The sequence below is a fragment of the Stenotrophomonas sp. TD3 genome (assembly GCF_001939825.1).
GTDB lineage: Bacteria > Pseudomonadota > Gammaproteobacteria > Xanthomonadales > Xanthomonadaceae > Stenotrophomonas.
In genome coordinates, this window is the sequence record NZ_MOYM01000001.1 from 1,137,232 (window position 1) to 1,193,082 (window position 55,851).

Sequence of the window (55,851 nt, forward strand, 5' to 3'; positions counted from 1 at the left end):
TGAATCCCCTGCCGCTGGTCAAGCGGCACCTGGACGCGGGCCGCCTGGTCTACGTACGCCAGCGCGCGTGGGAAGACGTGCCGCTGTACTGGCAGCACTGGAAGGGCGACGTGCAGACCATGGCCCTGCTGACCCGCGCGGTGCTGGATGCTTCCTCGGCACTGATCCGGCGCAAGCGCTGACCCATGGCGCAGAAAGGGGACGGAGGGGATTAAGTCGTTCAAGGCCAATACGACATCCAAGGCAAATACGGCTTAATCCCCTCCGTCCCCTTTTTCGGGGCTCCATCGGATCTCCATCGAGCCTACACACCGGGTCCATGCGCGATGCGGATACTGGCGGGCCGACCATTACAAGGATGTCCGGCATGCCCGTGTACCTGCGCGACGCCCGCCCCGACGATGCCGCCGCCTGCATCGACCTGCGCGGGCGCACCCGCGAGAATGCCTTCAATGCGGCGCAGCTGGCGGAACTGGGCATCACCGTGGACAGCTGGGCGGCCGGCATCGCCCATGGCGATTCGATCGGCCGCATCGCCTGGGAGGGTGAGCGCATGGTCGGCTACTGCTTCGCCGACCACGACAGCGGCGAGGTGCTGGTGCTGGCGCTGCTGCCGGAGTACGAGGGCCGCGGCATCGGCCGCCAGCTGCTGCAGGAAGTGGTCAGCCTGACCCGCGATGCCGGCCACCGGCGCCTGTTCCTGGCCTGCTCGGCCGACCCGCGTTCGCGCTCGCATGGCTTCTACCGCCGCCTGGGCTGGCGTCCGACCGGCGAGATCGATGAGGCCGGTGACGAGATCCTCGAGCTGGTCTGAGCCGGGCGTGGTCCCGGCGCTTCGCGTGACGGTGCCGAGAAACGTCGGATGCTGCGTTGCATCAAAAACGGACCGGATCCGGTTAGAATCGCGGATGGATGCTGCAAGGCGTTGTTTCTTCACGCCCTTTCCCTGCCCCATGCGCATCCTGAACTCCTCCCCTCCGCCAACGATCCCGCCCCCATGAAGAAATTTGGCAAGGCCCTGCTCGCCCTGCTCGTGCTGCTGTTGCTGGCCGCCGCGCTGTTCCTGTACTGGCCGCTGACCCAGCGTTCGGTGCCCGCCGCCAGCAACGACAAGCCCGTCGATGTTGTGCCGGTCGGCGCCGGCATCATGAGCATCACCCTGGCCACCTACCTGCAGGAACTGCAGCCGGACTGGAACATCCAGGTCTACGAACGCCTCGACGGCGTCGCCGGCGAAAGCTCCGACGGCTGGAACAACGCCGGCACCGGCCATTCGGCGTTCGCCGAACTGAACTACACCCCGGAACTGCCCGACGGCAGCATCGAGACCAAGCGCGCGGTCGGCATCGCCGAATCGTTCGAGGTTTCGCGCCAGTTCTGGTCGCACCAGGTGAAGGAAGGCCGGCTGAGCCAGCCCAGCGACTTCATCAACCCGACCCCGCACATGAGCTTCGTCTGGGGCGATGACAACATCGCCTACCTGCACAAGCGCCAGCAGGCCCTGGTGAAGAACCCGCTGTTCTACGGCATGCAGTACTCCGAGGATCCGGCACAGATCAAGCAGTGGGCGCCGCTGCTGATGGAAGGCCGTGACCCGAAGCAGAAGGTCGCCGCGACCTGGATGCCGCTCGGCACCGACGTCAACTTCGGTGTGATCACCCGCCAGCTGACCACCGGCCTGCAGCGCAGCCCGAACTTCAGCCTGCACCTCAACCATGAGGTGAGCGCGCTGCGGCAGAACGCCGACAAGAGCTGGAACGTGACGGTGAAGGACCTGAAGGCCGGCACCGAGACCACCACCCACACCCGCTTCGTGTTCATCGGTGCCGGTGGCGCCGCGCTGAAACTGCTGCAGATGTCGGGCATTCCGGAATCGAAGGACTACGCCGGCTTCCCGGTCGGTGGCCAGTTCCTCGCCTTCCAGGGCCAGGACGTGACCTCGCGCCATGGCGTGAAGGCCTACGGCATGGCCGAGACCGGCTCGCCGCCGATGTCGGTGCCGCACCTGGATGCGCGCAAGCTGGACGGCAAGCCGGTGGTCCTGTTCGGGCCGTTCGCGCTGTACAGCACCAAGTTCCTCAAGCACGGCTCGTGGTGGGACCTGTACTCCTCGGTCACCCACAACAACGTCGGCCCGATGCTGGAAGTGGGCAAGGACAACCTGGACCTGGTGCAGTACCTGATGGGCCAGGCACGCTTGAACGATGCCGACCGCCAGGCCGAACTGGTCAAGTACTTCCCCAATGCCAAGCCGGGCGACTGGAAGCTGGTCACCGCCGGCCAGCGCGTGCAGATCATCAAGCGTGATCCGCTGAAGGGCCCGGTGCTGCAGTTCGGTACCGAGATCGTGACCGACAAGGACCACACCATCGCCGCCCTGCTCGGCGCGTCGCCGGGTGCGTCGACCTCGCCGCCGATCATGCTGGACCTGATGGCCAAGGCCTTCCCGGACCAGATGAAGGCCGGCTGGGAAACCCGCCTGCGCGAGATCGTGCCGTCGTACGGGCGCAAGCTCAACGACAGCGCCGCGCTGGTGAACGAGATCCGCACGCTGACCAGCCAGACCCTGCACCTGCCGTACCTGGAGGTGCCGGTGGACGCCAATGCGGCGGCTCCTGCCCCGGCGGTAGTGCCTGCAGCGGTTCCGGCACCGGCCAAGGAAAAGCGCAATGCCAACGAGGAACTGCAGGCGCTGTAAGCCCGCGCGTTCCTTTCGATGCAGACGGACGGCCACCTTCGGGTGGCCGTTTGTTTTTGTGCGAGGTGGGTCGGATCCCTACCCGCACTGGAGGGCTCTGACCTGCGCTTGGGCGCCGATGATGGGGTCAGCGCCCATTGCCTGCGGCAACGGGATCCGACCCCGGCCCGCCACTGCTCTGCGCCGGGAAGCCCCTGTGCAATTACGCGAATTGTAATGTTGTTAAGAATTATTTACATTTGCATCCTGCGCAGTGACCGCGCCTCTCCCCAGATGGACCTGACCGTGCCCGAAGCCGCCGCCCCGGGTGCTGGACGACTGTTGCCGCCCTCCTCGCCTCCACGTTTCGAGCCCACCATGTCCCTGACCTTCCGTACCTGCCTGCCCCGCCGCGCGCTGCTGCCGGCCGCCCTGCTTTCGTCGCTGGCCCTGCTGGCCACGCCCAGCGCGTTCGCTGCCGCCGATGGCGCGGCCGACGCCAAGACCCTGGACCGGGTCAGCGTGCGTGCCGATCAGTCGGCGCCGCCGGCCAGTACCACGCGCCTGCCGATCACCCTGCAGGAAACCCCGCAGTCGGCCACCGCGATCAGCCTGCAGCGCCTGCAGGACGAATCACTGTTCAGCATCAACGATGTGATGCGCAACGTCACCGGCGTCAGCGTGTCCTTCTATGACACGCAGCGCCCGCTGTACTACGCGCGTGGCTTTGCCATCACCGACTTCCAGGTCGATGGCATTCCCACCTACAGCGGCTCCACCAACCAGGAGTACGACACCGCCTTCTACGACCGCATCGAAGTGATCCGCGGTGCCAACGGCCTGCTCAGCGGCGCCGGCGTGCCGTCGGCCACGGTCAACCTGCTGCGCAAGCGCCCGGGCAAGGAATTCGACGCGTCGTTCGCGGTCAGCGCCGGCAGTTGGGACTACCGCCGCATGGAGGCCGATGTAACCGCGCCACTGACCGATGACGGCCGCTTCCGCAGCCGCGTGGTCGCCGCCTACACCGACCGCGGGCTGTATTACGACCGCTACAAGGAAAACAAGATGGCCGGCATGGCGGTGCTGGAGGGCGATGTCACCGACAGCACCACGGTCACCGTCGGCTACCAGACCCAGGACAACAACCCGACCGGTTCGACCTGGGGCACCGTGGCGTTCTTCGACAACCAGGGCAACTTCGCCCATCTGGCGCGCTCGACCAACCTGTCGCCGAAGTGGAGCTACTGGAAGCGCGAGAGCAGCACCGCGTTCGCCAACCTGGAACAGCGTTTCGGCGACAACTGGCTGCTGAAGATCAACACCGCCTACACCCGCGGCAACGTGCAGAACGTGCGCCTGTACGGCACCGGCAACCCGGACCCGGTGACCGGCTCGGGCATCTACCTGCGTGCCGCTGCCGGTGATTCGAAGGACACCCGCCGCAATGTCGATGCCTACCTGACCGGCAGCTTCCCGCTGTTCGGCCGCGACCACGACCTCACCGTCGGCGCGCAGTGGTCGGACCTGGAAGGCACCACCAACACCCTGGCACTGAACTTCCCGGGCGACTGGGCAACCTGCGGGCGTGAGCGCTGCTACTACATCCCCAACGTGTTCAACTGGAACGGCGACATCTCCGAGGTGACCTACACCCGTACCGGTGCACGCCGCGTGGCCAAGACCACGCAGAGCGGCGTCTACCTGGCCACCCGCCTGCGCCTGGCCGATCCGCTGTCGCTGATTGCCGGTGCGCGCCTGAGCCGCTGGGAAACGCTCAGCCGCTCGTACAACGCCGCCGGCGTCTACACCGGCACCAGCGGTGCCTACAAGGTGAGCGATGAAGTCACCCCGTACGTGGGCCTGGTCTACGAGATCACGCCGAACGTGTCGGCCTATGCCAGCTACACCGAGATCTTCAATCCGCAGAACTACAAGGACCGCAACGAGAACCTGCTGGCGCCGGTACAGGGTTCGAACCTGGAAGCGGGCATCAAGACGCAGTGGTTCAATGGCCGCCTGACGGCCAATGCGGCGGTGTTCGAAGCCAAGCAGGACAACTACGCCGTGCGCGACATGAGCGTGCCGGAAGGCACGCTCAGTGATGGCAGCTCGGCCTACATCGGCATCAACGGCACCAAGGCGCGCGGCTGGGAGATGGACGTCAACGGCGAGATCCTGCCGGGCTGGACGGTCAATGCCGGCTACACCCACGTCAAGGTGACCCGCGCCGCCACCGACCTGCTGTACGCCAATCCGCCCGAGGACCTGCTGCAACTCAACACCCAGCTGCAGCTGCGCGGCGCATTCAAGCGCCTGAGCATCGGCGGTGGCGTGCAGTGGCAGAGCAAGGTGCAGGGCTACAACATCGCCTACCCGCTGGGAGGCACGGTGACGGTGAACCAGCCGGCCTACTCACTGGTGCAGTTCAACGCCAACTACCGCATCAGCGACAACTGGACCGCGACCCTGAGCGTGCGCAACGCGCTGGACAAGACCTACTGGGCCAACCTGGACTACAACAACTTCGGCGAGCCGCGCTTCGTGTCGGCCAGCCTGCGCTGGAAGTTCTGAGCGACCCGCGACCCGGTGGGTGCCTGGTGGGTGCCGACCGTTGGTCGGCACGCCCTCCGCCACGACCCACGGTCGTGGCCTATCTGAATGGGCCCGCCTCCGCGCGGGCCCTTTCATTTGCTGCAGCGCGGGTTGCACGGCCATCATAATTATGCCGTAATTATTTCGACGCCAATCGGAAGCCGGTCGATGAACCCGAGCTGGGATACGTTGGAACGCAGCCGCCAGGCCCGCCTGCAACGGGCCGCGCCGTGGGCCCGGGGCCGCGAGGTGGCTGCCAGCGACGTCGGCGAACTGCTGCATGCGCTGCTGGAACCCGGCGACAAGGTCTGCCTGGAGGGCAACAACCAGAAGCAGGCCGATTTCCTCGCCCAGGCCCTGGCCGACCTTGACCCGGCGCGGGTGCATGACCTGCACATGGTGCAGTCGGTGCTGTCGCTGCCCTCGCACCTGGACGTGTTCGAGCGCGGCATCGCCTCGAAACTGGACTTCTCGTTCTCCGGCCCGCAATCGGTGCGTCTGGCCAACCTGGTGGCCGAGGGCCGCATCCAGATCGGTGCCATCCACACCTACCTGGAGCTGTTCGGCCGCTACTTCATCGACCTGACCCCACGCGTGGCCCTGGTCGCAGCACAGGCCGCAGATCGGCACGGCAACCTGTACACCGGGCCGAATACCGAAGACACCCCGGTGATCGTCGAGGCCACGGCGTTTGGTGGTGGCATCGTCATCGCCCAGGTCAACGAGATCGTCGACACCCTCCCCCGCGTCGATATTCCTGCGGACTGGATCAACTTCGTGGTGCAGGCGCCGAAGCCGAACCACATCGAACCGCTGTTCACCCGCGACCCGGCGCAGATCTCCGAGATCCAGGTGCTGATGGCGATGATGGCGATCAAGGGCATCTACGCCGAATACGGCGTGAACCGCCTCAACCATGGCATCGGCTTCGACACCGCCGCCATCGAACTGCTGCTGCCGACCTACGCCGAATCGCTCGGGTTGAAGGGAAAGATCTGCCAGCACTGGGCGCTCAACCCACACCCGGCGCTGATTCCGGCGATCGAATCGGGCTTCGTCAAGTCGGTGCATTCGTTCGGTTCCGAACTGGGCATGGAGAAGTACATCGCCGCGCGCAGCGATGTGTTCTTCACCGGCGCCGATGGCTCGATGCGCTCCAACCGCGCGTTCTCGCAGACCGCCGGCCTGTATGCGTGTGACATGTTCATCGGCTCCACCCTGCAGATCGACCTGCAGGGCAACAGTTCCACTGCCACCCGCGACCGCATCGCCGGCTTCGGTGGCGCGCCGAACATGGGCTCGGATGCACGCGGCCGCCGCCACGCCAGCGACGCCTGGATCAAGGCCGGCCAGCAGGCCGCGCGCCCAGGTGAGATGCCGCGTGGCCGCAAGCTGGTGGTGCAGATGGTGGAAACCTTCCGCGAGCACATGGCACCGGCCTTCGTCGAACGCCTGGATGCCTGGGAACTGGCCGAACGCGCGGACATGCCGCTGCCGCCGGTGATGATCTACGGGGACGACGTCAGCCATGTGCTGACCGAGGAAGGCATCGCCAACCTGCTGTTGTGCCGCAGCCCGGAAGAACGCGAACAGGCGATCCGCGGCGTGTCCGGCTATACCGCCGTGGGCCTGGGACGCGACCGCGCGATGGTGGAGAACCTGCGCGACCGCGGCGTCATCCGCCGCCCGGATGACCTGGGCATATCCGTGCGCGATGCCAGCCGTGACCTGCTGGCGGCACGTTCGGTGAAGGATCTGGTGCGCTGGTCCGGCGGCCTGTACGACCCGCCCAAGCGCTTCCGCAACTGGTAAGGGGCTGAGCATGGAAACCCTCGACTATCGATTCGAAGGACGGACCCCGGTGCAGTTCCCGCGCGATGCGGTACTGGTCGGCGTACTGGCCTCGGGCAACCTGGAAATCCTGCTGGAACCGGCGGCATTGGATGGCGCGATGACGGTGCGCATCATCACCGTCGCGCAGGGCTTTGGCCGCGTCTGGGAAGCGGTCATCGGTGATTTCGCACAGCGCCATCCGCTGCGCGATGTACGCATCTCGATCAACGATGCCGGCGCCACGCCGGCGGTGGTCAGCCTGCGCCTGGACCAGGCGGTGGAAACGCTGCTCGCTGGAGATGCACGATGAAGCGGACGCCGCGCCACAGCTACTACGAAGTCGACGCCCGCGAGCGTATCGCTGGCCTGGTCGATGCCGGTTCGTTCCGTGAAATCCTCGGCCCGGCGCAACGGATGATGAGTCCGCACCTGGCGCAGCTCGATCAGCCCGCGGCGTTCGACGACGGCATCGTCGTCGGTGAAGCCACGCTGCGCGGCAAGCGCGTGCTGCTGGCCGCGCAGCAGGGTGAATTCATGGGCGGCGGCGTGGGCGAAGTGCACGGTGCGAAGTTGACCGGCCTGCTGCGCCGTGCAGCGGCGACCCGGCCCGACGGCGTGTTGCTGCTGCTCGATACCGGCGGCGTACGCCTGCACGAGGCCAATGCGGGGCTGATCGCCATTTCCGAGATCATGCGCGCCACCCTGGATGCGCGCGCTGCGGGCGTCCCCGTGCTGGCGCTGATCGGCAGCGGCAACGGCGCATTCGGTGGCATGGGCATCGTGGCCCGCTGCTGCAGCACGGTGATCATGTCCGAGGAAGGCCGGCTGTCGCTGTCCGGGCCGGAGGTGATCGAAACCGTACGCGGCGTGGAAGAGTTCGATTCCCGCGATCGCGCGCTGGTCTGGCGGGTAACGGGAGGCAAGCACCGCTATCTGATTGACCAGGCACAGGTGCTCGTGCCCGATGCCATCGAGGCCTTTGCGCAGGCGGCATTCGATGCGCTGCAACCGGACACCGCCAGCACCGATGCCGAGGCTGCATTGAATGCCCTGCAGGCTCGCCATGCCGCACTGAAGGCGCGCGTGCAGGCGTGGGGCGGGTGCCGCGATGGTCTTGAGATCTGGTCGCTGCAGGGCATCACCGAACCCGAGCGCCTGCCGCTGCTGGACACCGACGATTTCCTCGCCGCCACTGCCGATCGGAGCCTGCCATGAGCCTTCCGCTGCACGCGCTGCTCGATGCCCTGTTCCCGCGTGGTCACGCCGTTGCCGTGGAGGACTCGGTACTGACCGGTACCGCCACCACCGACGACGGCGAGGTGACCGTGATCGGCACCGCCGACAAGCTCGAGGTGGGCGTTGACCACGCACTGGCACTGGCCGAAACCGTGCTGTCCAGCACCGCCGCGCATCCACAGCGACCGATCGTGATGCTGGTCGACACCGCCGGCCAACGCCTGGCACGCCGTGACGAACTGCTCGGCATCAACGGCTACTTCGCGCACCTGGCGCAGACGCTGGATCTGGCACGCCGGCGCGGTGCGCGGCTGGTGACGCTGGTCTATGGCGAGTCGGTCAGCGGCGGCTTCCTCTCGTTCGGCTTGATGGCCGACCACATCCACGCCCTGCCCGATGCCCAGGTGCGGGTGATGGACCTGCGCGCGATGGCCCGGGTGACCAAGCAGCCGCTGGAGAAACTGCAGGCGCTGAGCCAGACCTCGCCGGTGTTCGCACCCGGCGTGGAGAACTACGTGGCGATGGGCGCGGTGGATTCGATCTGGAACGGCGACCTGGCCGCATCTCTGCTGCAGGCGCTGCGTACGCCCGCCGATGGCGATCGCCGCGCCGTGCGCGGCGCCGAACGTGGCGGTCGCATGCTGGCCGCACGCGTGGCTGCAACCGTGAGCCAGGGCGATGCCTGAGCGGCTGCCCCGCCATACGCTGGTCTGGCTGTCAGCGCACGCCGGCTGGCAGGCGGACATCTCTGCGCATGAGCCGCGCCTGGCCGACTGGTTTGCGCAGGGTCTGCCGGCCATCGTCGCCCGGCGCGCCGCCGACGATGCAGATCCCCGCCTGCGCCTCGGCGTACCGCTGCCTCCCGCCGAGGGCAAACTGCGCCTGGCCCTGCGCGTGCCGGCACACGATGTGCTGCGCACCGCGCCGCCACCGACACTTCAGACGGTGCTGGAAGGCGACCTTGTGCAGGACTGGCAGCGCCCCCTGCAGGCACTGCAGGACATCGCAGCGGCACGCGTATTCGGAGCCTTTGCCTGGCAGTACCTCACTGGACTGCACTATGTGCACGCGCGCTCGGACATCGATCTGCTGTGGCGGATCGACACCACCGCGCAGGCCGATGCCCTGGCTGCAAAGCTGCAGGCATGGGAAGCCGGATACGGTCGCCGGGTCGATGGCGAGCTGTGCCTGGCCGACGGCGCCGCCGTGAACTGGCGGGAGTACGCGGGACGCAGCCGCGAGGTACTGGTCAAGCGCCCGGAAGGCGCCGCACTGGAACTGCGCGAGTCCGTGTTCGCCCCCGCCGGGGTGAGCGCATGAACGCCGTCGCGCAACAGATTGTCCGGCCGGCAGCGGCCGTGGACTGCGCGCGCCTGGGGCGCCTCGCCGTTGCCAGCCTGCATGCGGAGCTGGCCCTGGCACCCAAACCGGGACTGGTCACGCCGTTCGACCGCGGCAGCCATCACGACATGGATGCGGGCACGTTCCTGCGCAGCCTGTTCGCGCTGCGCCACTATTTCACCGCCGTGGCCCACCTCGGTGCAGCCGGGGCGGACTTCGATGCGCTGCGCCGGTGTGGCATCGCCGCCGAAGCGGCGATGCTGCGCGCGACCGCCGGCATCAACACCCATCGTGGCGCGGTCTTCAGCCTCGGCCTGCTGGTGGCGGCCGCCGCGGCCTGCCGCTCCCGCCTGGGCCATGCCGCCACCGGTGAGCAGGTCTGCCTGGAGGTACGTCGTTGGGCTGCGGATTTCGCGCACGCGCCGCTGGATGCAGGCAGCCCCGGCCAACGTGCGCGCGCCCTGCACAAGGTGCCAGGCGTGCGCGAACAGGCCGCCGCCGGTTACCCGCTGTTGCGCGAGGTGGCGCTGCCCAGCCTGCGCCACGCGCTGGCCAGTGGCCTGCCACGCGAAGCCGCGATGTGCCACACGCTGATGCAGCTGGTCGCACACACCGACGACCTCAACCTGCTGCATCGCGGTGGTGCGGAAGGCCTGCGCTGGGCGCGGCAGCAGGGCCACCGCTTCCTGGCCGAAGGTGGTGCCTTCGCACACGATTGGCAGCCACGCCTGCAGCACATCGCCGATGCCTTCGTTGCGCGTCACCTGAGCCCCGGCGGCAGCGCCGACCTGCTTGCCTGCAGCCTGTTCCTGTTGCAACAGGAGGGCACATGAGCCTTGGCCTGCTCTGCCCCGGACAAGGCGCGCAACATGCGGCGATGTTCGATCGCGTGCGCGACCTTGCCAGCGCGCGGCCGCTGCTCGATGCCACGAGCGAACTACTGGGCCGCGATGTATTCGCCGCCGCGGCGGCCGGCGACCGCTTCGACAATGTGCAGGCGCAGCCCCTGCTGTGCGCAGCCAGCCTGGCGCACTGGCAGGGCCTGCGCGAGGTGTTGCCAACACCGGCGCTGATCGCGGGCTACAGCATCGGCGAGCTCGCCGCACATGCCATCGCCGGCAGCTTCGATGCCACCACCTGCCTGGCCCTGTCCGCGCAGCGCGCGCGCCTGATGGATGCCGCAACCCCGGAAGATGCCGGGCTCCAGGCAGTCCTGGGACTGGACCGCACTGCCGCGCAGCGCTTGTGCGATGCGCATGGTGCCTTCATCGCGATCGCCAATGGCCACGACCACTTCATCGTAGGCGGCGCACGGCCGTCGCTGCACGCGTTGGCGCTAGACGCGCAGGCGTGCGGCGCGGAAATCCGGCCCTTGCCGGTCCATGTGCCCGCGCACACGCCGCTGCTGGCCAGCGCAGTGGCACCGTTTGCCGCCGCACTGGACGCTGCGCAGGTGCAGGCGCCGCGGCTGCCCCTGCTGGCCGGCGTCGATGCCCGCCCAGTGCGGGATCGCGCTGCAGTGGTGCACACGCTGTCGGCGCAGCTGGCACAGACCATCGAATGGGCGCAGGTGATGCGCCAGGCCTTCGAGCGTGGCGCGCGGGTGTTCCTGCAGCTGGGCCCGGGCAACGCCTTGGCGCGCATGGTCGCGCCGGCCTATCCGTGCTGCGAAGTACGCGCGGTGGAAGAGTTCCAGAGCCTTGAAGGCGCCGCGACCTGGGTCCGCAGTGCGCTGGATCGGCTGCAGTAACGGGTTCGAGCAGTACGTATCACGCAACACGCCGTACGTCGCCTTACCCCGGGATGGCGGGTCTCCATCCGCGCTGTACGTGAGTCACGTGTCTGGGAGGGCGCATGAGTCCACAAATCGCAACGATCATCGGTCTGGTGATCATGTTCATCGTCGCCACCGCCATGCCGATCAACATGGGAGCCGTCGCCTTCGCGCTGGCCTTCATCATCGGCGGGCTGTGGGTCGACATGGGGGGCAAGGAGGTCCTGGCCGGCTTTCCCGGTGATCTGTTCCTGACCCTGGTCGGCATCACCTATCTGTTCGCCATCGCGCAGAAGAACGGCACCATCGACCTGCTGGTGCACTGGGCGGTGAAAGCGGTGCGCGGCCATATCGTGGCCATTCCGTGGGTGATGTTCGTGATCACCGCGGTCCTCACCGCGTTCGGTGCGCTGGGCCCGGCGGCGGTTGCGATCATCGGCCCGGTCGCCCTGCGCTTTGCCAAGCAGTACAACATCAACCCGCTGATGATGGGATTGCTGGTCATCCATGGCGCGCAGGCGGGTGGCTTCTCGCCGATCAGCGTGTACGGCAGCATCACCAACGGCGTGGTGCAGAAGGCCGGGCTGGAAGTCACCGAGATGGCGGTGTTCCTGACCAGCCTGGGCTTCAACTTCATGATGGCGACGATCTGCTTCTTCGCCTTTGGTGGCATCGCGCTGCTGCGCCGCGGCTCGATCACCGCAGCAGGAACGCTCGGCACTGCCGAACTGGCGATGGCCGGTGGCCCGCAGGCGTCGTCGCGCCAGTTCGCGATCGAAGGCCATGGCGCGCTGGTCGCAGCAGGCGGCGGCACGCTCAGCAATGATCCGGCGGCCCTGGATGCGGTGAACCTGACCCGCGAGCGGTTGTTCACCCTGATCGGCCTGCTGGGCCTGGGCGTGGCGGCGTTGATCTACAACCTCAACGTTGGCCTGGTCTCGATCACCGTGGCGGTGGCACTGGCGTTGTTGTCCCCGCAGAGCCAGAAAGGTGCGGTCGATGGCATCAGCTGGTCCACCGTGCTGCTGATCTGCGGCGTGGTGACATATATCGGCGTGCTGGAACATGCCGGCGCGGTGGACTTCATCGGCAACGGTGTCTCCGACATCGGCATCCCGCTGCTCGGAGCGCTGCTGGTCTGCTACGTCGGCGGCATCGTTTCCGCATTTGCATCATCGGCTGCGGTGCTGGGCGCGACGATTCCACTGGCGGTGCCATTCCTGATGCAGGGCCACCTCAGCGCCGCCGGCGTGATCTGCGCGCTGGCGGTGTCATCCACCATCGTCGATGTCAGCCCGTTCTCGACCAATGGCGCACTGGTGGTGGCCTCGGCAGCGAAGGAAGAGCGCGAGACCCTGTTCCGCCGCTTCCTGGTCTACAGCGGCCTGGTGGTGGCGCTTGGACCGCTGCTGGCCTGGCTGGTGTTCGTGGTGCCGGGCTGGATGTAACCACCTGCCGGTCGTGCCGGCCGCTGGCCGGCAATCTCATGACGCCATCCAGCGATCATGGGTTGCCGGCCAGCGGCCGGCACTACCTGGCGGTACACTTCTTCCATGGCCATTGCCCCTGCCCCGCGGTCACCGAAGAAGCGCGCACCTCTGTACGAAGAGGTGGCCGAACACGTGCGCGAGCGCATCTACGATTACCGGTTGCCGCCGGGCGAGTGGATCGACGAGCCCGCGCTGTGCGAAGAACTGGGCATCAGCCGCACACCCCTGCGCGAGGCGCTGAAGCTGCTGGCCGCCGAAGGCCTGGTGCAGATCGATGCCGGTCGTGGCAGCCGGGTCACCCGGTTGACGCTGGAAGACCTCAACCAGCTGTTCCCGGTGATGGCCATGCTGGAAGGCCGTTGCGCGCATGAGGCGGTGAAGCACATCGACGACGCTGGCGTGCAGCAGCTGGAAGACCTGCATGCAGCGATGGAAGCGGCGGCGGCCGAAGGCAACATCGCCGAGTACTACCGCAACAACTACCTGATCCACGAAACCGTTCAGCACTACGCGGGCAACCCGTGGCTGATCCGCATCACCCACGACCTGCACCGCATCCTGAAAATGCACCGTGGCCGCCAGCTGTTGACGCCGGGCCGCACCGCGCAGTCGCTGGCCGAACATCGCGAACTGATGGAGTGCTTCCGCCGCCGCGATGCGCAGGCTGCCGAACGCACCATGGAACGCCATCTGCTGAGCCAGGGCCAGGCGCTGGCCGCCTATGTGGCGGCGGGCGGCCTGCTGAACGTGCCAGCGCCGTTGCCGACCGAAGGCGGCGGCTGAGCTGTCGAGGTTGCCGGCCAGCGGCCGGCACTACCAGGGCGCGACCTCGGCTGGGTAGTGCCGGCCGCTGGCCGGCATCCAGAAGCGTCCCATCAATCGCCGCAGCTGCCGCCGTCACCCCCACCGCCATCAGTGCTGCAGTCGGCGCTGCTGTGGCTGTGATGGCTGTGGTTGTCACCGGAATAGCCACCTGAGCTGTCGTAGCTTGCGCCGCCCTCCCCCCGGCTGCGCGAGCCATCGGCCGTGGCCACCGCCATGCACAGGATCGCGCCGACCAGCGGCAGCAGCCAGACCAGCAGCAGCTGCACCGTCCGGCCGCCCGCCGACAGGCCGTCGCGCTGCGCGATCACAACGGTGGCCACCACGTTCAGGCCCACCACCAGCAGGACCAGCAGTACCGCGAGGATCAGCATAGGGAGGCTCCGTGCCTGGACGGGGGCATTATGGCCTGCCACCCCGGCAATGGCCCTGCCTGTCATGAAGATGGGACAATGTAGGGCGCGCCGGCCTGCCCCGTGGCCGCCGGCGCCCCCCGCACCACACGGAAGAAGAAGAACAACAACATGCTGAAAGTCATTTTCGATACCGACCCGGGCGTCGACGACGCCCTGGCCCTGCTGTACCTGCACAAGCACGCCCAGATCGACCTGATCGGCGTCACCACCACCTTCGGCAACGCCTCGGTGGAGTCGACCACGCACAACGCGCTGTACCTGAAGCAGGCCTGGGGTTTTGCCGCCCCGGTCGCGCGCGGCGCCGAAGGCCCGCTGCAGCCGGAAGCCACCCCGGAAGCCTGGCCGGTGCACATCCACGGCCACAACGGGCTGGGCAACCACCCGGTGCCGGCCAGCCTGGACGTGGCTGCCGATGCCCGCCCGGCCCATCAGCTGATCATCGATCTGGTCCGCGCCCATCCGGGCGAAGTGACCCTGGTCGCGGTCGGCCGCATGACCAACCTGGCCCTGGCCCTGCAGCAGGCCCCGGACATCGCCGGCCTGGTGCGCGGCGTGGTGATCATGGGCGGCGCCTTCCACGTCAACGGCAACATCACCCCGGCCGCCGAGGCCAACATCTGGGGCGATGCCGAAGCCGCCGACGTGGTGTTCACCGCCAGCTGGCCGGTTACCGCCATCGGCCTGGACGTGACCACCCGCGTGGAAATGGACCGTGACGGTCTGGATAAGCTGGCCGCCATCGGCGGTGCCGATGCCGAGCTGGTGCGTGCGCTGTCGCAGGATTACGTGGACTTCTACCTGCAGGCCGGCCACAAGGGCATGGTCGTGCACGACTGCTGCGCCTGCATCGCGCTGACCCGCCCGGAACTGTTCCAGTTCGAGCGCGCCAGCGTGCGCGTGGCCACCGACGGCGTTGCCCGCGGCATGACCATTCCCAAGCCGGAAGGCCTGGCGTTCGGCCCCAGCGTGTGGGATGGCCACGTGGTGCAGTCGATCGCCATTGGCGTGGATGCGGCTGCGGTACTGGCCGACATCGAGCAGACCCTGAAGGTCTGACCGTCTAGCGCTTGGCCCTGCCCGGGACCGTCTCGGGCAGGGTCCACAGCACCGGCAGCACCAGCACCGCCACCAGCGCGATCATCGCGCCGGGCGCCGCTGCCCAGCCGCTGCGCTCCACCCACCATTGCGCCAGCCATGGCGTTGCCCCGCCGAAGAAGGCGGTGGCCATGGTCACCCCCAGTGCCAGCCCGCTGACCCGGCCCTCGCCCGGGAATTGTTCGGCCGTGGCCGGCGCAGCAACGGCACTTACCCCACCGGCCACGCAGGCCAGCAGTACCGCGGCCAGCGCGATGCCCAGCGGCGGCGCCTGTGCCATCCAGGCGAACAGGGACAGCGGCAACAGCGCTGCCAGCACCGTCAGGCCCAGCAGCATCGGCCGCCGCCCGACGCGGTCGGACAAGGCACCACACAGCGGCGTGATCGCGATGACCGCCACCGCCGCAATCGTCGACAGCCACAGTGCGTCACCCTCGTCATGACCCTGCGCATGCAGGAATGCCGGTACATAGGTGATGCCAACGTAATAAGTGATCGAACCCAGCGCCGAGATCGCGAAGGTGCGTGCCACCGCCAGCGGATGGTTGCGCAGTACATGGCGAAGCGGTGTAGCCGGAATGCTGCCCTCGCGTCGCTGCCGCTCGAACTCCGGCGACTCGTGCATGCCCGAGCGCGCGACCAGGATCACCAGTGCCAGTGCCGCACCGACGAAGAACGGAATACGCCAGCCCCAGCTGTCCAGCTGCGCGGTGGGCAGCAGCGCAACTGTAAGCGCCGAGATCGCCACCGCCAGCAGCGCCCCCACTTCACTGGCCGCTGATGCCAGCGAGGTCACCAGGCCGCGTCGCCGCACCGGCGCGCTTTCCAGCAGGTACGCCACCACCCCGGTGTACTCGCCGCCCACCGAAAAGGCCATCACGCAGCGCAGTACCAGCAGCAGCACGCCCGCCGTGGTACCTGCGGTGGCCGCTGTCGGCAGCAATGCAGTGGCCAGCATCGCCGCTGCCATCAAGGCCATCGACGCCAGCAGCATCCAACGCCGGCCCAGGCGGTCACCCAGGTGGCCGAAGCACAGCGCGCCCAGCGGGCGCATCAGGTAGGACACCGCGAAGCCGGCCAGGGTGACCAGCAGCGCCTGTTCGCCGCCGCCGAAGAACACCCGTGACAACACCGTGGCGAAATACAGGTACAGGGTGAAGTCGTACCACTCCACCACCGTGGACAGGCCCGCCACCCACATCGAGCGCTGCCGCGCCGCGGTCATTGCGTATTCGCCTTCAACAGCCTCGATCCCGGTTGCGCAGGTTCCGCGCAGCGTGGCATGGACGGGGTGAAATACCGGTCATCGGCCGTCCGCTGCCTGCATGTACTGGGTTTCATGGCCGGTGAAACGCTCACCGTCAAAGCCGAAGCAGAAGCGCCCCTCCTCGAACACGCGGTAGACCAGCAACGCGCCATCGAGGCAGAACTGCTGCTGGTCCACGCCCGTTTCCAGTGTCCCGTATCCGGTAGCATCACCGCCCTTCCCCGCTGGCCCGGTGAAGGCATCGAACGGCAGTGGCGTCGCCCTGCCCGTGCGGGTATCGACCAGCACCAGCGTGCGCTGGAAATACTCCGGACGATCATCGACCTGCACCAGAAGATAATGCTGGTTGAAATTGGGCTTCTGGTGCTGGCGCGCGTCTTCGATGGCTGCCCGGTGCTGCGCATTGCAGAAGTCAGCCGGGCTGTAGCGGTAGCTGCAACCGTCGTGGTCGTAGGGCAGGTTCATGCCGGAGTAGCTGATGCTTCCCTCGCTATCCACGTCGTGGCCCAGTTCCGGGGTGCTGCACAACAGCCACGAACGCTGCGCATCCTCCGGGTCGGCCAGCAGCTTCGGCTCGCGGCCCTCCTCGTAAGCCACACCACCCGGGAAGTCCTGGCCGAAACGCTGGCGGACGATGGGACGTGCCTTCTCCAGCGGCAGGCCGATCCTGGCCCCACGGAACGAAACGAACGTCATCGTCGGCAGGATCACTTCCTCCACCGGCAGCCCCTTCCATTGCCCCTGCACGCAGAACGTGGCGATCTCGTTCTCCCCGTCCTCCTTGCAGGGCTTCGGCGCGTTCGTCGCCAACCAGGGATGGGCCGGATGCCCGGTCTGCTGATCGATGTACCAGCCATCCAGCGCGCAGGTCGGCAGGGCATCGAGCAGCGGAGAGAGGTCTGTTGCGGTGGCCGGGGCGGCAAGCGGTGTGCCCGCTGCGGGTGCCCTGGTCGGCGCGTCCGGTGTGCGCTGGCAGGCCGCCAGCACGAGTAGACCGACCAGCAGCGCGACGTAGCGCGGGCGCCGGATTGAATGCTGCGTTCCCTGCATTGCGTGTTTCCTGGTTTCGACACTCCCTGCAGATGATCGCCGATCCCGGGGCCGTGCGGGCTTGCCGTAGATCCACGCCATGCGCGGATGCTCTGACCGCGCCCGTTACCCCGGCAGCTGCAGTTCCGCCCGCAGGCCGCCACCCTCGCGGTTGTGCAGCCGCAGCGAACCGCCCAGCGACTGCGTCAGCTGCACCGCGATGGCCAGGCCCAGGCCGGTCCCGCCAGTATCGCGATTGCGCGAGCTTTCCAGCCGGTGGAACGGCGCCAGCACTGCCTGCAGCTGGTCCTCGGGAATGCCGGGACCACGGTCGGAAATTCCGATCCACACCCTTCCCGCCTCATCGCGGCCCGCCTCGATCTCGGCGGCACCGGCGTAGCGCAACGCGTTGTCGACCAGATTGCCGACCACCCGGCGCAGCGGCTGCGGCCAGGTCTGCACGACCAGTCCAGCCGGCGCACCACCACTGACCGGCTTGCCCATGTCCTCGTAGTCGCCAACCACACTGGCCAGAAATGCGCCCAGGTCCATCGACACCGGCGCGCCACTGGCGACGTGGCTGCTGCGCGCATAGGCCACGCCCTCACGCACCAGTTGACCCAGGTGGTCGAGGTCGGCCAGCAGCCGCTGCTGGGTGCTGTCTTCAGGCAGGGTCTCCACCCGAAGCTTCATGCGCGTGATGGGGGTCTGCAGGTCATGCGAGATCGCGGCCAGGATCTGCAGGCGCTCACTGACATGGCCACGAATGCGTGCCTGCAGTGCATTGAGTGCGGCCGCCGCACCGCCTACTTCCGCAGGACCATCTTCAGGCAGTGCAGGCCCGTCCTTGCCCGGCTGCAGATGCTCCACCGCATGCGACAGCTGCTGCAGCGGGCGCATGGCCAGGCGCACCGCCAGCCACGCGCACACCAGCAGCAGCGCCAGCTGCACCAGCAGCACGGCGGGCAGCCAACGCGCCAGCGGCAGGCCCGACGGGGTGACTTCGATGGTCAAGGGTGTGCCGTCGTGCAGGCGCAGTTCCACCTCGAACCGCTCCGGCAGGCGAGCCACCTGGCGCGCCTGCAACCGATAGCGGTGCTGCAGGCTGTCGTCGATGATCGCCGTGACCTGACGTGCACGATCGGTCTGCAGCCCTGGTCCGGCCGCGGCCGGGCGCAGCAGGTAACGGTAGGTGCGCCGCTCCAGGCGCGGCACCCAGGCCTCACGCTGCTCCACTGGCAAGTGCTCCAGCAGCGCGACACTCACCGCCACATCCTCGTCGAGGTTGCGCAGCATCATGCTGCGGGTGGACTGGTAGCGTTCGAAGAACAGCAGGCCGAAGGACAGTGCGTGGGCCAGGGCCAGTCCGCCCAGCAGCACCAACAGCAGCCGCGCCGACAGCGTGCGCGGCCAGCGTGGACGGCGTGCGGCGGTGTTCATTCGTCCGGCCCCAGCAACTGCACCGGCACGCTGACCACATAGCCTTCGCTGCGCACGGTCTTGATGTAGGTCGGCTCGCGTGCGTCGTCACCCAGGCGCTGGCGCACGCGGCTGACCAGCAGGTCGATCGAGCGATCGAACAGTTCGGCATCGCGGCCCTGGGTGAGGCTGAGCAGCTGGTCGCGGCTGAGCACCCGATTGGCGTGATCGAGAAACACGCGCAACAGGCGGAACTCGGCGCCACTGAGCGGATACGCGGTGTCCTGCGCATCCAGCAGATGGCGTGCGGTGGTGTCCAGGCGCCACTCGCCGAAGGCCAGCTGGCGACCTGCTTCGCTCACCTGCAGATTCGGCGGCAGCATCCGGGTACGGCGGATCACCGCGTTGATGCGTGCCAGCAGTTCGCGCGAGGAAAAGGGCTTGGTCACATAGTCATCAGCGCCCATTTCCAGGCCGATGATGCGGTCGGTCTCGTCGTCGCGGGCGGTCAGCAGCACCACCGGCACCGCACGATGCTTGCCGGCGCGCAGGTTGCGGCACAAGCTCAGTCCATCCTCGCCCGGCATCATCACGTCCAGCACCACCAGATCCACGGCATGGGTATCCATCAGCGCGCGCATGGCCCGGCCACCGTCGGCCTGGCTCACGCGCAGGCCGTTGCGTTGCAGGTAATCGGCCAGCATCTGGCGGATCTCGCTGTCATCGTCGACGACCAGGATGTGCGGTACATGATTCATTGCGTTCTCGATGAAGGCAGGGGGACAGCGCCGCGCGGCGCGGCCATGGTAGCGCGGCTCAGGGGGTGGCCAGCAGGCGCTGGATCTCGCTTTCGGTACGTGCGTAGTCGCCCTCGCCGTAATGGCGGTAGACCACCCGCCCCTGCCGGTCGAGCAGGTACAGCGCGGGCCAGAAGCGGTTGCCCCAGGCGTTCCAGATCCGGTACTGGTTGTCCTGCACCACTGGCCAAGTGATATCCAACCGTGCGATGGCCTTGCGCACGTTGCCGGGCAACCCTTCATAGGCGAATTCCGGCGTATGCACGCCGATCACCCTCAGGCCCTGCGGCGCGTAGCGTGCATGCCACTGGTGGACATACGGCGCCACGTTGAGGCAGTTGCTGCAGGTGTAGGTCCAGAACTCGACCAGCACCACCTGCCCCCGTAACTGCTTCAGTGTGAGCGGTGGGCTGTTGTGCCAGGGCCCGCCACCGTCGAACCCCGCCATCGGTGCGGCATCGAGCGGCTGTGCACCGGCATCCGCGCCGGGCCATGCCAGCAACAACGCCGCTCCGCCCAGCAGGCTCAGCAACAGCGGCAATGCGTACCCTCGCAGTGCGGCCATCGCTCAGCCCCCCTGCTCGGCCAGCGGCAGTTCCGCCGGCTTCACCCCGGCCGCTTCCAGGATGCTGTCGGCCACCTGCGCCGGATGCGAAAGCAGCGACACATGGCTGCTACCGATCGATTGCAGCTGTGCACCGATGCGACGCGCGGTCGCGGCCTGCAGCTGCGGCGACAGCATGCGGTCATCGCGACTGAGCACGTACCAGCTCGGCTTGCTGCGCCACGCCGCAACGTTCACCACCTCGCCCAGCGCGCTGGCCTTCAACGGGACCTGCGTGCTGTACAGCAGTGCGGCCGACTTCTTCATCACGTCCGGCGCGAAGTCCTGGGCGACGGCATCAGCCGGCAAGGTCAGGTAGCCATCCCTTTCCTGCAGTCGGGCCAGGCCCGGACCGACCGGGAAACCTTCGCCCTGTTGCGCCGAAGACTGCCCTGCATCCGGTGCGAAGGCCGCCACGTACACCAGCGCCTGCACCTTCGGGTCATTGCCCGCTTCGGTGATGACCGTGCCACCCCAGCTGTGGCCGACCAGCACCACCTTGCCGGGCGCGGCGGCAATCGCGCGACGGGTGGCGGCGACATCGTCGGCCAACGAGGTGAGCGGATTCTGTACGGCCACCGCCGGCATCTTCCAGTCGTGGAGGGTGCTGATGACCTTGCTCCAGCTGGAGCCATCGGCGAAGGCGCCGTGCACCAGGATGACGGTGGGCGGTGCAGCGGTATCGGCCTGGCTAGCGAAGGCGGGGGCGGCGGCGCCGGCAAGGGCGAGAGCAGCGGCAAGCAACGAGGTACGGATCATGGGTGGCACTCCGGTGTTGGGAGTGGCCATTTCCGCCTGCCGGTGTATCACCGCTGTTTCTCCGCGGCGCGGAGTTGTACCGGACTGTAGGGCGCAGGCAGGTTTCTACAGTGGGATACATTCGGGCGCCGGTCCTGGCTGGGCCCTACCGGGTGGACATCGCTCCCCGCACGCGGGCGCGCAACGCCCCGATGTGCGTCAACGCATCGTCTTTGTATCTGACTGTACGAAACCCCGGCCGCAGCCACAGTCGCTGACAAAACCCCGGGCAACGGCACACGTTGCCGATACCTGCGCCGCCTGAAATGGCCTCCATCGACCACTGGCCCGCAGGACACCACCATGATCAGCACCGCCTCTTCCGTCTATGCCCCCCGCCTGGACGCCGTCGGCCGCTGGCTCTCGCCATTGGCGCTACGCACCCTGCTGGCCTGGGAGTTCTTTGAATCCGGCCGCGAAAAGCTGGGCGGCCAGAACTGGTTCGCCGACCTGGAAGGTCGCTTCCCGTTCCCGTTCTCCGCCCTGCCCGCATCACTGAACTGGCAGCTGGCCACCTGGCTGGAACTGGTGGGTGCAGTGATGCTGCTGCTCGGCCTGGCCACGCGCTCGGTGGCCTACGTCTTCTGGGTGTTGACCGTGGTCGCCATCGCTGCCGTGCACTGGCCCGACCAATGGAACGGCCTGGGTGAACTCTGGCAGGGCTATGCGATCACCGACCAGGGCTACGGCAACTTCAAGCTGCCGCTGCTGTTCCTGGCCATGCTGCTGCCACTGATCCTCAACGGCGGTGGCGCGCTCAGCGTGGACCGGCTGCTGGCCGGCTCACAGCATGCCCCCGTCGGCAATGACGGTCTGGGCTGGGGCGTCAGCCTGATCGCCCTGCTGCTGCCGGTTGCCGCGCTGTTGCCCGGCATCGGCTTCGGTGGCGCCCTGCTCGGTGGCGTGCTGCTGCTGGGCTATCTGCTGCGTCGCCGCCGCGCCGCCTGAGCCGCTTCCCCCTGTTCCCGAACGTTTCCCTTTCCGTCGCCTCTTCGGCGGCGTCCATCCCGCACGCCCCGCGTGCTTTCCCAAGGAGTCACCACCATGTCCGTCTCGACCAAGAATCCCCCCTCCTCCCGCCTGCCGCGCATCGGTGCCATCGGCATCGCCCTGGCCGGTGGCCTGCTGCTGGCCGGCCAGGCCGCCGCGATCCAACCGCTGGCGATCAGCGCGGTGGCCATGAGCGCCGCCGCCGAAGGCAAGTGCGGTGAAGGCAAGTGCGGGGCCAACAAGGCTACCACCGGCACGCCCGCTGGGAAGGCCATGGTGGCCGAGGGCCAGTGTGGCGAAGGCAAGTGCGGCGACGCCTCGTTTGCCCGCACCGACCGCGACCACGACGGCAAGGTCTCGCGCGCCGAGTTCAACGCTGTGGCCGCCAAGCGTGCCGCCGAATTCGACCGCATCGACACCGACCACGACGGCTACATCAGCGAGCAGGAAGCCCACGACTACCTGCGCAGCGTCTACACCGCCAACGGCAAGCCGATGCCGAAGGGCCTGTTCTCCCGCGTTGCCGATTGATCGACGTTCAACCGGCGCCGCCTTCAAGGCGGCGCCCTCTCTCTGGAGCATCCGCCATGTCCCTGCCCCTGCCCTCCAATGCCGCCGGTCTTGGCCTGCGCCGTGGCCTGATCGACGAACTGCTGGCAATGCCGGCCGGTGCCATCGACTTCCTCGAAGTCTCCCCCGACAACTGGATCGGCGTCGGCGGTGCACACGGCGCCGCGCTGCGCCAACTCAGCGAGCGCCACCCCTTGACCTGCCACGGCCTGTCGCTGTCGCTGGGCGGCCCTGATCCGCTGGACCGCACCCTGCTCGCACAGACCCGAGCCTTCCTCGACCTGCACCAGGTGCAGCTGTACAGCGAACACCTGAGCTACTGCGCCGCCGGCGGCCATGTCTACGACCTGCTGCCGCTGCCGTTCACCGCCGAGGCCGTACACCATGTCGCCGGCCGAATCGCCCAGGTGCAGGACATGCTGGGCCGACGCATCGCGGTGGAGAACATCTCCTACTACGCCGTTGCCGGCGCGGACATGAGCGAGATCGACTTCATCAACGCCGTGCTCACCGAAGCCGACTGCGACCTGCTGCTGGACGTCAACAACGTCTTCGTCAACGCCTGCAACAACGGTTACGACGCCTTCGAATTCCTGGCCCGCGTGCCATCCCACCGTGTCGCCTCGCTGCACGTAGCAGGCCACTTCGATGAAGACGATGGCTTCAAGATCGATACCCACGGTGCGCCGGTGAAAGGCATGGTCTGGGCACTGTTGCGCGAGGCCTATACGCGGGTGGGCGTGCGCCCCACCCTGCTCGAACGCGACTTCAACTTCCCGCCGCTGGCCGAGTTGCTGGCCGAGGTTGCGCAGATCCGCCAGGCGCAGGTCGAGGCACGTTGGCCCGAGGTGGCCCATGGCTGAGTCGCTGGCTACCCTGCAACGACGCTGGGCCGATCATGTACGCGACCCTGCAATGGCCGCACCCGATGGCGTCGAGGCGCGCAGGCTGGCGGTATACCGCCGCCTGTGCATCGACAGCCTGGACACCCTGCTGGCCGGCAGCCTGCCGCGACTGCAACAACAATTGGGCACGCCGCGCTGGCGCGACACAGTGGAGCACTACTACGCCAGCCACGCCTGTCACACCCCGTTGTTCCCACGGATCGCCAACGAGTTCGCGGCCTGGCTGGCGGTGCAGGACGCGCTGGCACTGCCGGGCTGGGCAGCAGAACTGGCGCACTACGAGAGCACGCAGCAGTCGCTGCACATTGAAGCGCGTGACGCTGGTCGTTTGCTGCAGCGCGTACCGGAGGACAGTGATGTGCTGGTGGTTTCGCCGTTGGTGCGGGTGCTTGGCTACCAGTGGCCGGTACATGAGGACGAGGCGCTGGAGCCGGCGCTGAGCGCAGCTCCCACGCTGCTGGTGATCCAGCGCCTCGCCGATTTCAGCCTGCAGGCCGAGGAGCTTTCACCGCTGGCCTACGCGCTGCTATCGGTCTTCGGTGACGACGGCGCGCCTGTGGATGAGGCACTGCAGGTGCTGTCCGAAACACATGCCATGGCAACGGACGCATTGCGCGTGGCCTGCGTGCCCGTTCTGGGCGAGCTGTGCGCGGCGGGCGTGCTGGTTGCATCGCGCGCGTTCTGAGGTTGCCGGCCAGCGGCCGGTGCTACCCATTCCCTACTTCGAGGTCTCATCATGGCTCCTTCCAACACTTCCTTCCTGCACGGCTGGCGCCTGTTCCTGGCCATCGCCGTGATCCTGATCGCTTTCGCGCTGGCGGCCTTCGCCCTGCATGCCGATGTGGCCGAGGGCAGCCGAGCAGCGATCCGGGTCACTGCACGCACATCGTTCCTGCTGTTCCTGGCAGCGTTCACGGCATCGTCGTTCGCCAGCCTTCTGCCCGGCCCGTTCACCCGGTTCCTGCTGCGCGAACGGCGCATCATCGGCCTGTCCTTCGCGTTTTCGCACCTGCTGCATGCAATCGCGATCACCAGTTTCGGCATCCTCAACCCAGCGTTCTGGCCAGCACGATCCGCGCTGGCCAACCTCCCGGGCACGGTGGGCTACATCGCCATCCTGGCGCTGGCCATCACCTCGCACCGGGGGCTCGCCCGGCGCATGGGACCCACCGCCTGGCGTCGCCTGCACGTCACCGGCATGTGGATCATCGCGGCGGTGTTTACTTACTCGTACTTCAAGCGCGTGCCGGGCGACTTCTGGTATGCGGTGCCGTCGGCGCTGCTGTTCACCGCCTTCGTGGTGCGCTTGATTGCCAAGCGGGCGCAGGCGCTGCGCCGAAGTGCGCATGCGCGGCCGCCGCTGCGGGCGGCCTGACGGGCCGGGGTCGGATCCCTTTGCCAAAGGCAAAGGGATCCGACCCCATCATCCCGTCCCCATCAGCCGTCACGTGTGGCGCGATAGGCCGCGTAGGCATCGAGGATCTTCTGCAGCCGCGCGTGCTGCTTCGTCCCCATGGGGACCCGTTGCACGCGCTTCAGCAGCGTCTTCCACATGTATCCGGATCGGAAGAAATACGGCCGCACTTCGAGAAAGGTCAGCGCGACATCCAGCGTATCTGGATCGTGTTCGGCCAGCCGTTTCAACGCGTTGGCATAGCCTCCCGGAAACGCCAGCCGCTCGTAGTGCTGGTGGAACTCGGCACAGGCCGCAGCGTGCCGTTCCCGCTCCTCCGGCCCACGCCAGCGCGCACTGGCGGTATCGCGGATGGCCTGCTGCAGCCGGTTGATCTCATCGGCGTTGGCGCGGATCAGGCGTTCCATCGGGGCGCGGGGATGGGACATGGTTCCTTCCATGTGGTTCGTCAGGGATCAGAGCCATCTCCCCCAGGGAAAGGAATCTGACCCCGCCCAAGGTCACGGCGCGCGGCGCAATGTTACCAGGGTGATCTCCGACGGCACGCCGATGCGCGCCGGGAAACCGGCCCAGAGGCCCGCACCGTTGCCCACGTACAGCGTCATCCCATCCACGTCGTAGCGGCCGGACACAAAACCGCCATTGGCTCGCTTCACCAGCTGGTCCATGCCGATGATCTGCCCGCCGTGAGTATGCCCGGACAGCTGCAGCTTCACCCCACGCGCCGCCGCCTCGCGTGCATTGCGCGGGCGATGATCGAGCAGGATCACCGGCGCGGACGGATCGGCACCGGCCAGTGCGGCGCCCAGATCCGGCAGTGGCAGGCCATAGCGCGCCGCCACCGGATCGGTGACCCCGGCGATGGTCAGCGCTGCATCACCGCGCCGCACCTGCATGTGGCTGTTCTCCAGCACCTGCATGTGCAGCGCGCGGAATGCCTGCATCCACGCCTGGTACTGCGCGTAGTACTCGTGGTTGCCGGTGATGGCGATGACACCGTCCGGCGCCCGCAGGTCCGCGAGTGGGCGCGCGTCGTCACGGCGGGCCTCGACACTGCCGTCGATCAGATCGCCGGTGATCACGATCAGGTCCGGCGTCAGTGCGTTGCTCTCATCCACTACCCTGCGCACCCAGTCGCCGGTGAGCAGGCGACTGGCGTGGATGTCGGTCAGCTGCAGCACGCGATAGCCGTCGAACGCAGCGGGCAGCCCGGCGATGCTCACCTCGATCTGCCGGGGCTTGGGCACCGCCATGCCCTGGCTGATGCCATACCCACTGACCAGCAGGGCCAGCATGCCGGCCGCCGGTCGCAGGCTCCGCGTGCGCAATGCGGCTACCGTACGTGGCCAGCGCAGCAGGCGGGAAGCGAGCAGGCCCACGTCCAGCGCCAGCATCAGCAACGCCAACAGCAACACCGCCGTGGAGCCGGTCGCCAACGTGGCGATGGCCAGTTTCGGAATCTCGGGCGACGCCATCGTGCCCCAGAAGGTGGCGACGATGCGTAGCTGCACAGCCACGCCCACCAGCAGCAGCGACAGCACGACCTTCAGCCAGGTGGGCATGCGCAGTGGCCAGAACAGGCGCCAGGCCACATACAGGCCCATCAACAAACCGATCGTACTCAGCACTGCAACCATCCAGGAAAGAAAGCGGGCCCACCATGGTGACGGCTGCCGGCCGTGTTGTGTAGCGCCGAGCCCATGCCCGGCTGCTCAGGAAGCCGTCGAGCAGGGCTCGACGCTACAGAACCGCAGTCGCGCAGGGCTCGGCCCTACGGATGGCCCAGGCGCTCCACCCGCAGGCGGGCGATACGGCGCTTCTCCATCGCCAGTACGGTGATGCGTACATCCGCAATCTCCACCACGTCACCGATGTCGGGCAGGCGCCCCAGACGCTCCAGCACCAGGCCAGAGATGGTCATGTAGTCGGCACTGCGTGGCAGCGATATGCCGGCCAGCCGCTGCAGGTCGTCCAGGGTCAGCGCACCATCGGCCTCCCACTGATCCTCACCCTGTGCGACCACGCCATAGCGCTCGTCCTGGGTGTCGACCAGGTCACCGGCAATGGCTGCCAGCAGGTCGTTGGCAGTCACCAGGCCTTCCACGCTGCCGTACTCGTCCACCGCCACCGCCAGCGGCACCGGGTGCTGGCGGATCAGTTCCAGCGCCTGCAATGCACTGGCACTGGACAGGACGTACTGCGGCTCACGCAGGTTGCCTTCCAGCTGCAGCGGCTTGCCCTGCAGCAGGTCGGCCAGCACGTCCCGGCTCTGCACCACGCCACGCAGGCTGTCCAGGTCACCATCGCCCACCAGCAGGCGGGTGTGCGGCGACGCCACCAGCCGGGCCACCACATCCTCCTGCCCACGGGCCAGGTCGATCCACTGCACATCGGCACGCACAGTCATCACGCTCGACACCGGCCGATCGGCCAGGCCCAGCACGCTGCGGATCATCTCGTGCTCGGCCGGCTGCAGGCGTTCTTCGGCGTCCACCGGCTCGTCCACGCCTTCATCGGCATGGCCGTTGGCCGGGCGCGCGCCCAGCATGCGCAGCACCGCATCGGCGGTGCGCTGGCGGAACGGCTGGCGGCGCTCGTTGCGCTCGCGATTGAAGCGCACCCACTGGTTGAACGCCTCGACCAGGATCGAGAAGGCGATCGCCGCGTACAGGTAGCCCTTCGGAATCTTGTAGCCCAGGCCTTCGGCCACCAGGCTGAAACCGATCATCAGCAGGAAGCCCAGGCACAGCACCACCACCGTGGGATGCTTGTTGACGAAGCGGGTCAACGGCTTGCTCGCCACCAGCATCAGCGCCATCGCGATGGTCACGGCGGCATACATCACGCCCAGATTGTCGACCATGCCGACCGCGGTGATCACCGAGTCCAGCGAGAACACCGCGTCGAGCACCACGATCTGTGCCACCACCATCGCGAAGCTGGCATAGACCTTCTTGCCATCCTCGTGATGCTCACGGCCTTCCAGCCGTTCGTGCAGCTCCATGGTGCCCTTGAACAGCAGGAACAGGCCGCCGCCCAGCAGGATCAGGTCACGCCCGGAGAAGCTGTGGTCGAACAACGTCAGCAGCGGCTCGGTCAGTTTCATGATCCAGGCCAGCGCGGCCAGCAGCACCAGCCGCATCAGCAGCGCCAGCGCCAGGCCGATCACCCGCGCGCGGTCACGCTGGTGCGGCGGCAGTTTGTCGGCAAGGATCGCGATGAACACCAGGTTGTCGATGCCGAGAACGATCTCCAGCACGACCAGGGTTGCAAGGCCCATCCATATCGAGGGGTCAGCCAACCATTCCATTTCAGGTCCGTTTCGTCAGTAGGTAAGGGAAAAGAGCAATCACTCAGTCGGCGTCCTGCACCTGCGCCGGGTCATGCCCGAGCAGGTCGCCGGGCGTGCACTGCAGCTCACGGCAGATCGCATCCAGCGTGGAAAAGCGGATGGCGCGCGCCTTGCCGGTCTTCAGGATCGACAGGTTCGCCAGGGTGATGTCGATGCGCCCGGCCAGCTCGGACAGGGTCATGCCCCGTTCCTGCAGCATGCGGTCGAGGGTGATGACGATCGCCATCAGATGACACCATCGAGGTCATCGCGCATCGCCGCGCCCACAGCAAACACGCGTGCCAGCACGAACAGCATCAGCACCGCCACCAGGCCGGTGATCGACATGCCGCCGCCCACCTCCATCCAGGTGAAGTCCGGGCCCATCCAGGCCGCGTAGGCGCCGATCAGGATCGACAGCAGCTCCATCGCCAGCATCAGCCATGCCATGCGTTGCAGGCGCTGCGCGTTGGCATGGGTGAACGGCCGCTCGCGCGCCGCCGACTTCAGCAGCCGCAGCAGATGGCGCAGGAACAGCAGGCACAGCACCAGCAGCGCGACGATCGCGCCCAGGCCCAGGCAGAAGTGCAGGAACAGGTCGTTGCCGTGCGCGGCGGCGGCACCGGCGTCATGCACGCTGTCGAGCAGCCAGCGGCGGTCGTGGGCGACCAGCGGCACGGCCAGCAGTGCGGCCAGGATGCCCAGCCAGCACATCGCCCGGACGGCCTGTACGGCGGCCTGGGCCAGGGTGAACAGGCCTCGCGCGGGTCTGGCGCGGGCGGGACGAGCGGTCAAGCGGCCTCCGGCATTGGGGTGGCCTCGCCGCCCCGGGGTGAATTTATCGATAAACGATATACCACAACCTGCGTGAAAGGCTGAATCGCAAGCGTGCCCCTCCCCCGGTCAGGGCCCGGGCGCAGCCGGTTCCAGCATCGCTTCGCCCGGCGTCACCGAGGCCATCGCCTGTACGCCGGCCTCGGCCGCCTGCCGCGTGACCAGCCGGAAGCGCGCCTGCAGCTTGGCCTGGCCGGGCGTGGCCCAGCCGTACTGGATCGCCACCTGGTCGGCCGACAACGGACCACGGCCCGGCAGCGAACGCGCCTGCAACGGCTTCGGCGCCGCCTGCACCAGCCGTGCGAAGCCCTTCTGCACCACCGCCGCATCGGCCTTCTCCGCATATACCGTGCAGGTTCCATCGTCGGCCCAGCTGACCGCATAGCGGCCGCTGGCCAACGGCACCATCCAGGCCACGCCTGCCTGCCCCTGCAGCAAGGTTGCCGCCTCGGCCGGCTGCAGCGGTGCCAGCCCGTTGGATTCCATCAACGACTGCAGGCGCGCCGGCGCACCGATGTGCTGCATGCAGGCGGTATCGAACAGCTCGCTGAAGGGATCCTGCGCCGGGGCCTTGGCCTTGGGAGTACGCGCGGGTTGCGCCACCGCCAGGGTGGGCAGCAGGGCCAAAGCCAGCCAGAACGCAGGACGCATCGGGATTCCACGCTACGGAAAACAGCAGGGAGGATGGCAAAGCCCGGGCGTGCCGCGCAACGGGTCATGGCTTGACAGCCGCCACCGGCAGGAGGAGTATCAATTAACGAATTAGTTAATTAGCTCGCCATGGACCGTATCTTCGAAGCCCTCGCCTCCACCGCCCGCCGGCAGATCCTGGCCTATCTCAGCGCCGGCGAGCTCAGCGCGGGAGAGCTGGCCGAGCGCTTCGATTTCAGCAAGCCGGCGCTGTCCAGCCACCTGCGCATCCTTGAGGAAGCCGGTCTGATCGAGCGCGAGAAGCGCGGCCAGTTCGTGTACTTCCGGCAGGTGCCCGACCGCCTGGCCAACACGCTGTTCTCGTGGGCGGCCGAAGTCTGTCCGGTCGGTGGCCCGCTGAAGCGCGAAGCACGCGCCCGCCGCAAGTCCCCCGCCCGCTGAACCACCCTGCCAAGGAGCATGACGATGCCTGGTTCGACCCGCGACCGCCGTTCGTTTCCAGGGGTGCAGCTTCCGGCGCTGGAGGGCGGCAGCCCGACCGAAGTCACCTTGATCGCGCAGCTCGGCATCGGTGCCGGTGATGCGCTGGTGACCGACGCCAGCCAGCGCCAGCGCCACCACCCGGCCTTCATCGATGCACTGGACGAGCCTTCCGCGCGCCTTGGTGGCATGCACCTGCAGCAGGGTGACGCCTCCTCGCTGTACAGCTTCACCGTCGGCTCCGGCGGCCATCCCTTCCATCGGCATGCAGGGCCGCGCATGTTCACCGCCATCGCCGGCAGCGCCGGCGCCGAACTGCGTTTTGCCACCGCGTCCGACGCACAGCTGGCGCGCGATCCCGCGGCCTTCGCACGCACGCTGCGGCGCATCCGCATTCCACCGGACTGCCTGTTCACCGTGCGCTTCGGCGGCGGCACCTGGCACCAGTTCGCATCGAACCATCGCGCACATCCGGCGCTGTTCGCGTTGTCCTGCCACAGCAATGAGCTGGCCGGGGCGATGGATGAGCAGGCCCGTGCACAGGTTCAACGCAATGCCGCCGATATCCCCAGCCTGACCGAGGTATTGCCGGAAGCGCACTGGCCTTCGGCCGCCACCCTCGCGGCGGCGCCGCTGCTGCAGCTGTCACTGCAGGCAGCGCCCCCCAGCCTGTGCGCGCATCTGTGCGCGCGTACCCGCGCCCTGTTCGGTCCGCTGCGGCGGATCCCGCTGCGGCCGCTGCGTGGCTTCGTCGAACGTGCCACGCCGGCCTATCCCATCCACGCACGGGCTGCCGCCAGCGATGGCCTGCTGCCCACGGCACTGCCGCACAGCCACTACCAGGACCAGACCACCCTGCGCCTGGACAGCGCGCAGGTCCCCCATCACGCCGCGTCGGCGCTGCTGGCCGATGTGCTGGAAGGCTTCCTGTGCAACCCGCCCACCGGCGTAGGCCACCTGATGGCGCTGCGCAACCGCCTGGTGGCGCCGTTGCGGCTGCGTACGTCGCCGCTCGGCTGCCCGGTCTCGTCACTGTTGTCGACCGATCGCAGCCGGTTGTTCGCCGGCCGCTATCCGGTGCTGGATGCGCGCATCGATGCCGAGGACACCTGTGCCGAAGTGCTGCTCGGTGCCGATGATCGCCACCTGCGCTTCCGCAGCAGCGTGCGGGTGCAGCGCTGTACCGATGGCCAGTTCGAGATCAGCCTCGGCTCACGCGTGCAGACCCGCAACGCGTTCGGCCGCCTCTACATGGCGCTGATCGACGCTGCGCACCGGCACTACGTTGCACCGGCACTGCTGCGGCGTGCGGTCGAACATGCGCTGGCTCCGGAACTGGCTGCCGTCGGTGCGTGGATGGCGCCCCCTGCGCACGGATGAGGGTGGCCAGCGGCCGGCGTTACCCGGCGCTGTAGCGGTACACCAGATCATCGGCATCACTGCGCACGGCCTGCGGGTCGAGCACCCCGCCCAGGCGCTGCGCGACGGCCTGCGATGCCCGATTGTCCGGCGCCATGTAGCTGACCAGGGTCGGCAGCTGCGCCACCACGAAGGCCCAGTCGCGCAGTGCGCTGGCCGCCTCGGTGGCAAAGCCCTGCCCGCCGTGGCCGTCGTACAGCAACCAGCCCAGTTCCTTTTCCGGGAACAGCGGGCCATGGTTGATCCCCACCTGGCCGATGCAGGCACCGGTATCGGCGCGTTCGATCATCAACGCGCCATGGCCGAACAGATGCCAGCTGGCCAGGTCGTGGCAGAACTGCCCCCAGGCCGCCACTTCACCGAACGGGCCGCCCATGCCACTCGCACGGGGCGAGGCCAGGAACGCGGCATAGACGCTGAAGTCATCCAGGCGCTGCGGACGCAGCCGCAGGCGCGCGGTGTGCAGGGTCGGAATCTCAAGCATGGCAGCGCACAGGCTCAGTACACCGCCAGATGGCCGCATCCGCGTCGCTGCGGCTGCCCTTCCATCGTCACCTGCACGCTGGCCTGCGTGTCCACGCCTTCGGCGTTGCGGCACGACTCGCGCTTGATCTCGACGATGGCCGGCTGCTTGCCGAGCGCTCCGTTGAGTACGATCAGCGAACGCGGCGCATCGGCCGGCTGCCCGAGATAGCGCAACATGCCCTTCCAGGTATCGCCGTCAGTGCTGAGGGTGGCCTCGTGGTTGCCCTTGCCGGTGGAGGCGATCTCGATGCGCCAGCCGGCACCACCGCCAGTGAAGGCCGGCACCGGGCTCAGGTCGGCGGCAATCGAGGGATGCCGTGGCGCATCACCCGCCGTCTGCGATGCGGTGGACGCGCAACCGACCAACAGCCCGGCCAGCAGTGCTGTGGCAACAATGGGACGAAGGATCATGGTGGCCCCCAGGTGATGGATGCGGCCAGTCTAGAGGGCCGGATGTGCCGTGGAAATGAACGGAGCCCGCGGTGTTCACCCTTTCCTGCGATGGTAATCACGACCCAGGCGTGATGCCCGCCACAGCACCGTACCGACGTTAAAAGCGGATGGAGAAGCGCCCCTGGCGGACGCCACACCCGGCTAACAGGGGGCTGCCGGAGAATCGCGCAACCCCGTGGCACGACCGGCATGGCTGCCGGTACAAACGCGGCCTTTCCTCCGCAACCGCATGGCCTCCACATGGATCTGTTCGCCTGGCTCGCGTTCGGCTGCTACCTGTTGGTGTTCTTCGTTGTCTCGCTGTTTGCTGCGGCCTACCTGAAGCGCTCCGACTTCATGCCCTACCACGGGCAGGCCGTGGGCGTGCCGTGGGCGCAGATCGAGCCGCGCATGCAGCTGCTGCTGATGGCACTCATCCGCGTGGTCGGCGCCGGTTGGATCGCGCTGGCCGGCGCCGGCGTGATGCTGGCCTGGCTGATCTTCTTCGGTGGTCACTTCGCACTGCCGCAGCTGCTGGCGTTCCAGCTGTTCTGCCTGGTCGCCACCCTGCCGCCGGTCCTGGTCGCTTCCGGTGTGCGGCGACGCACCGGTGCACGTACACCGGTGCCTGCTGGCGCCGCGGTGGTGCTGCTGTCGGTCATCGGATTCGTGCTGGCCCTGTTGTCGCTACCGCGCTGAGTTCCCTTTCTCTACCCTCTCCCACGAGGCTCCACGATGAATCCCGAATCGATCTTCTACAGCGTGGTCAACGGTGATCTGCCACCTTCCCAGGCCGGCACCCTGCTCGGCTGGCGCTTCGTCGGCTACGACGATGCACTGCGCCGCATCCAGGTCGAATTCGAAGCCGGCGCCGTGCTCACCAACCCGATGGGCAACGTGCAGGGCGGTTTCCTGTCAGCGATGCTGGACGACTGCATGGGGCCGGCGATCTACGCCACCCTGCCCGCCAACCGCATCGCGGTCACGGTCGAATCCAAGACCAGCTTCGTCAGCCCGGCGCGGCCCGGGCGGATCATCGGCTGGGGCGAAGTCGAGCACAGCAAGGGCAGCATCGCCTTCACCCGTGGCTGGCTGACCGACCCGGACGGCAAGGTGCTGGCTACTGCCAGCGCCACGTTCCGGGTGGGTGCGCTGCGCTGGCGAGGGCTTTCGGTGCCGCGTCCCATCGCGCGCCGGATGATCGCGCGCACGCTGTGGCGGGTGCACGCGCGGATCGGCTGACGGGTGCCGTCACCGTGTGTTACGGCCGCCGCCGGCCACACGCACGCGGTCGCGCCCCTGCGCCTTGGCCTGGTACATGGCCGCATCGGCGGCACGCAGCAGGGTGCGCCAGCCCAGCGCATCGGTGCCTCCCGCAGCCACGCCGAAGCTGGCGGTGACCCGCAGCACGTTGCCACCGGCCAGTGCGATGTCCAGTTGCCGCAGCGCCACGCGCAGCGACTCGGCCAATTGGCGGCCGCCGGCCAGATCGCCGTCGGCCAGCAGCACCAGGAACTCCTCGCCACCATAGCGGGCGATGCTGTCGCTGCGGCGCAGGTGGCGCCGCAGCAGCTGCGCCACCTGTACCAGCACCTGGTCGCCCGCATCATGCCCATGGCCGTCGTTGATGGTCTTGAAGCGATCGACGTCCAGCAGGATCACCACCGCGTTGTTGCCGCCGTCGGCATGCCGCTGCTGCACCCGCTCTTCCAGCGCGCGCCGGTTCAACAGCCCGGTCAGTTCATCGGTGCCGGCCAGCTGGCGCAGCTCGCTGGTCAACGCCGAGCGCTCGCGTGACTTCTCGCGCAGCACTTCGATGGCATCGAACAGGCGCTGCATCTCGGCCAGCGGATGGGTCACATGCTGTTCCGGGCCGGGCGCTTCCGAGGCGATCTGGATGACCTGTTTCTGCGCCTGCAGCAGTGGCCGCAGGATCTGCAGGTGGGCAATGCGCAGCGCCACGCCAAGCACCACCAGCGTGCCCAGCACCGTCGCTACCAGCACCACCAGGCGCGTCGCTTCGCGGTTGCGGGTGCGCTCGAAGCGGTCGATGGACACGCTCAGGTAACCGTCGCGCAGCGCTTCCAGCGACTGCAGGGTCGGCACGTAGCGCGTGGTGAACTCGGCGGCGGTCCACGGCGGTGGCACGCCGCGCCGGCCATCTTCGATCAACTGTTCGATCATCGGCAGCGATTCGCCGAAGAACTGCCGGCGTGCCATGTCCCAATGCCAGGACAGCGCCGGATCGCTGCGGAACACCGCTTCATGGCTGCCTGCCAGCCGCCATAGCTCCAGCAGGCGGCCTTCGGTCTGCAATGCCGCCCGCACCTGTTCGTCACGCCATGCCCCCGGCACCGCGACCGGCGCCATCACGTTCGAGGCCAGGCGGCCGCCATGCTCGCGCAGGTCGATCAGCACCTGGCCCTGCATCGCTGGAATCGCCGCTTCGCGGTCGGCGCTGACCAGCACGTTGATCTGCGCCGAGGTCAGCACGTGCAGGCGATCGACCACGGCGAACATGCTGCTGATCGCGCGCTCCACGTCCTCCACCCGGCGCGCATCGTGCGGCTGCGCCGCCACCCGGTCCACCGCGGCCCGCGCCGACTGCAGGCGACGTTGCGCGTCGGCCAGCAGCGCATGCTCGTCGACCACGCCCGGATCGGCCTTGAACACGGTGTCCAGCTGCAGCAGGGCGGTGTCGACCCGCTGGCGCGCAACCGCCAGCTGTGCGGCCAGGTGGGCCTGCTCGGCCGCATCGACCGGGTTGGCCCCCAGCAGGCTGTTGGCGGGGCCGCGCTCGGCCGACACCAGGTTGGCCAGGTCGAAGGTCTGCCGCAGCTGGCGCAGGCTGACCAGGTTGTCCTCGGCGGCGGTGAAGCGCAGCGTGCCCTGCACCAGTGCGATGGCCATCAGCGGCAGCGTACAGACTACGAACAGCCCGGCCAGGATCCAGACCCAGGTCCGCAATCCGATGGGCGACGCCTTGCGGGCCATGCACATTTCCCCTGTAGTGCAGAACACTGTAGCGGCCGGCTACACAGGCGCCAAGCCGCTAACGGGCCAACCGTGGCCGTGGGTATACCGTGCCCGCCGCGAACGCACCGACAAGGCCGCGCGGACACTCGAAACGGGGCAATTACGTCATGCCCAGCCGCGTCAGATCCAGCGCTGGTCGACCAGCTCGCGCTTCACATAGGCATAGAACACCGGCGCGGCGACCAGGCCCGGCAGGCCGAAGGCCGCCTCCATCACCAGCATGGCCAGCAGCAGTTCCCAGGCACGCGCCTGGATTTCGCCACCGACAATGCGCGCGTTGAGGAAATACTCCAGCTTGTGGATCAGGATCAGGTACAGCAGCGCCGCGACCGCCACGTAGAACGAGACCGACAGTGCCACGATGGTGATGATCGTGTTGGAGATGATGTTGCCCACCACCGGCAGCAGGCCGGCAAGGAAGGTGATCAGCACCAGGGTCTTGGACAGCGGCAGGTGCACGCCAAACAACGGCAGCACGCCCAGCAGGAAGATGGCGGTGAACACGGTGTTGAGCAGCGAGATCTTCACCTGCGCGAACACCACCTGGCGGAACGCGGTGGCCAGGCGGCTGGTGCGCCCGATCAGCTCCTGCGCCAGCGGCCCCATCTTCGGCAGCGGCAGTTCGTCATACAACGCGATCATCGCACCCAGCACCATGCCGATCAGTACGCGCACACCGACCTGTACCACCGAGGTCCCGGCCACGCCCAGCTGGCGCTGATGCTCGGCGGCCCAGTCGTTCAGCGCCGCGCGCAGCGCTGGCATGTCTTCGGGAATGTAGGGTTGCAGCAGCGCCGGCACCTGGTGCCGCGAGGTGTTGAGGATCTCCATCAGGCGCGCCAGCAATGCGTCCGGGCCGCCGGTCTCGTTGCGGAAGAACGAGGCCACGCCGATGCCGGCCAGTACCAGCCCGCTGATGATGATCGCCGACAGCACGATCACTGCGATCGCCCGCGCCCGTCCCGGCGGCAACTTGCCCTCCACGGTGGAGGCCAGCACGTGGGTCAGCTGGAACACCAGCAGGCCGGACAGCAGGGTCACCACCAGGCCCAGCTTCAGCGCCAGCCACATGCCCAGCAACATCATCAGCCACGCCGCGATCCTTGGGATGGGGGGCTTGGGCTGGGCAACAAGGGCGTCTTGCATGGGAGCGCGTCCGGGCGGGGTGGCCCATGGTAGAGGATTGACCCGCCGATTCGGCGTGCAGGCTGAACGGGCGTTACGCTCTCATGCCGTTGCGGCCCTGCCGCCTCCCCATCCACTCACTCGCCGTAACTGGCCGTATTCTTGCCCTGCCGCTTGGCGTGGTAGAGCGCGCGGTCGGCCAGTGCCAGCCAGTCCTCGACACTGCCCCCCCGCGGCGTGGCGGCAATGCCGATGCTGACGCTGAACTCCACGCCCGGGGTGATCTGGCGCGCGGCCTCGAGCAGATGCAGACGCACCCGCTCGGCCACGTGCATCGCATCGACGGGTGCGCAGTCGTGCAGCAGTACCACGAACTCATCGCCCCCCAGCCGCGCCGGGGTATCACCGGGCCGCGAAAACGTGCGCAATGTTGCAGCGATATGCCGCAGTACCTCGTCGCCCGCGCGATGGCCAAGCGAATCATTGATGCGCTTGAAATCATCCACATCGAGCATCAGCAGGCAGGCCAGTCCGCCCTGCCCCTGCGCCCGGTCCAGCACCTGCTGCGCACGCAGGATCAGGAAGCCGCGGTTGGCCAGTTCCACCAGCGGATCCATCCGGCTCAGCCGCTGCAGCTGCCGGTTCTGCGATTTGACCCGGCGCGCCAGCTGCCAGCTGAGGATGCTCAACCCGATGCCGTAGACGAACAGGAACGGCACGCTGAGCACGATCGTGCGCTGCGAGGAAACGGGTTGGTAAGGGAAGCCGAGCGCCCACCAGGTGATGGCGAAACCCAGCACCAGCGCCAGCGTGGCCCGCATCGCCAGGCGTACGCCACCGGCGGCGATCTTGTCGGCGACCAGCAGCGCGGCGAACAATGCACTGGGGACCGCGCTCAGCGCCATGAAAGCGATCCAGCCGCCGCCGAAGAAGGAATCAGCGACCATGCAGCGGAACTGCACCTGTGCAGGCTGGCGGGCGCGCTGGGTCAGCACCAGCGCGAGTGCCGGCCACGCCAACGCATTGAGCAGCAGCAACACCCAGGCCCACAGGCCGTCCTGACGTTCAAACATGATCGAGGCGATGGGAATCGCGCCCAGACCATTGCCGACGAAACGCATCCAGCCGATGCGACGTGCCGCGCCGATGCCTTCGACCGCGCCTTCCGCCGAATCGGTGAAGAATGGCATTGCCGACCCCCTTGCGCGATCGCACCTGCTGCTAAGGCCCTTGCCGGGCTGCCTGCGATGAGTCTGACAGCTTTGCGTCAATTCGGGATCAAGGTCGTGGCACGTCGCGCGGGCCGGCTGCCACGCTCCCGCTGCCGCACCCCGCGTTCACCCAGCCCGGGGCGCAGCCGTCGAACCACGCAGCATGAAGCTGAACTCCAGCGTCTGCTGAAGCGGCACATCGACATGCTCGATGATGGCGAGCAGCAGGTTGACCGCACGTTCACCAATCTCCCGCATCGGCTGCCGGATGGTCGTCAACGGCGGCGTGAGGTAACGGGAGGACGCCAGATCGTCGAAGCCGACGACGGACAGCTCGTCGGGTACGCGGATGCCCAGATCCCGGCAAGCGGCCAGGGTACCCAGTGCCATCTGGTCACTGAAGCAGAACACCGCGGTCGGTGCGGGCGCGCCGTCCAGCAGCGCCCTCGCCGCCGCATGCCCGGACTCCACGGAAAAGTCGCCCGGCACGATGCTCAGCTGGCGCAGGCGACCACGCGCCTTGCCGGCGGCCCGGACCCCTTCCAGCCGTTGCTGGTGCAGGGGGTTGTCAGGCGGTCCGCCGACCACGGCGATCCGTTCGTGTCCCAGCCCGTACAGATGCTCCATCACCGCGCGGGCGGCGGCGGCGTTGTCGATGTGGACGCTGGGAATGCCCAGCGCGGGGTCGAACTCGCAGCCGTTGACCACCGGTGCGGCGGCGCCGCGCTGCTCGACGATCTCGCGCGCGGTCGGTGGCAGGCGATGGCCCAGCACGATCATGCCGTCGGCCTCGTTGCGCCGGAGCATCTGCGCGTAGCGCTCCTCGCGGTCGGGTTGATGCTGGGTATCGCCCAGCAGGACCGCATAGCCGACCGCCTGCGCCGCCTCCTCCGCGCCCTGCAGGATCTGCGCGAAGAACGGATTGGCGATGTCCGGGACGGTGACCAGGATCTTGCCGCTGCGCTGGGTCTTGAGCGTGCGGGCCACCGTGTTGGGCACGTAGCCGAGGGCGGCGGCGGCCTGCTCGATGCGTGCGCGGGTGGCGGGCAGGACCTTGTCCGGCCGGGAAAGCGCACGCGACACCGTGCCCGCGGAGACGCCGACGTGCTTTGCGATGTCGTAGATGGTGGCCATGGCGTTAGTCCTCCTGTCCGCTGTGCAGTGCACAACAGGTCCTGCGTGAGCCCCTGCTAGGATAATGCAATCGATTGCATCGAGGGCGAATCACGTTGAAGACGCTCAAGGGTCCAGCGCTGTTCCTGGCGCAGTTCATCGACGACACAGCTCCTTTTGATCGGCTGGACACGCTGGCCGGATGGGCCGCGGGTCTGGGCTATTCTGGCGTACAAGTCCCCACCAGCGCGCCCCACCTGTTCGATCTGGCCGAGGCGGCGCGCAGCCAGGCGTACTGCGACGACGTCGCCGGCATGCTGGCCGGGCACGGCCTGCAGATCACCGAACTGTCGACCCACCTGCAGGGGCAGCTGGTTGCCGTCCATCCCGCCTACGACAGCCTGTTCGACGGATTCGCGCCGCCGGACGAACGCGGTGATCCGGCCGCCCGCCAGGCCTGGGCGGTGGAGCAGCTGCGGCTGGCCGCCAAAGCCAGCCAGCGCCTGGGACTGACCGCGCATGCCACGTTCTCCGGCGCATTGGCCTGGCCCTACTTCTATCCCTGGCCGCAGCGCCCACCGGGACTGGTGGAGGAAGCCTTCGCCGAGCTTGGCCGCCGCTGGCGCCCGATCCTGGATGCGTTCGATGCCTGCGGCGTGGACCTGTGCTTCGAGATCCACCCGGGCGAGGACCTGCACGACGGCGCGACCTTCGAACGCTTCCTCGATGTGGTCGATCACCATCCCCGCGCGAAGATCCTGTACGACCCCAGCCACCTGCTGCTGCAGCAGATGGATTACCTGGGTTTCATCGACCGCTACCACGCGCGCATCGGCATCTTCCACGTCAAGGACGCGGAGTATCGCCCCAGCGCGCGCAGCGGCGTGTATGGCGGCTACCAGGACTGGATCGACCGTCCGGGCCGGTTCCGTTCACCCGGTGACGGCCAGATCGACTTCAAGGCGATCTTCTCGAAGTTCGCGCAGTACGACTTCCCCGGCTGGGCGGTACTGGAATGGGAGTGCTGCCTGAAGCACCCCGAGGACGGCGCGCGCGAGGGTGCCGCCTTCATCCGCGACCACATCATCCGCGTGACCGAACGCGCCTTCGACGACTTTGCCGACAGCGGCACGGACGCCGGATCACTGCACCGCATGCTGGGAATCTGAGCCAAGACCGCCCCGGGAGGGCAAGCCATGACGCACGCCATGTCGCGCCTGGGCGCGATGATGTTTCTGCAGTTCTTCATCTGGGGAGCGTGGTTCGTCACCCTCGGAACCTATCTGGTGCAGGGCCCGCTGCAGGCCAGCGCGAGCCAGGTGGCCACGGCGTTCCTCAGCCAGTCCATCGGCGCCATCGTGGCGCCGTTCCTGGTCGGCCTGATCGCCGATCGCTACTTCGCGGCGCAGCGCATCCTCGCGGTGCTGCACCTGGCCGGCGCGGTGTTGATGTGGCTGGCGTCCACCGCCACCAGCTTCAGCGTGTTCTCGGCCTGCGTGATGGGCTACATGCTGCTGTTCATGCCGACGCTGGCGCTGGCCAACAGCGTAGCCATGCGCCACATGCAGTCGCCCGAGAAACAGTTCCCGCTGGTACGCGTGGCCGGCAGCATCGGCTGGATCGTCGCAGGCGTGCTGATCGGCTGGCTGGGCTGGGAGCAGGCGCATCGGCTTGAACTGACCTTCCGCATGGCCGCGCTGGCATCGCTGGTGCTGGGCCTGTATGCGTTCACGCTGCCGCACACGCCGCCACTGGCCCGACAGCGCGATGCCGGGCTGGGGCAGATCCTTGGGCTGGATTCGTTGCGGCTGCTGAAGTCGCGCGCCTACCTGGTGTTCTTCCTGGCGTCCATCGCCATCTGCATCCCGCTGTCGTTCTACTACAACTTCACCAATCCGTATCTCAACGACCTGGGCGTGCGCGGCGCCGCAGGCCTGCAGTCGCTGGGCCAGGTCTCCGAAGTGCTGCTGATGCTGGCCATGCCGTTCCTGTTCGTGCGGCTGGGGGTGAAGACCATGCTGGCGGTGGGCATGGCCGCCTGGGTCGTGCGCTACGTCCTGTTCGCCTTCGGCGATGCGGGTAGCGGCTTCTCGCTGCTGGTGATCGGCATCGTGCTGCACGGCATCTGCTACGACTTCTTCTTCGTTACCGGCCAGATCTACACCGATGCCCATGCCGGCCCCGCCGTGCGCAGCAGCGCGCAGGGCTTCATCACCCTGGCCACGTACGGCGTGGGCATGCTGATCGGCACCTTCCTGTCCGGCGCGGTGGTGGAGCACTTCACCACGGCCGCCGGACGCGACTGGCAGCAGATCTGGCTGTTCCCGGCTGGTGTCGCGCTGGTCGTGCTGATCGCCTTCCTGTTGCTGTTCCGCGACCGGCCCGCCGTGGCCGCCGCATCTTCCACACCCTGAGGATTCGAGCCGATGCCAACGCTTGGAATCGCCATCGTCGGCACCGGCATGATCGGCGCCGTGCACCGCCGCGCGGCCTTGCTCGCCGGTGCCGAGGTACGCGGCGTCGCCGCTTCGTCAGCGCAGAACGCGCGCGAGATGGCGCAGCTCTGGAATGTTCCGCGCGCCTACCGGGACATCGAAGAGGTGATCGCCGATCCGCAGGTGCAGGTCGTGCACGTGTGCACACCCAACCATCTGCACCGCGCGATGGCGCAGGCGGCGTTGGAAGCCGGCAAGCACGTGATCTGCGAGAAACCGCTGGCAACCACGCTGGACGATGCGCAGGCGCTGGCGGCGTTGGCCACCTCGACCGGCCTGGTTGCCACGGTCCCCTTCGTCTACCGCTACCACCCGGTGGTCCGCGAGGCGCGCGCACGCATCGCCCAGGGCGATCTCGGGCCGCTGCACCTGATCCATGGCAGTTACCTGCAGGATTGGCTGCTGGACCCGGCCAGCAACAACTGGCGCGTGGATCCGGCACTGGGTGGCGCATCGCGCGTGTTCGCCGACATCGGCTCGCACTGGTGCGACCTGGTGGAATGGGTCAGCGGCGAGCGCTTCACCGAGGTCAGTGCGGCCTTCTCTACCGTGATCGCTGAGCGCAGCGCCGTCAGCGGGCAGAGCTTCAGCACGCCGGCGGCAGGCGGCGCAAAGCAGGCGGTAACGAGCGAGGACGTGGCGGCGGCGATGTTCAGGACCGGCGCCGGCACGCTGGCGTCGTTGACGGTCAGCCAGGTCTCGGCCGGACGCCACAACCGCCTCTGGTTCGAGATCGATGGCGCCAACGCCAGCCTGGCCTTCAACCAGGAGGATGCCGAACGCCTGTGGATCGGCCTGCCCGACCAGCGCGAGGAGATCTTCGTGCGCGGGGCGGGCGCCGGCAGTGCCGAACAACGCCGGCTGTCGGTGTTACCGGCCGGCCACGCGCAGGGCTACGCCCAGTGCTTCGAAGCATTCGTCGCCGACACCTATCGCGCCATCGAGGGCGAGCGGCCGCAGGGCCTGCCCACCTTCGAGGACGGCGTGCGCTCGGCGCAGATCGTCGATCGTGTCATTGCATCGGCCAGGTCGCGTGCCTGGACTGCCATCGGTTGAAACCCGGGAGGATCTGTTGATGAAAGCCCTTGTCCATGGAACTGCAAGCCTCGTCCTGCTGCTCGCTGCCCTGCCCGCTTTCGCAGTCGAAGCCGCCAGCGCGCAGAAGCCGATCGCAGTGCAGATGTACACCTTGCGCGATGCCGGCTCGCTCGAGCAACAGTTGAAGATCGTCCACGATGCCGGTGTGCACGCGGTGGAAACCGTCGGCACGCAGAACGTCAGTGCCGCGGAACTGAAGCAGCTGCTGGACCGGTATTCGATCAAGGCGATTTCATCGCATGTGCCGCTGGCCGAGCTGCGCAGCAACCTGGAGGGCGTGGTGACCTTCAACCGGTCGATCGGCAACACGACGCTGGTGGTGCCATACCTGGACAAGAAGGATCGCCCGAGCGATGCCGCCGGCTGGACCGCCCTGGGCCAGGAACTGGGCCGCATCGCGAAACAGGTGCGCGGCAAGGGCATGCGCCTGGCCTACCACAACCACGACTTCGAACTGGCCGACGTCGATGGCAGGACCGGACTGGAGCTGCTGTTCGCCGCCGCCGGTCCCGACCTGCAGACCGAGCTGGACCTGGCCTGGGTCGCGCGTGCAGGCCTGGACCCGGCGGTGATGCTGGCAAAGTTCCGCGGCCACGTATTCGCGGTGCACGCCAAGGACAATGCGCCCAAAGGCCAGGCCGAAGACGAAGGCGGATTCGCTGCGGTGGGCCAGGGCGTGCTGGACTGGAACGCGATCCTGCCTGCTGCGGCAGCCGCCGGCGTGCATTGGTACATCATCGAGCACGACCAACCACGCGATCCGGCCAAGGTCATCCAGACCGGTGCGGACTATCTGCGTGAACACCTGACCACCAACGAGCCCGCCCGTGCGCGGCGCTGACGCATCAAGGATGCCCCACATGAGAATGATCCTGGCAATAGCGGTGGCCCTGGGTGGCATGAACGTTGCGACAGCCGCCTGGTGCAAGGACGACCCGGCTGCGGGTGCAAAGCTCTACACCGCGAACTGCGTGGCCTGCCATGGCGCCGATCGTGCGGGCATGCCGGGCGCGTTCCCGGCGCTCACCGACATCGGCAAGCGCATGGCACCCGCGCAGATCAAGGAAAAGATCAGCAAGGGCGGCGGATTGATGCCGCCCTTCTCCCAGCTGTCACAGCAGGAGATCGATGACATCGCCAGCTACCTGGCGAAGTAAGCGGCCGGCGACCACGCCGGCCATGTGCCACTACAGCTCGCGCACCCAGATGTTGCGGTAGCTGACCCTGGAGTCATGTTCCTGCAGATAGAGCGGCGCGCACCCATGCGGCGCGTACGACGGTGCGCCGATGTACTCGGTCTTGCCCGCCAGCACCGTGTCGTCCTGCACCAGCACGCCGTTGTGCAGCACCGTGATGCGCGCGGGCGACACAAGCCCACCGCCCGCTGCGAAGCGCGGCGCCTTCCAGAGGATGTCGTAGGCCTGCCACTGGCCCGGTGCGCGTGAGGCGTTCACCAACGGCATGGCCTGCTTGTAGATCGAGCCCGCCTGGCCATTGGCATAGGTCGGGTTGTTGTAGCTGTCGAGCACCTGCAGCTCATACAGCTCCTGCAGGAAGATGCCGCTGTTGCCCCGGTTCTGGCCGTCGAAGCCCTTCGTGTCGGTGGGCGTGCGCCACTCCACATGCAGCTGGACGTCGCAGAAGCGTTGCCGGGTGCGAATGCCCTTGCTGCCGGGCACGACGGTCATCGCGCCATCGGCAACCTTCCAGGGCACGCGACCGCCCTGCTCCGACTCCCACGCGGAAACATCCTTGCCATCGAACAGCACGATTGCATCGGATGGGGCCTTGCCCTGCGGCGTAGCCACGGTCGCGGGCACCGGCGTCCACACCTCGGTCTTCTTCGGATCGCGCGCGGCATCGGCACCGCTCTGCGCGAACACGGGTGCAGCGGCCAGCACGGTGGCCGCGATCAGCACCGGCTTGATCATTCTGTTGCGCTCCATCAGCTGGTCCCCCACGCCGGCGTGCCGGGAACATAGGCGAGGTCACCGTCGTAACGTCCCGGCACGGCGACGTACTGCAGCACCCCGGTCGCGCCGACCTTCGAGGTGAAGAAGCCAAAGATGGCCAACTGCTTGAGCATCGTGAAGTAGTGCGGCATCGCCTCGCCCTCTTCAGGCGCACCGGTCTCGGTGACCTCGGCCGTGTGTGATTTTGCTTTTGCTTCCGCATCCAGCGTGCGCAGCAATTCGGTTCGGGCTTCCGGCGTGAGCGACACGAAGCGGCCGCCGGCGCGTCTGTCGATGTCGCCCAGCCCCGCGCGGAACGTCGCCTGCTGCCGGGCGGTGTAGCAGTCGCTGACGAAGGTCGCCATGAACAGACCAGCGCCCGCGTCTTTCGCCCCTGGTGTCCGGGTCCGCGGCAGGATGGTCTCGGCGATCTCGTCCAGCGTGCCGACATCGGCGTCGGAGAACAGGGCCTTCACCGGTGCGGCAGCGGCCTTTCCCTGCGCGAGCGCAGGCAGGCCGACCATGGCCGCGCCGGTAGCAGCGACGATCATCTTCAGCAGTTCGCGGCGATCCATCAGAGGTTCCCCGCTTTCAGTTCGCGTACCGCGTGGTCGGCCGCGCGCGCGGTCAGCGCCATGTAGGTCAGCGAAGGATTCACGCAGGCGCTGGAGGTCATGCAGGCACCGTCGGTCACATAGACATTGGGTGCATCCCAGACCTGGTTGTGCGCATTCAATACCGAGTTCTTCCGGTCACGTCCCATGCGCGCGGTCCCCATTTCGTGGATGCCCTTGCCCGGGGCGTAATCGTTGTCGTGCATCTTCACGTCCTTGACGCCGGCCGCCTCCAGCATCTCGGCGGCATCGGCGGCCATGTCCTTGCGCATCGCCAGTTCGTTGGCGCGCATGGCAACGTCCATCGCCAGCACCGGCAGCCCCCACTTGTCCTTGCGGTCGCGGTCCAGGCGGATCGTGTTGTCATGGTGCGGCAGCATTTCACCGAACCCGGTCATGCCGATGCGCCAGTCACCAGGCACGGTCAGCGCCTCCTTCAGATCGGCACCGATGTTCAGCTCGGCGATCTCGCGCGACCAGCCGGTGCGGCTGGCACCGCCCTGGTAACCGAACCCGCGCAGATAGCCGCGCTTGTCGGCCGCGACGTTGCGGAAACGCGGGATGTAGAAGCCGCAGGGACGGCGGCCGAAGTAGTACTTGTCTTCGTAGCCCTCGACCCGGCCCGAGGCGCCCGCACCGAAGTGATGGTCCATCACGTTGTGCCCGAGCTCACCCGACGAGGAGCCCAGCCCGCCCTCCCACACATCGGTGGCCGAGTTCATCAGCAGCCAGGTCGAATTGAACGACGATGCATTGAGGAAGATGACCTTGGCGGTGTACTGGTAGGTCTGCCCGGTCTCGGCGTCGATCACCTCCACCCCGCGCGCACGCTTGCGGTCCTTGTCGTAGAGCACTTCCTTGACGATCGAGAACGGCCGCAAGGTCAGGTTGCCGGTCTTCATTGCCGCTGGCAATGTCGCCGCCTGGGTCGAGAAATAGGCACCGAAGGGGCAACCCAGGATGCATTTGTTGCGGTACTGGCAGTTGACGCGCCCCTGCTCGGGCATCGGCTGGGTGATGTTGGCGGTGCGCGAGTGGATCATGTGGCGGGTTCCGCCGAAGGCCTTCTTGATCCGCGCCGCTACATCCTTCTCAACGATGTTCAACGGGATCGGCGGCAGGAACTCACCATCCGGCAACACGTCCAGCCCTTCGCGCGTGCCGGCGATGCCGGCGAACCTTTCCACGTAGTCGTACCACGGCGCGATGTCGGCGTAGCGGATCGGCCAGTCGGTCGCGAGTCCGTCCTTGAGGTTCGCCTCGAAATCCAGATCGGAGAAGCGATAACTCTGCCGCCCCCACAGCAGCGAGCGGCCGCCGACGTGGTAGCCACGGAACCAGTCGAAGCGCTTGGTCTCGATGTAGGGCGACTCCTGCTCGTTGGCCCACATCCCTTCCAGGTTCTCGGCCAGGCCGTAGTCGCGCATCAGCACCGGGAAGGCGGCCTTCATCGCCTGCGTTGGCCGGTTGCGATGCGGGAAATCCCACGCCTCCTTCATCGCGTTGACGTAGTCCTTGACGTGCTCGATGTTGCGCCCGCGTTCCAGCATCAGGACCTTCAGGCCCTTCTCGGTCAGCTCCTTCGCTGCCCAACCGCCACTGATTCCCGAGCCAACAACAATGGCGTCGTAGTGATTATCTGCCATGGGTTTCTCACCTGGGTGGATATCGTTTCAGACGTCGCAGAGGCGGATCGCCTCGCGCAATGAGGCAACGGGATCGGGCGCTGCAGGCGTGAACTCCTGCGCCAGATACCCCTTGAAACCGGTGTCGCGGATCGCGCGACAGATGGCCGGATAGTGGAGCTCCTGCTGGTCTCCTATCTCGTTCCGGCCCGGCACGCCTGCGGTGTGGTAGTGCTTGAAGCAGGCGTGATGCTTGCCGATGGTGGCGATGATGTCGCCCTCCATGATCTGCATGTGGTAGATGTCGTACAGCAGGCCGAAGTTGTCCGAGCCGAGCCGCTGGCACAGCTCCACGCCCCAGGCGGAGTGATCGCACAGGTAGTCGTGGTGATCGACCCTGGAGTTCAGCAGCTCCATCACCAGCACGACGCCGCGCTTCTCGGCATGCCCGAGGATGCGCTTGAGGCCCGCCTCGGCATTGGCCATGCCGTCCTGCGGGTCCATGCCGTTGCGATTGCCGGAGAAGCAGATCAGGTTGCGGTAGCCGGCATCAGCCACCAGGTCGATGTGCCGCGTGTAGCGCTCCACCAGCTGGTCGTGGAATTCGCGGCCGGCAAAGCCCTTGGTCAGGCCCAGCTCCGCGCCATTGCACATCGAGCTGTAGACGCCATTCGCCTTCAGCGTGGGCCAGTCTTCCGGGCCGACCAGGTCGATGGCGGCGAAGCCGATGTCCTTCACCGTCGTGCAGAGCTGGGCGACCGACAGCTGCGGGAAGGTCCAGCGGGCCACGGAGTGTTGCAGGTTGCCCTTCAGCGGTGCAGTGGCGGCGAATGCAGGCAACGCTCCCGCAATACCCAGGGCTACGCCTCCCGCAACCGCCATGCGCAGCGCATCACGCCGCGTGAGCCCCATCGCCGGGGCCGGTCTGATCGAATGGATGGACATCCACCTACCGGCCTCCCAACCGGTATCAAACGCAACGATTCACAGCAATGCAATCGATTGCACCATAGGGGAGGAAATTGTCTGTTTGCAAGTCGCGGCGCACGAAAACTGATGCTGCGGAGCACAATGCCAACGACATCGCGCAGAAAGAAAAGCCCCGCATTGGCGGGGCTTTCTTTTCTAACCAAATCAGTCGCCTGAGATGAAATCTACTGGTTTTTTGCTCAAGCGAGCGAACAAAATCAGTACTTCTTCAACGCCCCGAGCCTATGCATTGGCCCTATTCTCGGAAGCATTGAATGATCACTGGGCGTTCGTAGGCTCACGAACCATATCAACCAGTTCCTGGATGTCTTCGTTCTGCATCCGGGTGCACCCCGCCGCCAGGGCCCAGCCCTGCCTCGGAGACGGCGGATTGCAGAACTGCATAGCTCGCGACGGCGAGCGACAGTAGTCAACCAAGCCAAGGCTTCGCGAAACGCGTACGCATCAGCTTTTTCCGATGACCGACTCAGACGCCGTCACAGTCACCACCTGCATTAGCTAGTCGGACAACTTCACGCAGGGAACCCTGGATGTCCGCCACTGAGCTGCAAATGTTCTCGGGCGCCACGTCGAACTTTGCAGGGCCGGCCCGACGCTTGAAAGCAGCAAATTCGGACATGCATTGCCCTGCCAGCTTCTTCGCATCCAGCTTCGACGCGGCCTGAACCACTGAATTGCCCTGCGCAGCGAGGTAGCACTTGTAGTCCTCTGAAAGCGCTCCATCCATACGGAATCGCGACAGTTCAACCAAGTGCAGAGGAGCGGCAGCACTCCTGCTGCCCCCTATCAAGGCGAGACCAAGCTCAGCACCGTCTGCTCCTGCACAAGCATATGGCGTCTGAGAGCACAGTGACTTGCTCTCGGAACTTTTGTGCACCACCAGCGAGGCAAGAATAGAGTGTTCGGCCATCTCAATGTCCGCCGCGAGTCTCTCTGACAGCGGACGGGCGGCTAGCGAGGACCCAAATTGAGCACAAAAGACGAAGCACGAAATCAGTGCGGTGGTTTTCATCGACTCACCAGAAACGTCGGAAAGGCGCGCAAACTGACACATCTTAACTCTCCACTCCTGCTCGGGGGCGAATCAAGAACAGCACTCTCGCGCAAAAACTTGAGAAACTCATCGAAGACAACGCTGCCAGCCAGGCACGGCTCGGAGAGCAACCTAACCAAGGCGTAGAGCTCGTGACGTCGAGCGAAAGTAATCGATCAATCCAAGGCTTCGCGATTAGCGAACGCTTCAGCTATTCGTCTTCGTCACCTGCAGCCTCAACGCTATTGTTGATGAACTGGAGTGCCTTGCGGTGCTCTTCAAGGACCGTGTCGTGAGCGGGCATTCCAGGACGAGCAACCTTAGAGAAGGCATGAATGACCTCCTTAACTTCCTCGTATCGCTCCAACCGAAGCAAGCAATCCACCAATCCAGACGCGACCAACACATCGTGAGGACGAAGCTTCTCAAGCCCACGAAGTGCCCACAGGGACAACTCAGTATCATCGCTCCGAAACCCAATCCCAACAAGAAACAACCACGCGGCGTCACAAGCAGGCTCGCGCTTTACAAGATTCAAAAGGTGGTAACGCGCGCCATTGTCGTCACCCGCCTCAAGCATCTTGGTAATTTCATTAATATCCATCAAGATCGCTCTGCTTCATTAACTTCTGACACCGATAGGGAACGCACCCAAGCATGCAGCGCGCCAAGTTCCCACCCCAGACGCCCGGCTGATCGAAATCACCCTTAGCGCGCGTGCAGGTAGTCTTACAGCCCTGAATATGGCTTTGGCAATCAGCAATGAAGTCATCGTCATCTCCGTCGGCACATGCAGATCTGATCAATGCAACAGCCATCTGCGACGCTGGGCTATTGGGATTCAGAATACCGTTCGGACCAACCCCCAGCATCTCACCCGCCTTAAGAGCATTCCTAAAGCTATCGCCGTTGATCTTTGGACCAAAATCCCAATTGCCGTTCGGATTGCTGAGGTCGCCCCCATTGTACGCCCCAACGGCACCCGGGGCGCCCGTGACCACGGGGGGCGGGGGCAGTAAAGGAATTGCCTGCATCCCATCGGGGTCAACTGATGCGAGCGGGTTGCCCTTCACGTAGCCGTAGGTGCTGATTCCCCCCTGCAATCCGAGCGGGTCTGACGTCACGAAGCGGCCACTGGCGGGATCGTAGTCACGCTGAACGTTGTAGTGAAGGCCGCTTTCAGCGTCGTATCGCTGCCCAGGGAAGCGCATCGCGAACTCAAAAAGCGTGCCATCCTGGTCCGGATCCTCGTTGGGTGCCGTCGCACCGAACGCTTCCCCCTTCAGATCCCAAGTCCAAACTGCGACGTCATGGGCTGGGTCAACGACAACGCGAGGGGTGCCCAGATGATCCGGCGGAACGTAGTAGAGCGCGCTACCCTTCAGCAATCCGACAGGCAGGTTGTCCAACCAGATCACCTGCTGACGCGCAATACCCGCCTGGTCGTATTCCCCCAGCCATTGCCCACGCTCATCGTAGAGCGTAGAGACTCCGTGCTGAAGCACCTCCAGCCTTGCGGGTTATCTGCTGGCCAAGATCGTTGTAATGATATTCCGCAGCAACCGTACCGTTTCGCTTCACCGCACTCAAGCGCTCCATTGCGTTGTAAGCAAACTCGCGTTCCACGCCCTGGATCGAAAGCGTGTTGCCAGCCGCATCGTAGGCACGCGACACGCCCCCGACGCTTTCCAGGCGGTGACTGTCGGACGGATAGACGATCGAAGCGCTTCACCGGCATGCGGATGGACTGCTGCCCATTCCCTGAAAATTGATGCAGCGCCGACGTTCAGGACCCATCCGAGCCTTTGATATTCTCCGAGACCCTATCATCGATGAACGCCAGCGCCTTGCGGTGTTCCTTCAGCACAGTCTCATGCACCGCATTCCCAGCCTGCGCGACCTCCGCAAAAGCATTAATGACGCGCCGTGCCTCTTCGTATTGCTTCAACTGAAGTAAGCAATCCACAAGACCAGAAGCAACAAAGGCATCGCGAGGGCGAAATACCTCCAGCGCCCGAAATGCCCTCAACGTTAAATGAGGATCATTCGTCCGAAAGCCTATCCCTACCAGGAATAGCCACGCGCCCTCAGCCGCCGGCTCCCTCTCAACAAGAGCCAGAAGGTGCCCAAGAGCACCAGCATCGTCGCCAGAATCAATTAGGGCCGTGATTCCTTCAATATCCATTCAAATCGCCTTGTTTGATCAACTTCTCGCACCTATTGGGAACGCAGCCGATCATACAGCGTGCGAAGCTCCCCCCCCACACCCCAGGCTGCCTGAAGTCTCCACCAGCGCGCGTGCAGGTAGTCTTACAGCCTTGGATATGGCTTTGGCAGTCAGCAACGAAGTCGTCGTCATCCCCGTCGGCACACGCAGATTTGATCAATGCAACAGCCATCTGCGACGCTGGGCTAAGCGGATTCAGAATACCGTTCGGCCCAACTCCCAACATCTCACCCGCCTTAAGGGCATTCCTAAGGCTATCGCTGTTGATCTTTGGACCAAAATCCCAATTGCCGTTCGGATTGCTGAGGTCACCCCCATTGTACGTCCCAGCGGCACCCGGGGCGCCCGTGACCACGGGGGGCGGGGGCAGTAAAGGAATTGCCTGCATCCCATCGGGGTCAACTGATGCGAGCGGGTTGCCCTTCACGTAGCCGTAGGTGCTGATTCCCCCCTGCAATCCGAGCGGGTCTGACGTCACGAAGCGGCCACTGGCGGGATCGTAGTCACGGTAGTAGTTCTGGTTGAGACCAGACACACCATCATATCGCTGCCCAGGGAAGCGCATCGCGAACTCAAAAAGCGTGCCATCCTGGTCCGGATCCTCGTTGGGTGCCGTCGCACCGAACGCTTCCCCCTTCAGATCCCAAGTCCAAACTGCGACGTCACGGGCTGGGTCAACGACAACGCGAGGGGTGCCCAAATGATCCGGCTGAACGTAGTAGAGCGCGCTACCCTTCAGCAATCCGACAGGCAGGTTGTCCAACCAGATCACCTGCTGACGCGCAATACCCGCCTGGTCGTATTCCCCCAGCCATTGCCCGCGCTCATCGTAGAGATTCAGGGCTGAAGCACCTCCGGCCTTCCGGGAAATCTGCTGACCAAGATCGTTGTAATGGTATTCCGCAGCAACCGTGCCGCTTCGCTTCACCGCACTCAAACGCCCCATTGCGTTGTAAGCAAACTCGCGCTCCACGCCTTGGATCGAAAGCGTGTTGCCGACTGCATCGTAGGCACGCGACGCCCCCGCGACGCTTTGCAGGCGATGACTGTCTGAGGGATAGGCATAGGCCTGCTCAGCTCCATTGACCTTCGCAGACGTGCGATTGCCCGTGGCGTCGTAGGAGTAGCTGTCGATGATCGAGCCAGTGGCCGCATCCTTGAAGGCAGTCAATCGGCTCAAGGCGTCGTAGGTCAGCGATACGGACGTTGCCCCAGTCCCTCCGGAGGTGAGGCCAGTCAACTCGCCCACAGTACTGAACGAGAAGGCTGCATTCAGTGCTCCCGAGCCACTGCCGATCAACGCCGACGGACGGTAATCCTGGTCGACGTCTCGCGCCAACGTACGCCCGTTGCCGTAGGCCCAGCCCGCAGATGGGCCGAAGGGATGGCGCTTTGCACTGGAAAGCAACACGACACGAGCAGCACCCGGTCGAGCCACGCCGATCTCGGTGACCGTGCCGGCTGCATCTCGCTTGTAGTCCGCCACCGTTCCGTCAGGATAGGTGACAGAACGAAGTCGGCCAGCATTGGTGTAGGCATAGCTGACGCCTACGCTCTGCCCCGATGACGTCTGCACCTTGCGCGTCACATTGCCGGAGCGATCGTAGCAATACTGGGTTTTAGCGCCGTCATCCTGCAAGGATGAGAGGCGCCCGCTTGCAAACGACTCACCAGCTGAGCAGATGTCCTCGACTTGGTCATACACGTATGACGCAACAATCGCTTCGTTCCCATAAACCTTGCGCACCACGCGCCCCAGGGCATCGTATGTGTAGCTGCTAGCCGTGCCATTGGCGTCAACCTGCTTCGCCGGCTGCCCTGCACTGTTGTAACTGGCAGTGGTTGCGCCCGTGTCGGGACTCTGGCGGCTCAACAAGTCGCCCAGCCCTGAATAGCCGTAATTGGTCGCCAGGCCTTTGGGATCGACAACCTTGGTGGTCCGGCCTTCGACGTCATACTCGTATCGCGTCTCGACCGCCATCCCGGAAACGTCCTGAAGCACCCTGCTGGGCCTTCCATAGGGATCGTAGTCAAACTGCGTCTTTCGCTTCAGGGCATCGGTGATGAGCTGGACGTTGTTCGCCAGGTCATAAGTAAAGTCGGTTGAATTCCCCGCTGCCGTCTTCTGGGACACCAGTTGCCCCAACTTGTTGTAAACGCGAGAGAGCGAACGCTTCAGTCCACCACCTGCGTCGAACACCTCCTCTTTGGTGCGATTGCCTGCCACATCGAGGGTGTAGCGAATGTGGTTCCCGGCCCCGTCATTGATCTGGACGAGACGGTGCGCATCATCGTAGGTGTAGCTGAGGGATACTCCATCGGGGTCAACAACCGATGCGACATTACCTGTCGCATCATAGGAAAGGGAGGTCACTCGATCGTTGGTGGACGCAGCTCCGTCCACACTGTTCCGCTCGGTTATCGAGGTAAGCTTGCCTCGAGTGGAATAGCCAAAATCATGGATCGTACCGGTCGCGTCTCGAAGGCGGCTGACACGCCCATTTCGGTCGTAGGCCAGCCGTGTCGTCACTTGACCGAGAGCATTGGTCTCGGACTGAAGGTCACCAGCGCGGTGGCAGGAGCCCCCGAGAACGCCGCAACCCGACTCATCCGCGGTCAGGTAGTAGCTGTACCTGGTAACGTCCTGAACATCGGATCGCGGCCCGTCTTCGGCAAGGACAAGACTGACTTGCGGGCATTGGGTGGCATCCACCGCCGAGCAGTAGGCGGTGGTCCATTGACGAACCCCAGCGGGTGCATCGGTTGCAGCTCCGCACGCATACCCGACCGCAGCCGAATTGGCAGGATCCACCTCGCACCGCGCGACCTCCAGGCCCAACGCGTTGTACTTCCATGAACTGCTGGAAACGGCCACGCCCGCAGAGTTCTTTACCACCCGACTCAGAGGCAAACGCAGTGCGCTATCCCACGTGGTCGTCGTGGTGCGCTGCTGCGGGGTGTCGACGGCGTCAATCTGTTCGGCCAGCAGCCCGTCTGCCGTGTACGTGGTCCTTGTAGTGATTCCCTTGAAGTCCGTGACCGACGCCGGGTAGCCGTTCACGTCATAGGTCATGGCCTTGTAGGGTTGGTTGCATTGGTCACCACAGGCGGCCGAACCGCCTGCGGGCATCAAACGCCCCTTTCCTGTATCCACGAAGCCCAACTTGGAAGTTGCTCCGAGTGGCCCCTTGACAGTTACTGGCAGCGTTCCCTTCCAGGTGGAAGCGGCGTAGTCCAAGGTTGTGGTATCAACTCCGCCAGCGAACTCTGCGTGATAGGCGCGATGGTTGTAGTCGAATTTAACGGTCTCGTAACGAACGCCTTTCTCATCCACAATCCCTGTGAGGAAGGACGTACCTGAGACAGTGGGGCTGTTGGCTGTTTCGTTGTAGATGTAGCCCTTGCTTGTGGCGTCCGGATAGGTCACCGAGGCAAGCTGTCCTGCGGGGTTGTAGCCAAACGTTTGCGATGCACCGTCTGGCAACATCATCGTGGTCAATCGCGATGAGGCATCATACTTGAAGCTCAAGGTCCGCCCGCTGACGTCGCCAACGGTCAACAGGAGCCCAGCGACTGGCGCCACATCTGCCGGCGTGGTTGCGTCTGAATACTGCAAGGACAGAAGCTTCCTGCCTGCAGAGTCATAGACCTCCTTCAACAAGCCTGTTGCATCGTAGACTTCGGTTTGGCGGTTGGCCGCCAACTGCAATGCGTAGCCGGTGCCCGCCTCTCGATCGACGAGCACGTCTGCGACATCGGCATCGACGATCCAGCCGCTTGGGGCTCGAGTGAACAGCTCTGAACTGCCATCCGGCCGAATGGCACGAATGAACGTGCGGTCTCCGGCCGCTCCCGTGGTGGGTGCAAGCACTTCGAGTCGCCGATCAAAAAGATGGCGCCACTGACGCCCCAAAGAAGAACCCGGGGCACGAGCAGAACTGTTGTAGAACCGCCGGAACATCAGGCCTGACGGAGACTCGAAGTCCGTTTCCTGCCGATAGAAGTTGCCAGTGGAGGTATTGATCGGATCACCCTCAAACGGGCTTCCTGGATCACGGGCATTGGCCTTTGAAGCACTGTCAGCAGCACCTCGAGCCCCAGTTCCATCGGTAGCGGAGCCAAGCCCAGCCGAACAACGCTTCTGGCACCCGCCGAAATTCTTCTGGGGCTGTCCAATCAATATCTCGGAAGCAAAAACGTTGTCACTAACACTTCCATTAACGTAGATCGTCGCAGCCCAGCCGTCGGTGCCGTATCGCACCGTGACAACGGGCGGCTTGGTGCACTTGGGGTCCTGTTGGCAAGGGGCTTGGATCTTCCCAACCAAGAAGTTGACCGCCGCACCTATGCTCTCAAACGAGCCAACGCCGCGAAACGACTGAACCGTGTAGGGAGGGCCGTAGTAGGTGGCTGCACTTGCAGTCGATGTACTGCCTAATGCTAGGCAGAAGGAGAGAATGGCGGCAGCCTTGTGGCTGCGCAGGGGCATTGCAAATGCCATTGGTACACACTCCATGTGAAAGACAACTGGCAAGTCCGACCAAAGGATTCCATCCGACATCAGTCCTTAATGCACGGAACGAACATGTTC

At 66.2% G+C, this 55,851-nt stretch carries 57 protein-coding genes (1 of these 57 only partly in view); 28 read left to right on the forward strand and 29 right to left on the reverse strand.

Translation table 11 applies throughout. The features are described 5' to 3' along the window. From BKE09_RS05335 to BKE09_RS05395, 13 genes are all read left to right on the forward strand, one after another. Window positions 1–182, forward strand: the 3' portion of a protein-coding gene (locus BKE09_RS05335) for a LysR family transcriptional regulator ArgP (protein WP_075675065.1). 724 nt of this gene lie to the left of the window's left edge; only the last 182 of its 906 coding nucleotides appear in the window; its start codon lies off the left edge, out of view; it ends in the stop codon at window positions 180–182. Between the two features lie 185 nt (window positions 183–367). Beyond that, window positions 368–814: a GNAT family N-acetyltransferase gene (locus BKE09_RS05340; RefSeq protein WP_075675066.1), complete on the forward strand. Its 447-nt coding sequence runs from the start codon at window positions 368–370 to the stop codon at window positions 812–814. Window positions 815–997: 183 nt separating this feature from the next. Beyond that, a complete protein-coding gene (gene mqo / locus BKE09_RS05345; protein WP_075675067.1) occupies window positions 998–2,698 on the forward strand; it encodes a malate dehydrogenase (quinone) in 1,701 nt (566 codons plus the stop codon). A gap of 357 nt (window positions 2,699–3,055) precedes the next feature. Next, entirely contained in the window at window positions 3,056–5,248 is a 2,193-nt protein-coding gene (locus BKE09_RS05350) for a TonB-dependent siderophore receptor (RefSeq protein ID WP_075676584.1), read from the forward strand. A 189-nt stretch (window positions 5,249–5,437) separates the two neighbouring features. Beyond that, entirely contained in the window at window positions 5,438–7,081 is a 1,644-nt protein-coding gene (gene mdcA, locus BKE09_RS05355; RefSeq protein WP_075675068.1) for a malonate decarboxylase subunit alpha, read from the forward strand. Between the two features lie 10 nt (window positions 7,082–7,091). Then, window positions 7,092–7,412, forward strand: a complete 321-nt coding sequence (gene mdcC / locus BKE09_RS05360) for a malonate decarboxylase acyl carrier protein (RefSeq protein WP_075675069.1) — start codon at window positions 7,092–7,094, stop codon at window positions 7,410–7,412. Further along, complete coding sequence (locus tag BKE09_RS05365) at window positions 7,409–8,317, forward strand: biotin-independent malonate decarboxylase subunit beta (protein WP_075675070.1); 909 nt, start codon at window positions 7,409–7,411, stop codon at window positions 8,315–8,317. Before mdcC ends, BKE09_RS05365 begins: the two co-directional genes overlap by 4 nt. Further along, window positions 8,314–9,024 carry a biotin-independent malonate decarboxylase subunit gamma gene (mdcE, locus tag BKE09_RS05370; protein WP_075675071.1) on the forward strand — a complete coding sequence of 237 codons (711 nt, stop codon included), beginning with the start codon at window positions 8,314–8,316 and terminating at the stop codon, window positions 9,022–9,024. The genes BKE09_RS05365 and mdcE overlap by 4 nt, the downstream gene beginning before the upstream one ends. Next, window positions 9,017–9,658, forward strand: coding sequence for a malonate decarboxylase holo-[acyl-carrier-protein] synthase (mdcG, locus tag BKE09_RS05375; RefSeq protein WP_075675072.1), 642 nt, complete (start codon window positions 9,017–9,019; stop codon window positions 9,656–9,658). Before mdcE ends, mdcG begins: the two co-directional genes overlap by 8 nt. Continuing rightward, the gene (gene mdcB / locus BKE09_RS05380) at window positions 9,655–10,512 is read left to right on the forward strand and encodes a triphosphoribosyl-dephospho-CoA synthase MdcB (RefSeq protein WP_075675073.1); all 858 of its coding nucleotides are present in this window, start codon (window positions 9,655–9,657) and stop codon (window positions 10,510–10,512) included. The genes mdcG and mdcB overlap by 4 nt, the downstream gene beginning before the upstream one ends. Then, entirely contained in the window at window positions 10,509–11,429 is a 921-nt protein-coding gene (gene mdcH, locus BKE09_RS05385) for a malonate decarboxylase subunit epsilon (protein WP_075675074.1), read from the forward strand. The genes mdcB and mdcH overlap by 4 nt, the downstream gene beginning before the upstream one ends. Window positions 11,430–11,533: 104 nt before the next feature. Continuing rightward, window positions 11,534–12,901, forward strand: coding sequence for an SLC13 family permease (locus tag BKE09_RS05390; RefSeq protein WP_049443775.1), 1,368 nt, complete (start codon window positions 11,534–11,536; stop codon window positions 12,899–12,901). 105 nt (window positions 12,902–13,006) lie between these two features. Then, on the forward strand, window positions 13,007–13,726 hold the full coding sequence (locus BKE09_RS05395) for a GntR family transcriptional regulator (RefSeq protein ID WP_012510388.1): 720 nt from the start codon (window positions 13,007–13,009) through the stop codon (window positions 13,724–13,726). Between the two features lie 92 nt (window positions 13,727–13,818). On the opposite strand, the gene BKE09_RS05400 is transcribed toward BKE09_RS05395, so the two are convergent. Further along, complete coding sequence (locus BKE09_RS05400) at window positions 13,819–14,139, reverse strand: hypothetical protein (RefSeq protein ID WP_075675075.1); 321 nt, start codon at window positions 14,137–14,139, stop codon at window positions 13,819–13,821. Between the two features lie 150 nt (window positions 14,140–14,289). Between BKE09_RS05400 and BKE09_RS05405 the strand changes: the two genes are divergently transcribed. Next, a complete protein-coding gene (locus tag BKE09_RS05405) occupies window positions 14,290–15,237 on the forward strand; it encodes a nucleoside hydrolase (RefSeq protein WP_075676586.1) in 948 nt (315 codons plus the stop codon). A 4-nt stretch (window positions 15,238–15,241) separates the two neighbouring features. On the opposite strand, the gene BKE09_RS05410 is transcribed toward BKE09_RS05405, so the two are convergent. From BKE09_RS05410 to BKE09_RS05435, 6 genes are all read right to left on the reverse strand, one after another. Further along, window positions 15,242–16,501, reverse strand: a complete 1,260-nt coding sequence (locus BKE09_RS05410) for an MFS transporter (RefSeq protein ID WP_075675076.1) — start codon at window positions 16,499–16,501, stop codon at window positions 15,242–15,244. 78 nt (window positions 16,502–16,579) lie between these two features. Continuing rightward, window positions 16,580–17,593, reverse strand: coding sequence for a hypothetical protein (locus BKE09_RS05415; RefSeq protein ID WP_075675077.1), 1,014 nt, complete (start codon window positions 17,591–17,593; stop codon window positions 16,580–16,582). A 105-nt stretch (window positions 17,594–17,698) separates the two neighbouring features. Next, window positions 17,699–19,012: a HAMP domain-containing sensor histidine kinase gene (locus BKE09_RS05420; protein WP_075675078.1), complete on the reverse strand. Its 1,314-nt coding sequence runs from the start codon at window positions 19,010–19,012 to the stop codon at window positions 17,699–17,701. Then, complete coding sequence (locus BKE09_RS05425; protein WP_075675079.1) at window positions 19,009–19,749, reverse strand: response regulator; 741 nt, start codon at window positions 19,747–19,749, stop codon at window positions 19,009–19,011. The genes BKE09_RS05420 and BKE09_RS05425 overlap by 4 nt, the downstream gene beginning before the upstream one ends. 58 nt (window positions 19,750–19,807) lie before the next feature. Then, on the reverse strand, window positions 19,808–20,353 hold the full coding sequence (locus BKE09_RS05430; protein WP_075675080.1) for a redoxin family protein: 546 nt from the start codon (window positions 20,351–20,353) through the stop codon (window positions 19,808–19,810). Window positions 20,354–20,356: 3 nt separating this feature from the next. Continuing rightward, window positions 20,357–21,151, reverse strand: a complete 795-nt coding sequence (locus BKE09_RS05435) for an alpha/beta hydrolase (RefSeq protein WP_075675081.1) — start codon at window positions 21,149–21,151, stop codon at window positions 20,357–20,359. 342 nt (window positions 21,152–21,493) lie between these two features. On the opposite strand from BKE09_RS05435, the gene BKE09_RS05440 reads away from it, so the two are divergent. From BKE09_RS05440 to BKE09_RS05460, 5 genes are all read left to right on the forward strand, one after another. Continuing rightward, entirely contained in the window at window positions 21,494–22,138 is a 645-nt protein-coding gene (locus tag BKE09_RS05440; protein WP_075675082.1) for a DoxX family protein, read from the forward strand. A gap of 96 nt (window positions 22,139–22,234) precedes the next feature. Next, window positions 22,235–22,711 (forward strand): EF-hand domain-containing protein, encoded by a 477-nt coding sequence (locus BKE09_RS05445; RefSeq protein WP_075675083.1) that lies wholly within the window; start codon window positions 22,235–22,237, stop codon window positions 22,709–22,711. Between the two features lie 56 nt (window positions 22,712–22,767). Further along, window positions 22,768–23,613 carry a DUF692 domain-containing protein gene (locus BKE09_RS05450; protein ID WP_075675084.1) on the forward strand — a complete coding sequence of 282 codons (846 nt, stop codon included), beginning with the start codon at window positions 22,768–22,770 and terminating at the stop codon, window positions 23,611–23,613. After that, on the forward strand, window positions 23,606–24,340 hold the full coding sequence (locus tag BKE09_RS23830; protein WP_075675085.1) for a putative DNA-binding domain-containing protein: 735 nt from the start codon (window positions 23,606–23,608) through the stop codon (window positions 24,338–24,340). The genes BKE09_RS05450 and BKE09_RS23830 overlap by 8 nt, the downstream gene beginning before the upstream one ends. Before the next feature lie 51 nt (window positions 24,341–24,391). Further along, entirely contained in the window at window positions 24,392–25,030 is a 639-nt protein-coding gene (locus tag BKE09_RS05460) for a ferric reductase-like transmembrane domain-containing protein (RefSeq protein WP_075675086.1), read from the forward strand. 62 nt (window positions 25,031–25,092) lie between these two features. Here BKE09_RS05460 and BKE09_RS05465 read toward each other — a convergent pair whose 3' ends face one another. From BKE09_RS05465 to BKE09_RS05490, 6 genes are all read right to left on the reverse strand, one after another. Further along, window positions 25,093–25,476: a hypothetical protein gene (locus tag BKE09_RS05465; RefSeq protein ID WP_240502877.1), complete on the reverse strand. Its 384-nt coding sequence runs from the start codon at window positions 25,474–25,476 to the stop codon at window positions 25,093–25,095. A 93-nt stretch (window positions 25,477–25,569) separates the two neighbouring features. Further along, window positions 25,570–26,706 carry a metallophosphoesterase gene (locus BKE09_RS05470; RefSeq protein ID WP_075675088.1) on the reverse strand — a complete coding sequence of 379 codons (1,137 nt, stop codon included), beginning with the start codon at window positions 26,704–26,706 and terminating at the stop codon, window positions 25,570–25,572. Window positions 26,707–26,840: 134 nt separating this feature from the next. Further along, the gene (locus BKE09_RS05475) at window positions 26,841–28,379 is read right to left on the reverse strand and encodes a TerC family protein (RefSeq protein WP_075675089.1); all 1,539 of its coding nucleotides are present in this window, start codon (window positions 28,377–28,379) and stop codon (window positions 26,841–26,843) included. A 43-nt stretch (window positions 28,380–28,422) separates the two neighbouring features. After that, the gene (locus BKE09_RS05480; RefSeq protein WP_049443805.1) at window positions 28,423–28,647 is read right to left on the reverse strand and encodes a helix-turn-helix transcriptional regulator; all 225 of its coding nucleotides are present in this window, start codon (window positions 28,645–28,647) and stop codon (window positions 28,423–28,425) included. Further along, window positions 28,647–29,114 carry a DUF2975 domain-containing protein gene (locus BKE09_RS05485; RefSeq protein ID WP_049467337.1) on the reverse strand — a complete coding sequence of 156 codons (468 nt, stop codon included), beginning with the start codon at window positions 29,112–29,114 and terminating at the stop codon, window positions 28,647–28,649. The genes BKE09_RS05480 and BKE09_RS05485 overlap by 1 nt, the downstream gene beginning before the upstream one ends. Window positions 29,115–29,303: 189 nt before the next feature. Then, window positions 29,304–29,885 carry a hypothetical protein gene (locus BKE09_RS05490; RefSeq protein ID WP_075675090.1) on the reverse strand — a complete coding sequence of 194 codons (582 nt, stop codon included), beginning with the start codon at window positions 29,883–29,885 and terminating at the stop codon, window positions 29,304–29,306. A 129-nt stretch (window positions 29,886–30,014) separates the two neighbouring features. On the opposite strand from BKE09_RS05490, the gene BKE09_RS05495 reads away from it, so the two are divergent. Continuing rightward, window positions 30,015–30,326, forward strand: a complete 312-nt coding sequence (locus BKE09_RS05495; protein ID WP_004147836.1) for a metalloregulator ArsR/SmtB family transcription factor — start codon at window positions 30,015–30,017, stop codon at window positions 30,324–30,326. 24 nt (window positions 30,327–30,350) lie between these two features. Then, on the forward strand, window positions 30,351–31,745 hold the full coding sequence (locus tag BKE09_RS05500; RefSeq protein WP_075675091.1) for a DUF2867 domain-containing protein: 1,395 nt from the start codon (window positions 30,351–30,353) through the stop codon (window positions 31,743–31,745). A 19-nt stretch (window positions 31,746–31,764) separates the two neighbouring features. Here BKE09_RS05500 and BKE09_RS05505 read toward each other — a convergent pair whose 3' ends face one another. Then, the gene (locus BKE09_RS05505; RefSeq protein WP_075675092.1) at window positions 31,765–32,268 is read right to left on the reverse strand and encodes a GNAT family N-acetyltransferase; all 504 of its coding nucleotides are present in this window, start codon (window positions 32,266–32,268) and stop codon (window positions 31,765–31,767) included. 14 nt (window positions 32,269–32,282) lie between these two features. Continuing rightward, window positions 32,283–32,720, reverse strand: a complete 438-nt coding sequence (locus tag BKE09_RS05510; RefSeq protein ID WP_075675093.1) for a hypothetical protein — start codon at window positions 32,718–32,720, stop codon at window positions 32,283–32,285. Window positions 32,721–33,002: 282 nt separating this feature from the next. On the opposite strand from BKE09_RS05510, the gene BKE09_RS05515 reads away from it, so the two are divergent. Together BKE09_RS05515 and BKE09_RS05520 are read left to right on the forward strand one after the other, a co-directional pair. Beyond that, on the forward strand, window positions 33,003–33,440 hold the full coding sequence (locus tag BKE09_RS05515) for a hypothetical protein (RefSeq protein WP_075675094.1): 438 nt from the start codon (window positions 33,003–33,005) through the stop codon (window positions 33,438–33,440). A 36-nt stretch (window positions 33,441–33,476) separates the two neighbouring features. Continuing rightward, a complete protein-coding gene (locus tag BKE09_RS05520; RefSeq protein ID WP_075675095.1) occupies window positions 33,477–33,983 on the forward strand; it encodes a PaaI family thioesterase in 507 nt (168 codons plus the stop codon). Between the two features lie 9 nt (window positions 33,984–33,992). Here BKE09_RS05520 and BKE09_RS05525 read toward each other — a convergent pair whose 3' ends face one another. The 4 genes from BKE09_RS05525 to BKE09_RS05540 form a co-directional block, all read right to left on the reverse strand. Then, entirely contained in the window at window positions 33,993–35,735 is a 1,743-nt protein-coding gene (locus BKE09_RS05525) for a GGDEF domain-containing protein (RefSeq protein ID WP_075675096.1), read from the reverse strand. Between the two features lie 162 nt (window positions 35,736–35,897). After that, complete coding sequence (locus BKE09_RS05530) at window positions 35,898–36,923, reverse strand: AI-2E family transporter (RefSeq protein ID WP_075675097.1); 1,026 nt, start codon at window positions 36,921–36,923, stop codon at window positions 35,898–35,900. A gap of 116 nt (window positions 36,924–37,039) precedes the next feature. Continuing rightward, window positions 37,040–38,092, reverse strand: coding sequence for a sensor domain-containing diguanylate cyclase (locus tag BKE09_RS05535; RefSeq protein ID WP_075675098.1), 1,053 nt, complete (start codon window positions 38,090–38,092; stop codon window positions 37,040–37,042). A gap of 147 nt (window positions 38,093–38,239) precedes the next feature. Further along, entirely contained in the window at window positions 38,240–39,247 is a 1,008-nt protein-coding gene (locus tag BKE09_RS05540) for a LacI family DNA-binding transcriptional regulator (protein ID WP_075675099.1), read from the reverse strand. Window positions 39,248–39,342: 95 nt separating this feature from the next. Here BKE09_RS05540 and BKE09_RS05545 point away from each other — a divergent pair, with 95 nt between their 5' ends. The 5 genes from BKE09_RS05545 to BKE09_RS05565 are packed head-to-tail and all read left to right on the forward strand — an operon-like array spanning window position 39,343 to window position 43,976. After that, a complete protein-coding gene (locus tag BKE09_RS05545) occupies window positions 39,343–40,395 on the forward strand; it encodes a sugar phosphate isomerase/epimerase family protein (RefSeq protein ID WP_075675100.1) in 1,053 nt (350 codons plus the stop codon). A 27-nt stretch (window positions 40,396–40,422) separates the two neighbouring features. Further along, the gene (locus tag BKE09_RS05550; protein ID WP_075675101.1) at window positions 40,423–41,640 is read left to right on the forward strand and encodes a nucleoside permease; all 1,218 of its coding nucleotides are present in this window, start codon (window positions 40,423–40,425) and stop codon (window positions 41,638–41,640) included. Window positions 41,641–41,652: 12 nt separating this feature from the next. Next, window positions 41,653–42,777, forward strand: a complete 1,125-nt coding sequence (locus BKE09_RS05555; protein ID WP_075675102.1) for a Gfo/Idh/MocA family oxidoreductase — start codon at window positions 41,653–41,655, stop codon at window positions 42,775–42,777. A gap of 19 nt (window positions 42,778–42,796) precedes the next feature. Next, complete coding sequence (locus tag BKE09_RS05560) at window positions 42,797–43,660, forward strand: sugar phosphate isomerase/epimerase (protein ID WP_075675103.1); 864 nt, start codon at window positions 42,797–42,799, stop codon at window positions 43,658–43,660. A gap of 19 nt (window positions 43,661–43,679) precedes the next feature. Next, window positions 43,680–43,976, forward strand: a complete 297-nt coding sequence (locus BKE09_RS05565) for a cytochrome c (RefSeq protein WP_075675104.1) — start codon at window positions 43,680–43,682, stop codon at window positions 43,974–43,976. Window positions 43,977–44,006: 30 nt separating this feature from the next. Here the strand turns inward: BKE09_RS05565 and BKE09_RS05570 are convergent, their stop codons facing one another. The 10 genes from BKE09_RS05570 to BKE09_RS05610 form a co-directional block, all read right to left on the reverse strand. After that, entirely contained in the window at window positions 44,007–44,750 is a 744-nt protein-coding gene (locus tag BKE09_RS05570) for a DUF1080 domain-containing protein (RefSeq protein ID WP_240502878.1), read from the reverse strand. 14 nt (window positions 44,751–44,764) lie between these two features. Then, window positions 44,765–45,346: a gluconate 2-dehydrogenase subunit 3 family protein gene (locus BKE09_RS05575; RefSeq protein ID WP_075675105.1), complete on the reverse strand. Its 582-nt coding sequence runs from the start codon at window positions 45,344–45,346 to the stop codon at window positions 44,765–44,767. Further along, on the reverse strand, window positions 45,346–47,031 hold the full coding sequence (locus BKE09_RS05580) for a GMC family oxidoreductase (RefSeq protein ID WP_075675106.1): 1,686 nt from the start codon (window positions 47,029–47,031) through the stop codon (window positions 45,346–45,348). The genes BKE09_RS05575 and BKE09_RS05580 overlap by 1 nt, the downstream gene beginning before the upstream one ends. Window positions 47,032–47,058: 27 nt before the next feature. Continuing rightward, window positions 47,059–47,955: a TIM barrel protein gene (locus BKE09_RS05585; protein WP_075675107.1), complete on the reverse strand. Its 897-nt coding sequence runs from the start codon at window positions 47,953–47,955 to the stop codon at window positions 47,059–47,061. 511 nt (window positions 47,956–48,466) lie between these two features. Continuing rightward, the gene (locus BKE09_RS05590) at window positions 48,467–49,012 is read right to left on the reverse strand and encodes an Imm57 family immunity protein (RefSeq protein WP_170871729.1); all 546 of its coding nucleotides are present in this window, start codon (window positions 49,010–49,012) and stop codon (window positions 48,467–48,469) included. Window positions 49,013–49,244: 232 nt separating this feature from the next. Next, window positions 49,245–49,637: a hypothetical protein gene (locus tag BKE09_RS05595; RefSeq protein ID WP_139319620.1), complete on the reverse strand. Its 393-nt coding sequence runs from the start codon at window positions 49,635–49,637 to the stop codon at window positions 49,245–49,247. Then, on the reverse strand, window positions 49,627–50,442 hold the full coding sequence (locus tag BKE09_RS05600; RefSeq protein WP_170871730.1) for an RHS repeat-associated core domain-containing protein: 816 nt from the start codon (window positions 50,440–50,442) through the stop codon (window positions 49,627–49,629). Before BKE09_RS05600 ends, BKE09_RS05595 begins: the two co-directional genes overlap by 11 nt. 61 nt (window positions 50,443–50,503) lie before the next feature. Next, window positions 50,504–50,707 (reverse strand): hypothetical protein, encoded by a 204-nt coding sequence (locus tag BKE09_RS23195; RefSeq protein ID WP_139319621.1) that lies wholly within the window; start codon window positions 50,705–50,707, stop codon window positions 50,504–50,506. A gap of 112 nt (window positions 50,708–50,819) precedes the next feature. Beyond that, a complete protein-coding gene (locus BKE09_RS05605) occupies window positions 50,820–51,218 on the reverse strand; it encodes a hypothetical protein (RefSeq protein WP_075675111.1) in 399 nt (132 codons plus the stop codon). Further along, window positions 51,208–55,761 (reverse strand): RHS repeat-associated core domain-containing protein, encoded by a 4,554-nt coding sequence (locus tag BKE09_RS05610; RefSeq protein WP_240502879.1) that lies wholly within the window; start codon window positions 55,759–55,761, stop codon window positions 51,208–51,210. Before BKE09_RS05610 ends, BKE09_RS05605 begins: the two co-directional genes overlap by 11 nt. Window positions 55,762–55,851 lie beyond the last annotated feature (90 nt).

Bases quoted from the DNA above. Each gene is read 5' to 3' on its own strand.
- BKE09_RS05340 (WP_075675066.1), top strand. From the start codon at position 368: ATGCCCGTGTACCTGCGCGACGCCCGCCCCGACGATGCCGCCGCCTGC.
- mqo (WP_075675067.1), top strand. From the start codon at position 998: ATGAAGAAATTTGGCAAGGCCCTGCTCGCCCTGCTCGTGCTGCTGTTG.
- BKE09_RS05350 (WP_075676584.1), top strand. From the start codon at position 3,056: ATGTCCCTGACCTTCCGTACCTGCCTGCCCCGCCGCGCGCTGCTGCCG.
- mdcA (WP_075675068.1), top strand. From the start codon at position 5,438: ATGAACCCGAGCTGGGATACGTTGGAACGCAGCCGCCAGGCCCGCCTG.
- mdcC (WP_075675069.1), top strand. From the start codon at position 7,092: ATGGAAACCCTCGACTATCGATTCGAAGGACGGACCCCGGTGCAGTTC.
- BKE09_RS05365 (WP_075675070.1), top strand. From the start codon at position 7,409: ATGAAGCGGACGCCGCGCCACAGCTACTACGAAGTCGACGCCCGCGAG.
- mdcE (WP_075675071.1), top strand. From the start codon at position 8,314: ATGAGCCTTCCGCTGCACGCGCTGCTCGATGCCCTGTTCCCGCGTGGT.
- mdcG (WP_075675072.1), top strand. From the start codon at position 9,017: ATGCCTGAGCGGCTGCCCCGCCATACGCTGGTCTGGCTGTCAGCGCAC.
- mdcB (WP_075675073.1), top strand. From the start codon at position 9,655: ATGAACGCCGTCGCGCAACAGATTGTCCGGCCGGCAGCGGCCGTGGAC.
- mdcH (WP_075675074.1), top strand. From the start codon at position 10,509: ATGAGCCTTGGCCTGCTCTGCCCCGGACAAGGCGCGCAACATGCGGCG.
- BKE09_RS05390 (WP_049443775.1), top strand. From the start codon at position 11,534: ATGAGTCCACAAATCGCAACGATCATCGGTCTGGTGATCATGTTCATC.
- BKE09_RS05395 (WP_012510388.1), top strand. From the start codon at position 13,007: ATGGCCATTGCCCCTGCCCCGCGGTCACCGAAGAAGCGCGCACCTCTG.
- BKE09_RS05400 (WP_075675075.1), bottom strand. From the start codon at position 14,139: ATGCTGATCCTCGCGGTACTGCTGGTCCTGCTGGTGGTGGGCCTGAAC.
- BKE09_RS05405 (WP_075676586.1), top strand. From the start codon at position 14,290: ATGCTGAAAGTCATTTTCGATACCGACCCGGGCGTCGACGACGCCCTG.
- BKE09_RS05410 (WP_075675076.1), bottom strand. From the start codon at position 16,501: ATGACCGCGGCGCGGCAGCGCTCGATGTGGGTGGCGGGCCTGTCCACG.
- BKE09_RS05415 (WP_075675077.1), bottom strand. From the start codon at position 17,593: ATGCAGGGAACGCAGCATTCAATCCGGCGCCCGCGCTACGTCGCGCTG.
- BKE09_RS05420 (WP_075675078.1), bottom strand. From the start codon at position 19,012: ATGAACACCGCCGCACGCCGTCCACGCTGGCCGCGCACGCTGTCGGCG.
- BKE09_RS05425 (WP_075675079.1), bottom strand. From the start codon at position 19,749: ATGAATCATGTACCGCACATCCTGGTCGTCGACGATGACAGCGAGATC.
- BKE09_RS05430 (WP_075675080.1), bottom strand. From the start codon at position 20,353: ATGGCCGCACTGCGAGGGTACGCATTGCCGCTGTTGCTGAGCCTGCTG.
- BKE09_RS05435 (WP_075675081.1), bottom strand. From the start codon at position 21,151: ATGATCCGTACCTCGTTGCTTGCCGCTGCTCTCGCCCTTGCCGGCGCC.
- BKE09_RS05440 (WP_075675082.1), top strand. From the start codon at position 21,494: ATGATCAGCACCGCCTCTTCCGTCTATGCCCCCCGCCTGGACGCCGTC.
- BKE09_RS05445 (WP_075675083.1), top strand. From the start codon at position 22,235: ATGTCCGTCTCGACCAAGAATCCCCCCTCCTCCCGCCTGCCGCGCATC.
- BKE09_RS05450 (WP_075675084.1), top strand. From the start codon at position 22,768: ATGTCCCTGCCCCTGCCCTCCAATGCCGCCGGTCTTGGCCTGCGCCGT.
- BKE09_RS23830 (WP_075675085.1), top strand. From the start codon at position 23,606: ATGGCTGAGTCGCTGGCTACCCTGCAACGACGCTGGGCCGATCATGTA.
- BKE09_RS05460 (WP_075675086.1), top strand. From the start codon at position 24,392: ATGGCTCCTTCCAACACTTCCTTCCTGCACGGCTGGCGCCTGTTCCTG.
- BKE09_RS05465 (WP_240502877.1), bottom strand. From the start codon at position 25,476: ATGGAACGCCTGATCCGCGCCAACGCCGATGAGATCAACCGGCTGCAG.
- BKE09_RS05470 (WP_075675088.1), bottom strand. From the start codon at position 26,706: ATGGTTGCAGTGCTGAGTACGATCGGTTTGTTGATGGGCCTGTATGTG.
- BKE09_RS05475 (WP_075675089.1), bottom strand. From the start codon at position 28,379: ATGGAATGGTTGGCTGACCCCTCGATATGGATGGGCCTTGCAACCCTG.
- BKE09_RS05480 (WP_049443805.1), bottom strand. From the start codon at position 28,647: ATGGCGATCGTCATCACCCTCGACCGCATGCTGCAGGAACGGGGCATG.
- BKE09_RS05485 (WP_049467337.1), bottom strand. From the start codon at position 29,114: ATGTGCTGGCTGGGCATCCTGGCCGCACTGCTGGCCGTGCCGCTGGTC.
- BKE09_RS05490 (WP_075675090.1), bottom strand. From the start codon at position 29,885: ATGCGTCCTGCGTTCTGGCTGGCTTTGGCCCTGCTGCCCACCCTGGCG.
- BKE09_RS05495 (WP_004147836.1), top strand. From the start codon at position 30,015: ATGGACCGTATCTTCGAAGCCCTCGCCTCCACCGCCCGCCGGCAGATC.
- BKE09_RS05500 (WP_075675091.1), top strand. From the start codon at position 30,351: ATGCCTGGTTCGACCCGCGACCGCCGTTCGTTTCCAGGGGTGCAGCTT.
- BKE09_RS05505 (WP_075675092.1), bottom strand. From the start codon at position 32,268: ATGCTTGAGATTCCGACCCTGCACACCGCGCGCCTGCGGCTGCGTCCG.
- BKE09_RS05510 (WP_075675093.1), bottom strand. From the start codon at position 32,720: ATGATCCTTCGTCCCATTGTTGCCACAGCACTGCTGGCCGGGCTGTTG.
- BKE09_RS05515 (WP_075675094.1), top strand. From the start codon at position 33,003: ATGGATCTGTTCGCCTGGCTCGCGTTCGGCTGCTACCTGTTGGTGTTC.
- BKE09_RS05520 (WP_075675095.1), top strand. From the start codon at position 33,477: ATGAATCCCGAATCGATCTTCTACAGCGTGGTCAACGGTGATCTGCCA.
- BKE09_RS05525 (WP_075675096.1), bottom strand. From the start codon at position 35,735: ATGGCCCGCAAGGCGTCGCCCATCGGATTGCGGACCTGGGTCTGGATC.
- BKE09_RS05530 (WP_075675097.1), bottom strand. From the start codon at position 36,923: ATGCAAGACGCCCTTGTTGCCCAGCCCAAGCCCCCCATCCCAAGGATC.
- BKE09_RS05535 (WP_075675098.1), bottom strand. From the start codon at position 38,092: ATGCCATTCTTCACCGATTCGGCGGAAGGCGCGGTCGAAGGCATCGGC.
- BKE09_RS05540 (WP_075675099.1), bottom strand. From the start codon at position 39,247: ATGGCCACCATCTACGACATCGCAAAGCACGTCGGCGTCTCCGCGGGC.
- BKE09_RS05550 (WP_075675101.1), top strand. From the start codon at position 40,423: ATGACGCACGCCATGTCGCGCCTGGGCGCGATGATGTTTCTGCAGTTC.
- BKE09_RS05555 (WP_075675102.1), top strand. From the start codon at position 41,653: ATGCCAACGCTTGGAATCGCCATCGTCGGCACCGGCATGATCGGCGCC.
- BKE09_RS05560 (WP_075675103.1), top strand. From the start codon at position 42,797: ATGAAAGCCCTTGTCCATGGAACTGCAAGCCTCGTCCTGCTGCTCGCT.
- BKE09_RS05565 (WP_075675104.1), top strand. From the start codon at position 43,680: ATGAGAATGATCCTGGCAATAGCGGTGGCCCTGGGTGGCATGAACGTT.
- BKE09_RS05570 (WP_240502878.1), bottom strand. From the start codon at position 44,750: ATGATCAAGCCGGTGCTGATCGCGGCCACCGTGCTGGCCGCTGCACCC.
- BKE09_RS05575 (WP_075675105.1), bottom strand. From the start codon at position 45,346: ATGGATCGCCGCGAACTGCTGAAGATGATCGTCGCTGCTACCGGCGCG.
- BKE09_RS05580 (WP_075675106.1), bottom strand. From the start codon at position 47,031: ATGGCAGATAATCACTACGACGCCATTGTTGTTGGCTCGGGAATCAGT.
- BKE09_RS05585 (WP_075675107.1), bottom strand. From the start codon at position 47,955: ATGTCCATCCATTCGATCAGACCGGCCCCGGCGATGGGGCTCACGCGG.
- BKE09_RS05590 (WP_170871729.1), bottom strand. From the start codon at position 49,012: ATGAAAACCACCGCACTGATTTCGTGCTTCGTCTTTTGTGCTCAATTT.
- BKE09_RS05595 (WP_139319620.1), bottom strand. From the start codon at position 49,637: ATGGATATTAATGAAATTACCAAGATGCTTGAGGCGGGTGACGACAAT.
- BKE09_RS05605 (WP_075675111.1), bottom strand. From the start codon at position 51,218: ATGGATATTGAAGGAATCACGGCCCTAATTGATTCTGGCGACGATGCT.
- BKE09_RS05610 (WP_240502879.1), bottom strand. From the start codon at position 55,761: ATGGCATTTGCAATGCCCCTGCGCAGCCACAAGGCTGCCGCCATTCTC.